Genomic DNA, 57671 nt, shown 5'->3' on the forward strand with positions numbered 1-57671 from the left:
AGCCACTCATCGCTTATCTTGAGTGCGTCACCTTGAATCGTGACACTAGGAACTTCAAACTGGTTTTCGTATCCATCGCCGCCATCAAGAATATCCACCGTTAATATAGCATCGGGATTCAACCGCTCAGGAGCCTGAGTCTCAGAAGTTGGGTTCTCTCTTTCTTGCACTGCTGGCCTAGTAACATAGCCATTAGAAACGAGTTGCTCAGGTAAAACAGCGCGAATATAGGCAACAAAACTTAACCCACCAGAAGACTCACTAAAATCTCGAACGCTCTGATTAAAAGTGGATTCAATACCGTTTTGAGATGCAATTAAAAGATCATTCGAACTCGATTCATCCTCACTTGTTGTATCTTCATTAAATGCAATATCGAGAATGTCAGTATTAAGAACAACCACCTCTACTTCTGGAACTAATTGTTCGTTGGGCAACATTTGGATCCAAGAACCGTCACTTAAAACCGCCCAAAGAACATTACCGATTTGAATGTAGAGTATTGGCTGCATAATTCGCCCCATATGAAACAACGAACTTTAAGTATGGTCGACGAATATGACTGTTCAAATGAAACTAGAAAAAACATGGCCCTAAATGGCTCTAATGAGATATTGAACCAAAAACATACCTCATGTATGCGAGAAAGAGCCATTGGGATAAACTACTTCTGGCGTAACCCATCCACTGGAAATTGATTGAAATTCCCCTTGCTACAATCGGGCTTATATCCAAATGGAGCAGGGAAAGGAATCGTATCGCAGCTTGTTGCAACGGAAGATTCAAACTTTACTCTCTTTCCTATCATGATAGGAAATAACCATGTGGCATTATTTCTTAAATCAAACTCCTCTTTAGGGTCATCAATCAAATTGTATATTTCAGGGATCTGTAATGGGCGCCCTTTCTCCGGCATGATATCTTGATCAATAAAGTGCATCTTGTAATTTTCCCACTTATAAGCGTAGGTTTCAGAGCCATTGTTAACGATAAAACCATCTCGATTAGACTTTTCACTATCTCCCTTTAAAAAGGCCCACTGATCAATACTATCTATTGTTCTATCGCTTGGTAATTTGTATCCACCGACATGAGAAAGTGAGGCAAATAGATCCACAACATGGATAATTTCATCACTCACTCTGCCCGGTTTGATGTGGTTAGGCCAAGAGGCAATAAATGGTGTTCGGAGAGAGCCTTCAAGAGCCGTAAAGTACGCACCACGCCATGGTCCGCTAGAGCCTTGGTATGGCATATGCCACTCTGGACCGTTGTCAGAAAACCAAATCACTAGTGTATTGTCTTTAATTCCTGCTTTTTCTATTGCACCAATAACTTGCCCAGCTCGAAAATCTATCTCAGCTAACACATCTGAGTAATTTCCTTTGCCTGTTTTACCAATAAAATCAGGATGAGGTAGCGTCGGTAAATGTGGTTGAGTAAAAGTAATTACAGAGAAAAATGGCTTATTCTCTTTCACATTTCGATTTATAAAATCTGTGGCATGTTCAACTAGCTCACTGTCAATCGTTCTACGTGAGTCCAAATTATATTCTTTGACCCCTTTAGGATCCTGCCCTGCTCTAGCTGAAAGGATTTGAGGTTTAGGTAATATAGCTTTATAACCGGGTTGAGAGCTATATTCTGACTCATCCGTCGTATTTGCAATGCCATACCATTCATCAAAGCCTTGATCCGTTGGAAAGCGCCCTTTTTGGTCTCCCAAATGCCATTTCCCGTAAAGGCTCGTGTTATATCCTTGTTCCTTAAACTTCTCTGCAATGGTTATCTCCCAGTTCACCATACCGTAAGGCACTCCCCAAACAACCTTATCTGTCCCAGATCTAAGCGCTCGCCTCCCCGTCATGAATGAGGAGCGAGTTGGCGTGCATTGCGGTTCCACATTAAAATTAGTAAGGCGTACACCTTCTCTAGCAAGTTGATCTAAGTTTTTAGTTTCAACACCTCTGGTACTCCCATAGGAACTTAGTTCCCCCCACCCAAGGTTATCAACCAACATTACCACGACATTTGGTGTCTCTTCCGCAACCACTTCTAACGGGATACATAGAAACAGGATAGTTGCTAGTTTATTTTTCATAGTGTCGCCTTTCATTGAAATTCAATCCTGTAAGTGCGTCTTATCACACTTAAAACACACTAAAGTCTAGTCCATGTTAGTTAACATTTTTGAAAAACAGGGATTACTTGGAAGCAACAAAAAACCTCTACTATATTCAACTGACTACATTGTCTCATTTGGTGTCATCTAACTCGACTTCGCCATGATGAACACAATTAGTAACGTTATATAACGATAATGGATTCATTTATCGCGGAGGATTTTCATGCGAAACTCGATTAAAAAGGTAATGGCATTGGTCGGTACATTAGCTGCGTCCACAGCCTTTGCTGCCGATAAGCCCAACATCCTTGTGTTCTGGGGTGACGATGTAGGTGTATACAACATTAGTGCGTATCACAATGGTATGATGGGAGGGAAGACTCCTAACATTGATAAAATCGCCAATGAAGGTGCCATTTTCACAGACGCTTACGCACAACAGAGTTGTACTGCCGGACGAGCCTCATTTATTCTGGGTCAACATCCGTTTCGTACCGGTCTATTGACTATTGGTATGCCCGGCGCAAAAGAGGGTATTCAATCGAAAGATCCTACTATCGCAGAGTTACTTAAAAATCACGGCTATGTGTCTGGTCAGTTTGGTAAAAACCACCTTGGTGATCAAGATGAGCACCTACCAACTAACCATGGGTTTGATGAGTTCTTTGGTAACCTATACCATTTAAACGCGGAAGAAGAGCCTGAGTCTGAGTTTTATCCAAAAGATCCAGAGTTTCGTAAAAAATTCGGACCTCGAGGCGTGTTGAAGGCGACTGCGGATGGCAAAATCGAGGACACAGGTCCCCTTACTCGTAAGCGTATGGAAAACGTAGACCGAGAGTTCATGGATGCTAGCTTGGCCTTTATGGAAAAAGCAGTAAAAGAAGACAAACCATTCTTTATTTGGCATAACTCAACCCGTATGCACGTCTGGACACATTTGAGTGAAGAATATCAAGGGAAGTCAGGTTACGGCTTATACGCCGATGGCATGATGGACCTAGATGATCAAGTAGGTGTCATGCTTGATAAACTTGAAGAGCTAGGCGTAGCAGATAACACCATTGTTGTTTTTAGTACCGATAATGGCGCTGAGAAATTTACCTGGCCAGATGGTGGTACTACACCGTTCAAGGGCGAAAAAGGTACGACTTGGGAAGGCGGATTCCGCGTTCCGATGATGGTACGCTGGCCTGGAAACATTAAACCAGGAACGGTTATCAACGATATCTTTTCACAAGAAGACTGGATGCCAACTCTACTAGCAGCTGTGGGCGAACCTGATGTGAAAGAAAAACTATTGAAGGGTCATAAAGCAGCGGGCAAAACCTTTAAAGCACATTTAGATGGCTACAACCAACTTGATCTGCTGACTGGTAAAGCTGATGAAGGCGCACGCAAAGAAATCTTTTACTTCGATGCTGGTGGTAATTTAAACGCCGTTCGTTATAAAGACTGGAAGATCCACTTCAGTGTTATGGAGGGTGCCATTAATGAGGCATACCGCAAAACACCTAGTTGGCCTTTGATTGTAAACCTTCGTATGGATCCATTTGAGGTCGGTCCAGATGCAGCACTTTACGTCAGACATTTTTACGCTGATCAAATGTGGATGTTCGTTCCTGCTCAAGCTATCGTGCGTAAGTTCCTAGAGACATTTAAGGAGTTCCCTGCAACGAAAGGTAGCTCGTTAAGTATTGAAAAAGTGGTAGAAACAATGACACAGCAACCTAGAAACTAGACCCTAGGTATCGAAGCTACTGTGGAATTAACTAAGGCCTCAATTGTGAGGCCTTTTATTTCGTTGCAATTGTTTGGTTGCAGCAATTTATGGTCAAACAAAGATTATCATTTAGTGCTCTCTTTAAACACTTGATTCCAATCTTGTTTCATATCGACAAATAGCCAACCTTGCTCTTCACCTACTTTAAACGATTTATCTAACTTACCAACATGAGAATCTTTATCATACGCCCATTCACGCTTGTCATCCGTGTGATGGATAATCGCAGAAAATCTTGGACCTGAACCTGCTTTCGTCCACTCTAACATCTGTAAATCACCATCAGAATTACCAAACGCCATGACCGGACGTTTGCCAATGAAGTTTTGAATCGTCACAGGCTTTACTGCTTTGTCATTGACAAAGTCTATTTCCGGCATGCGTTGGATGGTAGGTTTTCCATCAACACTTTGATATTCCGCCTTTAACGTCGTCCCCACGATGTTTTGCGTTGGAATGCCGTATACTTCCGGCGCCCAAACGCGCATAAATTCAATTCCGCCTCCAGAAACGATGTAGGTCTGATAGTCGTTAGCTCTTAAATAGTCGAGCAGTTCGAGCATAGGTTGATAGACCATTTCATTGTATGGTCTACCCGTTGTTGGATGGACAGCCGTTTTCAACCATTCCTTAACTTCTTGATGAAACTGTTCAGTAGACATTCCAGAATGGGTTGCCATAACAAGCTTCATTACACCTTCGAGTCCTTGTTTACCAATCCCCTCCATGTCACCTTTTAATGCGGAAGCAAAGGGTTCGGTTGTCTTCCAATCAGGATGCTCAGAGGCCATTTCTTTTACTCTATCGATCGCAAAAAACAACTGTAGATAAACAGGCTTTTCTGCCCAAAGTGTTCCATCATTATCAAACGTCGCGATTCGTTGGCTTTCAGGAACATAGGAATCCGAACCTTGGGTCGTTGTTTTCGTAACAAACGCCATAATAGCTTGCTTAGCGTCAGTGTTGTTCCATGACGGAAGTGGATCTTGCATATCAGCAGCAACAGCGTAACTAGACAGAGCAAAACCTGTTGCTAAGACAATCGTCTTTAACTTTATAGCCATCTTAATTCCTTATATTGAGGTGCTAGGTGCGAATCCAATCAAAAGTATAGTTCAATTGAAACAGGCGCATATTGAACTGACATATCCAACGGCCACCAAAGAGTGACACCGTCACTAAATTGGTTCACTATTTTATTGAAATAGGAACATGGAATTTACCGATTAGAGTTTAAATTCATTGGCTTCAACTGATGTAGAGGCACTTTTACGTCCCTTTTTCTGATTGAGCTCTTCAATAACATAGTCGGGAGCGACCTTCGTTAGCTCTGTTAAACAGTCATCCGTTTTAGGGTTGCCGTATCTGACATAGATGTCACACACGGCATACAATTGTTCTGGAGCACCGGATATCAAATACGCTTGCTCAAAAGCGTTGACAGACTTCTTCAAGTCTAACTCTTCTTGCAGAACACCATTTAAATACCAAAAGTAACTGTTCGTCTTTGCCATCGTCGCAGCTTTGTCTATTTCAAACGCCGCTTCTTTCTTTTTGTCTAATCTAACCAAAGCGAGAGATTTAGAATAATGCAGCGAGGCATCTTCTGAATTTAGCTTGATGCCCTCGTCAAGCACGTTGATAGCTTTTTGGTCTAGCTGTTGCGCTCGGAAGTTGTCTGCATAGCTTAACCAAACTTGAGGGTTGTTTGGCTCAAGCTTAGTTAACTCTGGGTATATCAGCGCCGCTTTATCCCAATCACGATGCCAACGGTAAACGTCTGCAAGTAATAACTTGGAAACATTATCGTTCTTACTGGACAAGTGTGCTGTCAGCTCTGAAACAGGCCCTTCAAGTGACTGCTGTTGCTCTGAACTCAAATTGGCGTAATCTCGAACGAGGTTAATCGCTGCTGTAATTCGCACCATGGCGGCGTCATCACTCAATAATGGTGAAATCAAACGCCAACGGTGCTCAATCATATATGGTTGTGCTCCCACGATCGCAGCTTCGCGAATACCTGCATCTTCATCCTGCAACCCACGCGCAACTGCAACCAATGCATTTTGGCTTGGATAGTTGGCTAACTCACGTAAAGCATCAATACGTTTTTCTGAAGACAACTTTTTATTTTGCGCATCATAAGACAGCTTTTCGACTCGTTGCGCCGGTGTCATTTGAGCTTCTTGTGGAGTGACAACCGTTGTCGGCGATACTTGATCTGGGTCTAGCAATGTTGTTTCTTGTGCCACCACGGCTTGACTCGTAGCAATGCCGATCGAGATCACGAGTAATGATTTAGAGAGCAGCTTAATTTTTTGCATTCAATAACCTATATTCTTTCATTTCCGGGCCTGTAGCAGGCGTAGTGACTATCTTAAAACTTCATTTCAAACACAGTCTGTGTTTGAGTAGCTTGCTGGCGTAGAATCTGGTCACTGTATTTACCGTGAACCACTGGGTTACCTGTCGCTCGTAAGATGTACGCCATCGACTGATCAACATGGGTAAAAAACTTCTTCCAACCCGCGCAGAGATAATTAAGACCAGGCTCACCTTGCCTAGTACGGATAAAACGGTTTTTGGGACATTCTCCAAAACATGCAAATTGATAATCACATTGAAGGCACTGTTGGGGCAGCGTACGACTTTTAGCAAACCCAAATTTCTGCTGCTCAGAGCTATAAGCGAGCGTATCGAGCTTTTCGTGATGAATGTTTCCAACCTTATATTCTGGGTACACGTAATGATCACACGCAAACACATCACCATTAGGCTCCATTGCTAAGCCCTTCCCGCAGATTTCACCTAACGTACACAGTGGGTTTTTTCTGCCCATCCAGGTTTCGATACTGGCTTCAAAGTACTGCACAAACACGTTGCCGATATCGTGTAAAACCCATTCATTGAAAATCGCGATCAGAAAATTTCCCCATGCTTCATCCGCAACGCAAAAAGGCTCAACAACGGCATCTTTATGACCTGGGATCAACCGTTTATCTCCTTGCTTTAGTTGCTCGTTTGGCTCCCAAGTTTGAGGGGCGGTTGTTCTGAATGTTTTCTGCTCAACTATTGGAATAAACTGCATTTGAGGGGAGCGTACTTCATCTCGCAAGAATCGGTACACTTCAAGTGGGTTACGGCCGGTCAAGTTGTTAACACAAGTGAGCGTAGCAAACTTTACTTCGTGCTTATGTAATAATTCAACCGCATTCATAACTTGCCGGAATGTGCCTCTACCAGCTCGGTTTGTTCGGTAAGCGTTGTGCATCATTTCTGGGCCATCAATGCTTAAACCGACGAGAAAGTTGTTCGCCTTTAAAAACTCACACCATTCATCGTTAAGCAGTGTGCCATTAGTCTGGAGGTCATTGGAGATCGTAATGCCATCGGGACGGTATTTATTCTGTAGCTCAACAATTGTCTTGAAATAATCCAAACCTAGCATTGTCGGCTCACCACCCTGCCAAGAGAAAATAATTTCAGGTGTATTTTGTCCCGCTATATATTGACGGATATAGGTCTCGAGCGTTTCCTCATCCATGACTGGTGAGCAGCCTGGCTTGTACTCAAGTAAATCTTGTTTGCTTAGGTAGTAACAATAGGTGCAATCGATATTGCACACTGCACCGATAGGTTTCGCCATGACATGTAATCGCTTGGATGCTTTTCCATTGAACTGCGGACCTTGAGTTATGTGCATTCATCACCTTCTTAGTTGCTAGCCTGTGCCCAACGGCGCTAAGACTAATCATTAAGTTAATCGCCTAGTGTGATGATAATGTTCAATTATTCGTGGCGCTTGTTATAGTGTGTATAACTGTTTTTCATAGACTTGCCTGATAAAATTCTTTGATCATAAATGTTGATGGAGCTCCCCTATGAAGCATTCCAAAAGTAATACTCTTTACCTTGGTGCCGCTATTTCGATTTCGCTAATTATGACTGGATGTGCAACAACACAACCTAGCCCTCTTGCCCAAAAAATCGATCAAGATATGGTTCTTATTGAAGGTGGACAATTTACGATGGGCTCGGATAATCCGTCAGCAAATAAATCCGAGCGCCCGGCTCGCACCGTTCGCGTGGAAGATTTCTATTTGGCAAAATTTGAGGTAACCCAAGAGTTATTCGAATCGGTTACAGGCTCTTCTCTGAGTTATTTTAGAAACCCAAATACGCCCGTAAATAACATTAGCTGGCAACAAGCCAATTATTTTATAAAGAAATTGAATGAAAAAACGGGAGAGCACTATCGTTTACCCACAGAAGCAGAATGGGAGTTTGCAGCGAAAGGGGGGAATCTAAGTCAAGGATTCACTTACGCGGGAGCTGATGATATTAACGACGTTGCCTGGTATGCCAGTAACTCAAACAATAAGGCACACAAGGTAGGTCAGAAAAAACCGAATGAGCTTGGCTTATACGATATGACGGGTAATGTTGGTGAGTTTGTTATTGATGCGTTTGATGAAGGTTATTACAAATCAGCACCAAGTGATAATCCGGTAAACGCAAAAGATGAAAAAGAAAGCCTTGCACACAAGTCTGTACGAGGTGGTAGCTTTGCCTATGATGCTGACGAATCCGAAAACTATCGTCGCGATTTTGCTAGCCAGTCAGTCATCATGTCCGACATGGGGCTGAGATTAGCGAAAGACGCTGATTAAACTAAGTAAGAAAAAAGTGGAGCGATAAAAGCTCCACTTTTGGTAATTAGCTCCTATTGACCCCGACAATAGAGGCTTTAAGCTGATCAATAGCTTGTTTAGGTGCATAGTGACTAAGCTCTTGTATGCACCTATCGAAAGCAAAAGCGACAGCACCTTTTTTATGATTTCTCGCTAGAACCTCGCATTGAGCATACAAGTGCTGTGGATTGCCACCGACTTCAAATGCTGTTTGCAACGCTTTACTGGCTTCTAGAACATCGCTTTTTTCTAGAGCTAGACCGTACACGTACCAATAATGAGCATTAGTTTCACCAATTTCTGCGGCACGTCTAAGTAGCTTTTTCGCATCATCAGCTTTGCCTTGACGCAACAAAGAAAGACCTGCGCTGTATGGTAACGTGCTGGATTTAGGTTGAGCTTTCATCCCTTGTTGTAGCACCGTGAGCGCAGCTTCTTCTTTACCTAGGTGACGATACAAATCTGCTAGGTTAACGTAGCTATTTTCGAAATAGGGTTCGATGCTGATCGCTTGTTTATACAGCTCGGCCGCTTTGTCGATTTCACCTAAGCTGCGGTACACATTCGCCAAATTGGTTCTTCCGAAACCACGATCGGCATTAAACTCTTGAATTTCCATGTACTCTTCTAAAGGCGATTTAATGATATCTTTTTGTAAAGGGGTCATTTGTGCGTAGTTCGCTACCAGCACCGAGGCAGCTTCCGTTCTCACTGAAAGCACCGGGTCATCAAGCAATGGCTCTAGAATCCGCCACCGATCATGAAATTCATAACCAGACGAGCCTGAAATTGCCCCTAATCGAACCATTTCATTCTCATTCTTAACGGCCCTAGCCAAAGATACTGTTGTATTTTGGTCTGTATTGCCTCCCATCCTCTCCAGGGCTGAGGCGCGAATAATGTCTTTTAAAGACGAATCCTGAGCAGAGTATGCTAACGCATTTGCTGCTCCTTGATGACCAATTGAATCCGCATAAAATGCGACAGCAAAATGTTGCTGATTACGATACTTCGAATTCGGGTACCATTCTGCTATCTGTTCATCGGCCCATTGATTGCTTTTATCTTCATGGCATGACATGCAAACATTGGGCGTTCCAATATGTTTGCTCAAATCTGGTCGTGGAATATGCCAACTGTGGTCTCTACGAGGATCGACTTGCATGTAAGTCGTTTCTGGCATGTGACAAGTCGTACATTGCGATGCTTCAGATCCAGCCTTATGAAAGGTATGCTTTTCAGGTGTATATTCAGATGCAATATGGCATTGCGAACATACTGCCTCTTCTGGGATCGTTAATTCTGCCGTGTGTGGATCATGGCAATTAGTGCACGTGACCCCCTTCTCCGCCATTTCAGATTGAAGAAACGAACCATAAACATAATCTTCGTCGTAAATCTGTCCATCATGATAGTAGAGTTCAGGTGTTATAAGACTTAAGCGATATTTATCAAAAAAGGAACCTTTAACATGATCACCTGTTTCATTTAACTGGGTTCGGCGACTATGGCATTGAGCGCATGTTTGCACTTGATTGGTTGCTTCAATTGATTTCGGCTGTAACGTACTATGGCCTTCCTCAAACACCCAATCCGACACTGCTTTAGACAAATTTCGATCAAAGCCATAATGGCTGTCATGCTCAAAAGAAGTGCCAGCATTTTTGTATTTCTTGGCCAGTTCTATGTGCTGACTAGCAGGACCATGGCATGCTTCGCATCCCACATTAATCTCTGACCATGAGCTGTTGTAAGTGTTTTTGTCAGCGTCGTAATTCTTCTTTAGGTGCGTTGAATGGCAATCAGCACACATGAAGTTCCAATTTTGCCCGGTATTGGTCCAATAGAATTCATCCGTTGTTGTCGTTTCTGGATAAAGATGAAACCAACGCTGTCCCCCTTCAACTTTAGCTCTTGTGTCCCAAGCAAAAGGAATAAGCTGCACGCGGCCATCTTCAAACTCGACCATGTACTGCTGTAATGGTTCCCAGCCAAATGTATAGCTGATCTTATAGTCATGCCATTGCCCGTCAGAGCCTTGAATGTTGACCCAATATTCGCCGCCTTTTTTAAAAAAACGATTAGGCATTCCTTTGTGTGTTACAACATGGTTATCAAAATTACCACGCACAGAGGTTGTACTTGCATGCTTCATGGCCATATCGTGATGTGACCCTTTCCAGGCCTCCACCTCGTTTTGGTGGCAATCTATACAAGCTTGTGTGCCAGCATATTCTGGATTTAAGCCTAAAGGAATATTTGGTTTCTCTGTTAATAACTCTTGAGAAAAAGCCATAAAACTGACAACAACGTTGACCAGCAATAAAATACGAAACCGGCCTGCCCACTGACTCATAGATATCCTTATATTTATAATGCACAACCTAAATCAATATAGACACTAAATCACTGGTTATACAAATAATTACAAGCAATACATAACGACTTTAGTATTGCTTTAGGACCGTAAAACAAGCGAGCATCCTATTGTTTTTCATTTCCATCCCCTCTTCTACTACGCAATAAAAATAAGGCTCTTCAGTGATCTAAATCTACTTTACGAATCTCTACAAACTAACAGGACAATCCTATTTCTTCTTAATTAACAAATGGTTACTACCTAGCAATAACTTATAGTTATATCGAGTATAAGAGGATTTTTCTATATACATCATTAACTTATGCAGCAACTAAGCATAAGGCTCACTTGTGCTTATCTTTACTCTCAACAATCTGGAGTTTTTATGGCAAATCAATTGAGCAAAATCGCTGTAGGCGCAGGACTGTTAGCGGCGTCTAGTGCTGCTATAGCAGCAGACAAACCGAATATACTGGCAATTTTTGGTGACGATATCGGCTACTGGAATATCAGCGCATACAACCAAGGTATGATGAGTTACAAAACGCCAAACATCGACCGTATCGCGAATGAAGGTGCGTTGTTCACAGATCACTACGGACAACAGTCTTGTACTGCTGGTCGCGCTGCCTTTATTACGGGTGAAGAGCCATTTCGTACGGGTTTGTTAACAATTGGTATGCCAGGCTCTGACCACGGCATACCTGATTGGGCACCAACCATTGCAGATCTGTTAAAAGAACAAGGTTACATGACGGGTCAATTTGGTAAAAACCACTTAGGTGACCAAGATAAGCACTTACCGACAAAACACGGCTTTGACGAATTCTTCGGTAACTTATATCACCTAAACGCAGAAGAAGAACCTGAAACTTATTACTACCCTAAAGACCCAGAGTTTCGTAAAAACTATGGCCCTCGTGGTGTCATTAAGTCTTATGCCGACGGTAAGATTGAAGACACTGGCCCGATGACACGAAAACGTATGGAGCACGCAGATGAAGAGTTCCTAGAGAGCTCTTTGGCATTTATGGAAAAAGCAGTTAAGGCGGATAAACCCTTCTTTATTTGGCATAACGCCACTCGTATGCACGTTTGGACTCGCTTGCAGGAAAAATACCAAGGTAAATCAGGTGTAAGCATTTATGCCGATGGTATGCTGGAACATGATGATCATGTAGGTGTTTTACTCGACAAGCTGGATGAGCTAGGTGTTGCAGACAACACTATCGTTATCTACTCAACGGACAACGGCGCAGAAACCATGACTTGGCCAGATGGTGGCGCAACACCATTCCATGGTGAAAAAGGTACAACTTGGGAAGGCGGTATGCGTGTTCCTCAACTGGTTCGTTGGCCAGGCGTCATTAAGCCAGGAACCAAGATCAATGAAATGATGGCACACCAAGACTGGTTGCCTACATTATTGGCAGCTGCTGGCGTACCTGATGTAAAAGAAAAACTGGCAGAAGGCTACAAAGCAAATGGCAAAGAATGGCGTGTGCATTTAGATGGTTATAACTTCATGCCATACTTTGAAGGTAAGGAAGAAAAAGGCCCTCGTGAGTCGCTGCTTTACTTTACGTCTAATGGTGAATTAAACGCTGTCCGCTGGAATGACTGGAAACTTCACTTTGCAACGCTTGAAGGGAACCTAAGTAACGCAGTTCGTTTTGCTCCGAACTGGCCTAAAATCATCCACCTACGCGCTGACCCATTCGAAAAAGGCCCAAGCGAATCACAAATGTACTTGCGTTGGATGGCTGACAACATGTGGCTATTTGTACCTGTACAAGACGTTGTGGGAGAGTTCTTTAAAACACTTCCAGAATACCCAATGCAGCGTGGCACAGCGATGAACCCTGCTTCACTAAACTACGACTCTCTAAAAATGCAAGAGAAGCTGCAACAACTAGACAAAGTTGAACAAGAAATCAGCAAGTTTAAGTAAACTAAGTTAACGTTAGTTAATCAGTAACATAAGCCAGCAGACCATTCTGCTGGCTTATGTGTATCGCCACATAGGAACTTACTTAAATCGCCTGTTTAGCCTATACAAAGTGGGCATTGTGAGTACAAACTGAAAAACAAAAAAAGGAGAGCTAACCTGCTCTCCTTTGTATTTTAACCGTGGATAAACTAAGCCACATTAACCGATTTAGCTACACTGCTACTTTGGAAAAACTCATCATGCAATGCGCAAATCGCGTGCTGGTATTCCTTATCACCGACAACAAATTGAACATTTACATTTCTCAATGATGAGTGCAGTGCAACTGGCGTAACGCCATTATTCATCAATGCAAGCACACCTTTCGCCAACGTCTTGTTGGTATCAATTTGAGAACCGATGGCTGAGATAAGCGCGACCATACGACCTTTAATCGAGGCATTCGGATAACGTTTCTCGGCTTTATACAATACTTTGTTTAAGCTATCAGTACTGCCACCTAGATAGTAAGTAATAGAGTTAGCGTTCATCTCTTTACCAACCAAACTTACACGAGCATCGGAGATGATTTCCATCAATTCGTAACTAACGTTATCGGCTTTTCCTACCATTGCTTGGTCAAACAAATGCAGTGCAAATACTTTTTCTTTACCTGCGATGATCTCGACTTTGTCTTCTTCTGGGCGGTAGCTTGAAGAGATCAAAGTACCTTCGTGTTCAGGTTCGAATGTATTTTTAATCTGTAGCTCAATACCACTTTCACGTAAACCCGCAGCGGCATTTGGGTGAATCGCTTCCATGCCAAGGTTAGCAAGTTGGTCTGCTACGTCATAGTTTGTACTACCAATTGGTAATACTTTTTCAGGGCCAACAACGCGTGGGTCTGCTGAGCTCAAGTGGTACTCTTTGTGAATTACTGCTAAATCCGCTTTTGTTATTGCTGCAATTCGGCTAAATGTCATCTCACTATAACCTCGGTCATAAGTGTGCATTAGGCCCTCTTTACAGTAAGCATAACCTGTCACGATTGGCAGTTCTTTTGATACATCGATATCAGCAAACGCGTCACTGATCGACTCATCAAGGCTTCTTGGCGCTTGATTATCCCAACCAGACAGGTCAACGAACTTAGCGTTAATACCCATATTTTTTAGTTTTAGTGCTGTGTTGTAAGCACTATGTGCCTCACCGATAGACGAGAGAAACTCTCGAATTTGAGGCAAGTACTGGCGCAACGAAAATTGACCGTACTGACAGGTTTCTAAAATATTCGCGATACAGTTTTTCGCTTCAGCAATGCGGGAGCGAATGAATTTATCCGCACGGATACGATTCATTGGGTCCGCAAAAATATTTTCATTGGTCAGCAACATACGGCTTTCAACGTACGCTAACGCTTCTTCCCATTTGTCGTCGCGTTTCGCGATAAGCTGATAAACGCCTGGTTTACTGGTTTTTTTACACTCGAGCAGCGCATCGGTCATACCACCGTATGCAGATACGACAAAAATACGATTGTATGGTGTTTTGGGACGAAGAATAATATTGTCGAGAACAGCATCAAATGCTGTCATTGATGTACCGCCGATTTTTTCTACGGTAAATGTCATGATAAGCCTTTTTTGATTGGTAACTTTAAAAAGAAAAAAGAAGAGATAGTAAAGTGTGGGGTGGCAAAGCACCCCACCATCATCTTTTAGTCAACGAGAGGATAAACACCGTTTTCATCGTGCACTTCAGCGCCAGTAATCGGTGGGTTAAACACACACGCCATTACCATTTCTTTATTCTTATAAGCTCTCAAGTAGTGCTCATCGTGTTTATCAAGGATATATAATGTACCTGGTTTGATTGGGTACGTTTCTCCACCTACAACTTCAATCTCACCTTCACCACTCATACAAAACACCGATTCAAGGTGGTTTTGATAGTGAATATGAGTTTCTGTATCTTCATAAATCGTTGTGATGTGGAAAGAGAAACCCATGTTGTCGTCTTTCAACAACATGCGGACACTTTCCCAGTTATCTGAAACAACACGTCGTTCGCTGTTGCGGCATTCATCTAGAGTTCTGACGATCATAATTAAAATCCTTATTAAGATGCTTGTTTGAAATGTTTCGCAGCGATAGTCTCTACTGCATTTTCAAAGATGCTTAGTCCTTGATCTAGCTCTGATTCGCTGATGGTTAGTGGACAGAAGAACTTCACAACTTCATCGTCTGGACCCGCTGTCTCTATCACCATTCCATTCTCGAAACAGTTTTTCGCGATTTCAGATGCCATGTCACCATTGATACATTCAATACCAACCATCATGCCGCGGCCTTTTTTCTGCACAAACATTTGTGGAAAGCGACGAACACAACGGTCAATCACTGCACTCACCTTGTCTGAACACTGCTTGATGTGTGTTTCAAAATCATCGTTTGCCCAGTAAATTTCTAGTGCTTTTGCAGCAGTAATAAAGGCGTGATTATTGCCACGGAACGTACCGTTATGCTCGCCTGGCTTCCACTGGTCAAGCTCAGGCTTAAGTAATACGACAGCCATCGGCAAACCGTAACCACCGATCGACTTCGATAGCGTCACGATATCCGGTTGGATACCAGACGGCTCGAAACTAAAGAAAGTACCGGTACGTCCACAACCTGCTTGAATGTCATCGACAATCACAAGAATGTCATTGGCTTTACAGATTTTGCTCAAACGTTGTAACCACTCGTTTGAAGCAGCATTTAAACCACCTTCACCCTGCACAGTTTCAAGAAGTACAGCGGCTGGTTTATCCATACCTGCAGAGTTATCATTTAGCATGGTTTCGAACAGCGCAAGACCATCTACGCCAGCGTAACCTTCAAATGGAATACGAGTGACGTTACTTAGACTAGAACCGTTACCTTGTCTGTGATGCTGGTTACCCGTTGCAGCCAGTGCGCCAGCAGTACAACCATGGAAACCGTTAGTAAACGCAACGACGCTGTCGCGGCCTTTTACTTTTTTAGCCAGCTTCAATGCCGCCTCAACAGCGTTAGTACCTGTTGGGCCCGTAAACTGAACCTTGTAATCCAAGTTTCTTGGTTTAAGGATGTAAGTATCCAACGCTTCCAGAAACGATGCTTTCGCTTCTGAGTGCATATCCAAACCGTGAGTAATACCGTCCATTTCAATGTACTCAAGCAACGCTTGTTTTAGTACTGGATTGTTATGGCCGTAATTTAGAGATCCCGCTCCAGCAAGGAAGTCTAAGTATCGTTCACCTTGTTCTGTTTCTAGCCAGCAGCCTTTCGCTTTACGAAAAACGACCGGGAAATTGTTTGAATATGAGCGTACGTTGGATTCCTGCTTTTTGAAAATATCCATGATGAGACCGTTTTTATTTCCTATTGTTTGAGGATTATTTGAGAGGAATGCGATACAAATATTCTGTATCGTGTTTGCCTTTAAAGTGGGCTTCTTCATCCAAAAATGTGCTTACTTGGCCAGAATTGCCGTTCATCGCATCTAACTTTTTGAACAGTGCCCAAGAGGCTTTATTATCTTCCGTGATGGTAGTTTCTACCGATTTAACACCGCCTAATTCCTCTCGGGTGAGAAGTTCTTTCAACATGCGGAATGCTAAACCATGACCTCTAAAGCGAGGTGAGACTGCAACTTGCCAGACAAATAAAACGTCTTGCTCGTCTGGTTTCTGATAACCGGAAATGAAACCTGCGATTTCGCCTTTTTGCTCAACCAAAATACTGGTTTTGCTGAAATGCGTAGACTGTAGGAAATTGCAATAAGATGAGTTCATGTCCAATGGAGGACAGTCTGCAATCAAGCTGTAAATGTCGTCACCATCAGAGATTTTAGGCTCACGAAAAATCCATTTTTTACTTGAGTCTTCTCCAATCTCTGGATAAAGGACCCAAGGTGCTGATGTGATCATGTGAAAATACATATCCTTTGAGGTCTAATTAAATTTCCTTTTTATTATGGGCATCCCTCGCGACTAAAAATCAAATAATCCGCCTTTTTATCGGTATTTTTGTGATTCAAATCACAAAAATAAACCTATTAACCAAAAGTTAAAATAGTTCGAGGTCTAATTTATTAAATAGTCACCTAAATGCACAGTACAAAAAACAACCAGAATAAGACCGTTTTCCATGCTGTTCATTTCTCAGAGAAAAATAGAAATCCAAAAAAAAGCGGCATGCTTTCGCATACCGCTTTTATCAATAATTTAACTGCTGATACTAGTTATTTTGATTTCTTAGAAACCGCCTTTGGACGAGGTTCATCCATCAAACCTTTTATCAAAGATACCGTTGCAACAAGTAAAACAATAGTAAACGGTAAACCAGTCGTCACCGCCATTGCTTGAGCAGCAGCTAGACCACCACCCAACATCAATGCAATCGCAACCAAACCTTCAAACGTACACCAGAACACGCGTTGTGGCGTTGGTGCATCGACCTTACCGCCCGCAGCAATAGTATCAATAACCAGTGATCCTGAGTCAGAAGAGGTAATGAAGAACACCACGACTAAGATAATGCCGACAAAAGATGTTATCTCAGCCAATGGCATAACATCTAACATGGCAAAAAGTTTTAAAGGTAGTTCTGCGTTAAACACCGCCTCGTAGCCATCATTAACATATTGGCTAATTGCGTTACCGCCAAAAGCCGTCATCCATAACACACAAACTGAAGATGGGATAAGAATAACGCAAATAATAAACTCACGAACTGAACGACCGCGAGACACACGTGCGATGAACATACCCACAAATGGTGACCAAGAAATCCACCACGCCCAGTAAAACGCCGTCCAGCCTTGAGAGTAATTCACATCCTCTCGTCCAAATGGCATAGATAAGGCAGGGATATTAGCCACATAGGAAACGATGTTCTCGAAGAAACCAGTTAAAATCGCAATCGTCGGGCCAACAACAATAACAAATAGCAATAGCAGTGCTGCAAGCCCCATATTGATTTCAGATAAGATTTTCACGCCCTTATCGAGTCCAGCCACAACAGAGATTAAAGCGAGCGCAGTAATACCAATAATCAATATAACCTGCGTCGTATTGGTCATTGGGACATCAAACAGGAAGTTCAAACCCGTTGCGGCTTGAGATGCACCGTAGCCTAGCGATGTTGCTAAACCAAAAACCGTCGCTACCACTGCAAGAATATCGATAATATGACCAGTCCAACCCCATACACGCTCACCAAACAGAGGGTAAAAAATTGAGCGCATGGTGAGTGGCAAACCTTTGTTAAATGAAAAGATAGCCAGCCCAAGAGCCAAGAGCGCGTATATTGACCACGGATGAAGTGCCCAGTGGTAAATCGTCGCAGCCATCCCTAATGCCGAAGCTGCAGTTGCATCGCCCTCTGCACCACCTAGCGGTGCCCAGTCAGTACGTACACCATTCTCAACGCTCACGCCACCAATCGCAGAACTAAAATGGGACATCGGTTCTGATACACCGAAGAATACGAGACCAATGCCCATACCTGCAGCAAATAGCATTGCCAACCATCCGGCATACGAATAATCCGGTGTTGCTTCAGTACCACCGATTCGTACACGGCCTAATGGTGTGAAGATCAATCCGACACAGACAATGACAAAAATATTACCTGAAGCGAGAAAAAACCAGTCTAAATTGTGTAACAAACCCGCTCGTAGGTCTGCAAAAAACGGCTCTACCTGTTCTCGGAATAATAGTGTTATCACAACAAACATGACGATTGCTAAGCCAGAAATTGCAAAAACACGGTTGTGAATATCAAGGCCAAATGGGCCTACCTTTAGCGCAACGTTATCCTGACCAATTTGATAGTCAGTATCTATTGCGTTTACTTTTCCATCGGGGCGTTGAATGCCACCGTTATTATCGGTGCTCACGGATAATCTCCTTAAAAATACGTGACCAAGTTTAAATTACTTTCGTCGGAGTTCGAGTAATGAAACGTCTTCATCACTACCAAGCACATGTTCATAAAACATTGTTCTTATAAGCGGTTACTCAATCCGCCATCATAATCTTAAAGCCCCCTATCTCTCATTGCATTTTATTGTTTTCACCATAAATAACGCCTATTGCCAAACCGAAGATATTGGCATGTTTCGATTAAAGTGATACTGCAGTTGTGCTTGAAACAGCTCCGCAGTTGCTAACGCATCCGTCAGGGCATGGTGAGGTTGATAAGCAGGGAGGCCATATCTTTCACGAGCGTGCCCTAATCGTACAGAACCGGGTTTCTTGCCTTTCAACTTATTGATAAAACCTCTGCATTCACGGCGTTGTATCGCATACTCAATATCTAACGTATCAACAACAGGAAACTGTATCCCCTCTCCGATGCTATTTAGCAAGGCGTTATTAAAGAACTGCCTTTCAATGTTCTTGTAGTGAACAAGTACCACTTTGCCTGACAACGCATCCAATATTTCACCCAAGATCTGAGACAGCTGCGGCGCGTTTTTAACCTCAGAGTCAGTGATACCGTGAATAATGACAGACTCGTGGTTTAACTCTCTGTTTGGGTTAACGACCCAATGAGCAGAGCCATTACATTGAACACGATCAATAGTAAACGGGACAAGTCCGATCGTGAGAATGACATCCTCTTCCGAGTTCAATCCTGTTGTCTCAAAGTCTACCGAGACAAATGGCACTTGTTCAATTGGTGTTTCCCCATTAACCATCGGTGTCGAATAATAGCGTTTGAGCCTCTCGTCTTTCGCTTCTTTAGCGAGTTGCTTGAACAACATTGACCACTCTGGCGTCTGGGATGTATCCAACAAGGGATGTTCTTTTTCTGCCTTTTTTGAGAACCACATCATTTGCTACTTCTCTGGTATCGAAACTTAATGAAGTTCTGTGCGTTACTTAGAATTTGAAATGCTGCTTTTAAGTTTCGACGTTCAAATTCAGACATGTTCTCCGGCTCAATGTTGTTGTCTGGCTCTTCTCCATTTTCTATATCAATGGCTTGGTGACGAATTCGAACCATGTAGATTAGCTCCATCGCATCCCTTAAATCCAAACCTCGACCTTTCGGTAAAATGCCAGCATCATTAATGTCATCTAAACGGTCGAAAGAGTTTTGCGATCGGGAACCGATTGCCAGAGAATGCACCCGTATTAAATCGGCCAACGGAGCCGTCCCCCTTCGCTTCAAGTTAATCGAGTTGCGATGACGACCATCTTTCTCCATCACAAAGTCTTTGAAAAAGCCCAGTGGAGGCGTCCTACGTATTGCGTTATACGCCATACAAGCAAGAAAGCGGTTATTTCTTTTCGCTCGTCTCACAATAAAGCTGCTTAATTGCTCCGCCCATTTCACTCGCCCATGCACACCGAGGAGATCAAAAAAGATATTACTATTTAACAATCTCTCAGGGGTTGGATTGTCTATCCAGTTTCCAAAGCATTCTTCCCATTCTGCACGAGTTTTTCGCCATTCTGGGTTGGTAGCCATAATGTCTCCAGTACAATAAGCATAGCCGCATGCCGCTAAACCATCACAAACAAATTTAGCAAACTTTTCAAAGTACTCTCCGTGAATCTCAACGTCATAACTGTTATCGAGAATAAGCGCGTTATCTTGATCCGTTACAATTAGCTGCTCATCCCTCGCCATTGAACCCATTGCGACTAAACAATAAGGAATGGGCGCTGGGCCGAACTCTTGCTCAGCTAATTCAGCGAGGCGTTGTTTGAAACTACTGCCTATAACCGACATGGCTCGACCAATCATGTGCGCGTTGGCATCTTCATTGACCATTCTTACGAAACAGTCTTTTACTTGTTCAGAAACCTGCTTGAGATCCTCGACACTGGTTTGCTGAAAAATAGAGCTCACTAGCAATAGGCTGTTCTGAGATTCGTAACGAACGATGTCCGTCATGCCAATAATTCCTATCGGCTTTTTATCTTTTAAAATTGGTAAATGATGCACGTTGTAACGCAACATGGTTAACATGGCCTCAAACACATAGGCGTTATAATCCAATGAAACCACGTCATAACTCATGACCTCACTCACTGGAATATTGGTATCAATACCCTGAGCTAGTACGCGAATGCAAAGATCGCGATCAGTCAATATTCCAAGCAGCTGTTCGTCATCTTCTTCTGTGAGCTCCTCTGTCGGGCGAATAATGAGCAGAGAGGTGACATTTTCCTCTGCCATTAGTATCGCAGCTTCCTGAATTGAAGCCGTTGCCTCCAGGGTTACTGGATCTCTTGCTAAGATTTTACGTGCCTTAGCGGTGGTAAAGTCATTGCTTTCGGAGCGGCTAGATATTGCGCTTCGCAAACGCGCGCTATCTTCCAGTTCCATATAGTCCGCAAAGTTTTCAAACTCATCACAAAGTTCATTGAAGATGTTTTCCGGAATACAGTAAACGAGAGTGTCTTCTATCGCTTTGGCTGGCATACGTACGCGGTTGTTCATCAACAACCCCATCTGACCAAACAGTCCACCAGCATCAATCCTGTTATAGAGTTCACCTTTACGTCGATAAATCTCTACCGCCCCACTTCTCACCATATACAAGTCGCGGATCGTATCTCCGAAGTTAAGGATTTTTGTTCCTTGCCGAAAGTATGCAACCTCGGCATTAAGAGCAATTTTTCTAAGCTGCTCTTCAGGTAGGTCATCAAAAGGTGGGTACTGGCTAATGAAATTGAGCACTTCTAACTGTTCGGCTTCCATTTTTTATTCCATACGTTGCCTAAACTACAGCGATAAATATCACCCTGAGTGAAATCAAGCAATAAATAAATCTAAGGATAACAGTACCTAACCGATTTCACAGGACCAAGCCTTAACCAAAAATTAGAGCTCTAACCTTTTTATATGTAGAGCTCTAAGCTATCACAGCTTATATCTATGCAAGCGAGTTGAGTTGAAATGTACAAAAAAATTCAAAATAAATTCAACCCTACGTCAGGGCAACGTTATGGCGGATAAAAACACATCGCAAGCAATTGTTTTAAATATAAAAAATAAGAATTGAACATACCTTGCTCAACGAACTCTCTATGCACGGCATAACTAGTTAACCAACCCCCTTTCGTTGAAAGTTGAACTAAAATTAATTAGAGTACAAATCGTTAAACAGTTATAAACACACGAAAAAGGACAGATAACATGGATCCCATACTGGAAGTTAAGGGACTGTATAAAGTGTTTGGAGAAGACCCAGAGAGAGCCTTCTCGCTTATCGACAAAGGCGTCGATAAAGACGGTATTTTTGAACAGACAGGTTTAACAGTCGGCGTAAACGATGTATCTCTCACCATAAATGAAGGGGAAATTTTCGTAATCATGGGCCTTTCTGGCTCCGGGAAATCCACCCTTGTTCGACTTCTTAACCGGCTCATTGAGCCGACTAAAGGTAGTGTTTATCTCAAAGGAAGAGATATCGCCCACATCTCCGAGAATGAACTTCGAGAAGTTCGTCGTAATAATATCTCAATGGTGTTTCAAAGTTTCGCACTCATGCCACACATGACGGTGATTGAAAATGCCGCCTTTGGTTTAGAACTTGCCGGCATCGATGTTAATGAGCGTCAGAAAAGTGCCCTTTCCGCCTTAGAAAGAGTGGGTTTAGACCCTTATGCAGAATCTTTCCCTGACGAATTATCCGGTGGTATGAAACAGCGCGTTGGTTTAGCGAGAGCGTTAGCCTGTGATCCTGACATCCTATTAATGGACGAGGCGTTTTCCGCTTTAGACCCATTGATCCGTTCTGAGATGCAAGATGAGCTTATTCGTCTACAGAACGATGACAAACGCACAATTGTCTTCATTTCTCATGATTTGGATGAAGCAATGCGCATTGGCGACCGCATCGCCATCATGCAAAACGGTGAGGTTGTTCAGGTTGGTACACCTGATGAAATATTACACAGTCCAGCAAATGATTATGTCGAAGCGTTTTTCCGCGGCGTAAACATCGCAAGCGTCTTGACAGCAAAAGATATCGCACGCAAGAAGCCAGCGGCTGTTTTTAAGAAATCGGAAAATGACGGTCCAGGCTCTGCGATGCAGATTCTGATGGATCACGACCGTGATTACGGCATTGTCGTCGATAAATCTAGCCGATATTCCGGCATCGTATCTCTTGATTCACTGCGTTTGGCTCATAAAGAAAACCGTTCGTTAGCCAGTGCTCAATTACCGGATGAAGTTACTCTTCAGCCTGATCAGTCAATTAATGACATTTTGGGTCTGGTTGCTGGTGTTCCTTATGCCGTGCCTGTCGTAGATGCGCAAGGAACTTACTTTGGTGTCGTGACTAAATCACGTCTTCTACAAACACTAGATAAGGATTAACACGATGTCTTCAGAGCAAACTAACAATGATCCCTGGTCAAATACTGCTCCTGCGCAAGATGATCCTTGGTCGCAAGGCACAGAGGCCGCGCCAAGTAATGATTGGCTCAACTCAGAAACTGTAGAGCAAGCGCCATTCGATATTATGAACCCATTCCAAGATGCGGTTTTACCCCTCGATAGCTGGGTAGAGTCCGGTTTGAACTGGCTGGTGGAACATGGTCGACCTGTTTTCCAAGCAATACGAGTTCCAATCGACTTTATTCTAACGTCGTTTGAAACTGCTTTGGTGTCTACACCTGCGCCTATAATGGTACTCATTTTATTTTTGCTAGCGTGGCAGTTTTCCAATGTAAAACTTGGTTTTTCTACTCTTGTATCCCTTGTTTTCATCGGCCTAATTGGTGCGTGGTCACAAGCGATGACAACGCTAGCACTGGTGTTAACCGCCGTTTTCTTCTGTTTGCTTATAGGGCTACCAATGGGGATATGGTTGGCAAGGAGCCAAACCGCTGCCAAATTTGTTAGGCCAATATTAGATGCAATGCAAACGACTCCCGCGTTCGTTTACCTTGTGCCAATTGTTATGTTGTTTGGTATTGGTAACGTTCCTGGCGTAGTAGTAACGATCATTTTCGCCCTGCCTCCCGTTGTGCGCCTGACTATTTTGGGTATTCAGCAAGTACCTGAAGAGCTTATCGAAGCTGGCCACTCTTTCGGGGCAAACAAAAAACAGATGCTTTATCGCATCCAGTTACCGTTGGCGTTACCAACTATCATGGCAGGTGTAAACCAAACCTTAATGCTGTCACTTTCTATGGTAGTGATTGCTTCAATGATTGCTGTTGGCGGCTTAGGCCAAATGGTACTTCGTGGTATTGGCCGACTTGATATGGGTCTTGCTGCCGTTGGTGGCTTAGGCATCGTTATTCTTGCGATTTTGTTAGACCGTATCACCCAGGTGTTAGGGGTTAATGCAGGCAACACTAAACTTCGCTGGTATCACACAGGTCCTGTTTCATACCTATTAAAACTGAAAACAAAGACGAACCAAGACGATCTAAAACTTAGGAGAAACATCAATGAATAATTCATGGAAGAAAGCGCTCTCTGTTGGAGCTCTAAGTACTATCGCATTTTCAACTTATGGTGTGGCAAGTGAACTACCGGGTGAAGGTGTCACTGTTCAGCCTGTTCAATCAACCGTTGCAGAAGAAACATTTCAAACGTTGATCGTAAACCGCGCACTTGAAGAGCTTGGTTACGATGTTAAACCGACCAAAGAAGTGGACTACAACGTAGGCTACACCTCTATTGCTAAAGGTGATGCTACTTTCTTAGCGGTTGGTTGGTTCCCTCTTCACGCCGATAAGTACACGATGTCTGGCGGTGATGATAAGTTCTTCCGTAAAGGCCAATACGTAAGTGGTGCTGCGCAAGGTTATTTGATCGATAAGAAAACCGCGGAAAAATATAACATCACGAACATTGGTCAGTTAAAAGATCCAAAATTGGCGAAGCTATTCGATGCAAACGGCGATGGCAAAGCGGACTTAACTGGCTGTAACCCAGGTTGGGGTTGTGAAATGGTTGTTGAGCATCAGTTGGATGCTTTCAAACTTCGTGACACAGTAACACACAACCAAGGTAACTACGCGGCGATTATCGCTGATACAATCTCACGTTACAAAAAAGGCGATCCGATTCTTTACTACACTTGGACACCGTACTGGGTAAGTGGCGTTTTAGTTCCAGGGAAAGATGTTGTGTGGTTAGAAGTGCCATTCTCTTCACTTCCTGGTGAGCGTAAGGACATTGATACGACACTAGAGAACGGTAAGAACTACGGCTTCGAGATGAACTCTATGCGCATCGTTGCCAATAAAGAGTTTACGGAAAAAAACCCTGCTGCTGCGAAGCTATTTGAAATCATCAAACTAAATATCAATGATGTTAGTGCGCAGAATATGATGATGAGCCAAGGTAAGAACAGCTCAGCGGACATCGAGTCTCATGTAAATGGCTGGATCAAAGCGAACCAGAAAAAGTTCGACGCATGGGTCGAAGAAGCGAAGAAAGCCGCAATGTAATCATGCCTTTATCAATCTCTAGAGCCAGTTGGTGTTATCAACTGGCTCTTTTTTTACACAAACGCCCCTCCCCCTTACATAGACATACCAACACTTACACTACTCGACCATAAACCTACATTATAATTCACGTTTATTTCACGCTTGCTTTGCTAAAAACAACACAACATAACAATTAAACTATTCGAATAAATATGAAAAACTTATCAAAGAGCTCTGTGTGGGGGCCTTTGCAGCCAATTGCTGCCTTTTCTTTGTTTTCGCTTCTATTTCTGTCTATCTCAAGAGTTTTGCTAGCTTTTTGGCAGATTGACCGTATTGACTCTCTAAACGACTTAATTTACATCCTAGGTCAAGGTTTGCGCGTAGATATTGCAACGCTTTGCTGGTTATTTATTCTTCCAGCACTGTTATCAACCTTCATGCCATTAACCGGTAAGATGGGAGAGTGTTGGAAGCGAATATTACGCATATGGATGGTTTTAGGGCTTTGGGTGCTTGTATACATGGAGCTAGCAACAGCGCCATTCATTCAGGAATACGACCTACGTCCAAACCGCCTGTTTGTGGAATACTTAATCTACCCAAAAGAAGTCTTGAGTATGCTCTGGACTGGCTACAAATTAGAACTGTTTATTGGTGCGTTAGGTACAGTTTTAACCATCACTTTAGGTTGGAAGTGGAGTAAGAAACTGACCGATAAGGCGCAGCAGGTCAACTGGAAATGGCGACCACTATTGGCACTTTTCGTTGTTCTTTTTGGGGTTGCAGGTGCTCGCTCATCTTTAGGTCACCGCCCGCTAAATCCTGCTATGGTCGCCTTTTCTAACGATCCACTGCTTAACGACTTAGCACTGAACTCATCTTACTCATTGTTGTTTGCGGTTAATAGCATGAAGTCAGAAAAGAGTGCTGAGCAGTTCTACGGAAAAATGGACACTCAAAAGATGTTGGAATTAGTTCGCACTTCATCAACAAAGTCCGACTTCACCCCTTCATTACTCCCAACCATGAACAGTAACCCCGCGACTTACCAGGGTAAACATAAAAACTTAGTGATTTTGCTACAAGAAAGCTTAGGCGCCCAATTTGTCGGTGCTTTGGGCGGTTTGCCTCTAACACCAAACCTTGATGAACTCATGAAGGAAGGTTGGCAGTTCACACAAATGTACGCCACTGGTACTCGTTCTGTTCGTGGAATTGAAGCCGTAACCACGGGCTTTCCTCCATCTCCCTCTCGCGCTGTAGTGAAGCTGAGTAAAAGCCAAACGGGTTTCTTTACTATCGCGGACTTACTGAAAGCTCAAGGCTATCACACGCAATTTATTTACGGCGGTGAAGCCAACTTTGACAACATGAAAACTTTCTTCTTTGGTAACGGTTTTGATCAAATAGTAGAAGAAGACGATTATAACAACCCAAGCTTTGTTGGCTCTTGGGGTGTTAGTGATGAAGATCTATATAACAAAGCAAACGAAGAGTTTGAACGCCTTTCAAAAAGCGACAAACCTTTTTTTAGCTTAGTTTTTACGTCAAGTAATCATAGCCCTTATGAGTATCCAAAAGGCAAAATTGAGCCATACGATTCAGAATATATGACGCGTAACAACGCCGTTAAATATTCCGATTACGCTTTGGGCACTTTCTTTGAAAAGGCGAAAAAGTCATCTTATTGGGATGATACCATTTTCATTGTAATTGCAGATCATGATGCACGTGTTTCTGGCGCTAACCTTGTTCCAGTTAAGCACTTTCACATTCCAGCATTGATCCTTGGTAAAGGCATTCAACCACGTAAAGATGACCGCATAGCAAACAACATCGACATGCCGCCTACACTGTTATCTCTAATTGGGGTAGATGCTAAAACACCGATGATTGGTCGTGATTTAACGAAGCCACTAGCTCGCGAAGATGAGCGCGCAATGATGCAATACGACAAAAACTTTGGTTATTTAACGCGCGACAATCTCGTTGTGCTTTCACCTGGTGAAAAGGTATCGACCCTGGCGTACGACTTTAACGGCCAAACCATGGAGCCGCTAGAGGTGGACGAGTCTATTGTCGAGCGTGCAAAAGCAAACGCATTATTTGCATCTAAAGCTTATCAAAACAACTGGTATTCTTCCAAACACACTCATTAATACCAATGATTCCGCTGATAAAAAGGAGCTAAACGGCTCCTTTTTCTTATTCTTTCACTTACCTTCGAGAATGTGCTACTGACAACTCCTGTCGTTCCTTTCCGTTAGATTGCCCCTACTATTTCTAATTGATTAAGGAACAAACCATGCTGACTATCAATTCATTCGTTCTCTACGTTGAGGACATCCACATAAGCCAAGTTTTTTATTCGAAACTGTTCGAACGCAAAGTCACGCAGTTGTCTCCAACCTTCGCCGCTATTCCACTGACCGAAGGCTTAACGTTGACACTCAAGCAAAGAGATAATCTTTCACCCTACAGCGGCATTCGAGGTGGTGGTACCGAGTTGTCTTTATCAGTGCCCAATAGTCATATGCTAGAGCGCATTTACAAGCGCTGGAAAGACCTAGGTGTTGAGTTTGTTCAACCACCAGCGACATCAGTGTATGGGTTAAATTTTATGGCTATCGATCCAGATAAGCATCGCATTCGTGTTTTCATAAGTGAATAAAAATGCGTTAAAAATGCTTTTTACCCATTCCCAATGTGACTTCAATAAATTAGACTCAAGGAAACATCAAAAGCGGCGTAGTAATAAGAAGGAATGCCCATGAGCTCAAGTATGATCCTTAGCGAATCCCTAATCGAGAGCGGAAGAGATATCCCCCTCAAAGAACTGCTTTATGCAAAGCGCGTGCTGGATAACTACATGGCAGTAGCCAAAGAAAGTAGCCCGCTTGAGCTATTAACTGAGATGAAATCGGCAGCAAAGCAAGTAGAATACTTTACAACGACGAGTAACCCGTGTAAGGCTCGTAATGTCATCAGTCAGATGATTGATAAAATCGACACCGCGGAATCTTTTGCTTCGTTCAAAGCATTAGCAGGTAAGCCATCTCAAGCACTCAATGAACTAATTGAAGATCGAGCTCAGCTGATTAAACACGAACGAGAACTCCTGCTCGCCTCAGGCTATGACGCCTCACGAATCTAATATACGCGATAGGCTAAAAGTCATAGCTAACAACGAAAAAGGAGCTCTTAAAGAGCTCCTTTCGCTTTTCAAAAATCGGATACAAAAGACTTAAAGGCCGATATCTTCCGTTATTGCTTTGATTTGTTTGAGGTCCATTTTATAGACTTCAATCATTTGATCGACCTGACTTAGTCGTGAATTAGCTTCATCATGTTTATCACACGCGTCCGACTTCACGTCCCAAGATTTGCCTTCTAAAAATACGTCACACTCTTTCTTGAGTTTCTCAATCTTAGGTAATAATTTTGACCGTTCTTTCTCGAGAGACTCTAATTCTTGCGAAATTTTTAGCTCTTTCTGGAATACTTCGCGGGACCGCTCAAACATAGTCGCTTGCATATCCGCTTGACGACTCAACTTCTCATTTTCTGACTTCGTCGTGTTGATCTTATCTGCCTGCTGCTTCAATTGAGACTCTAGTGACAAGTTGACCTTCTCGACCTCAGTCAATTGCTTTTGCAACTTCTTAAGTGCTTTCTGATGAGCTTCATCTTTCGCGGCGAGTAACTCACTAACTTGGTTTTGTATTTCTTGGTCGAGCGCCTCTTCACGCACTTTTACTTGAGATGCCAACTGGGTTCTATCTTGCGTTAGTGCTTGATACTTTTCTTCTAATACGTGGTAAGTCGATTCCCACTTGTTCGCAGTGACAACCGATCCAACAAGGCCACCAAATGCCAAGCCTAACACCGCAGCGATTGCGATATAGATATGCGTACGTTTGTCACGCTCTTCAATGACAACTACGTCGTCTTGCTCTTCCATTTTGTTCTGAGAACTCACCGTATACTACTCCAAGGACTCTTTTACTTTGCTAGCGGATCAATTCCGCAAACATAATTGATGCTGTATAAATCAGAAATGCGCCAATTAATGTTATAACGGTCGCTTTTTGGACTTTTTCATTGGTTCGATAACGAAACAGCACAAATGCTACTGCAATCAACACCGCAATGGCTAATAATCTGGTCATACCGCCTCCTTGTCCACTCATGAAAAACTGCCTAGGTCCGTAGACTGTTTCACAAAGATTCATTGTAACCCATTTATACGTACCATAAGGTCAACTTAGCGTAGATTTTAAAATAAGTGCTCCGATTTTAATCAATTTTGTGTCCTTAATTGAATAACTTATGTCGTAACGATCGAAACACATTTATCGTTCTGAAGTGTTTTTGGGTTCCATTCCCTAACCCAATAAATTTTATTTATGCCGTGACTCGCACAAAAAGATTGGCAAACATACCTTCATGAAAATAGATAAGGTTATTTCATTGAAAATAAATTGACATAGGGTGTTGAAATGGACCAAAAACATGATAGAGTTCACACGTTAATGATGACCAGCATCATTAACTAACCTTTACTCATTTAATTGAGTAATTGTTCCGATGAAGACTGCAGGAGAGTGGTTATTAATCAAATTTTAACATTTGATTAGCATAACTCGCCGAAGAATTAACTATTTCAGGTGCTACCTAGGTAGCGGGGACTGTAGTTGGAGGAACCTCTGGAGAGAACCGTTAAATCGGTCGCCGAAGGAGCAAGTCTTGCACTCACGCAAGGTGAAACTCTCAGGCAAAAGGACAGAGGAGTGGAAAGTTACAACCTAACTATTTTGCTTGGCCTTCCCGCCTACAGCCAATAGCTTAGTTCTTTTAGAGATCGTTGATCTCGTCCTTTCCCTCTTCTCCTTATTAGTTGTTTTATTAAGGGGAAATCATGAACAACCTACAATCTTTACTACAAACCATCGATAATTTTGTCTGGGGTCCACCGCTGCTTATTTTGCTAGTGGGTACAGGTGTTTACTTCACTTTTAGCCTTGGCTTGATCCAGTTTAAACACCTCCCAACAGCGCTAGCGATGGTATTCAGTAAAGATAAGTCATCTAATACTCAAGGTGACGTTTCTAGCTTTGCAGCTCTTTGTACTGCACTCTCAGCAACAATTGGTACTGGTAACATTGTTGGTGTTGCCACAGCAATCAAACTCGGTGGACCAGGCGCTCTATTCTGGATGTGGCTCGCTGCCCTTTTCGGAATGGCGACTAAATACGCCGAATGTTTGTTGGCGGTTAAGTACCGAAGAGTCGATGATAAAGGCCAAATGATTGGTGGCCCAATGTATTACTTGCAATACGGTGTTGGCTCAAAAGCTCTCGCGATCATGTTTGCAGTGTTTGCTTTAGGTGTTGCTTGTTTTGGTATCGGTACGTTTCCACAAGTAAACGCGATTCTGGATGCAAGTGAGATATCTCTTGGTGTTAACCGTGAGCTATCTGCCTTTGTACTAACTCTTTTGGTTGCTTTCGTAACTTTGGGTGGCATCAAATCCATTGCTAACGTTGCAGGAAAAGTGGTTCCTACCATGGCTGTATTTTATGTGTTGGCGTGTTTAAGCGTGATCATCATGAATGCAGACCAATTGTTCAATGCCGTTGAATTAGTGCTGGTTTCAGCCTTTACATCAACAGCAGCGACTGGTGGTTTTCTAGGTGCAAGCATCATGTTGGCAATCCAATCAGGTATCGCTCGCGGTGTGTTCTCAAATGAATCAGGTTTGGGTAGCGCGCCTATGGCAGCAGCAGCAGCGAAGACAGACTCTTGTGTTAAACAAGGCCTAATTTCAATGACGGGTACCTTTTTCGATACCATCATTATTTGTACCATGACAGGCCTTGCTCTAATCCTGACCGGTGCATGGCAAAGTGACCTAGCAGGCGCCGCGATGACGACTCATGCTTTTGCGGTGGGTTTAAATGCAGATACATTTGGCCCTATGCTCGTCTCAATCGGTTTGATGTTCTTCGCTTTTACCACCATTCTTGGTTGGAACTACTACGGTGAGCGTTGCGTTGTGTTCCTGTTCGGAACTAAAGCTGTGCTTCCATACAAACTGATTTTCGTTGGCTTGGTGGCATCTGGTGCATTCCTTCACCTCGATATGATTTGGCTACTGGCTGATATCGTAAACGGTCTGATGGCAATTCCTAACCTGATTGGTTTGATCGCACTGCGTCACGTCGTACTGGCAGAAACCAAACTGTTCTTTAGCTCAACATCGCAATCAGGTGAAGTTGAAGCAGTGAAAGCTTAGTGAAATGACAGCTGTTCGGTCACAAACTACCAGTAACGGAGAGCAAAGCACATTAGAAATGGTAAAAACATAAAGCCCGCTATTATTTAGCGGGCTTTATTTATCTTCGGTTAAATGGTTAATCTCTCAACCATTGATGCTCAACGTTTTCTCCACGTTCTTCAAAAAACTTCGCATTTTTTTGCTTGAATTGATCCGCTTTCAACTCTGATAGCGGCCAGTCTAAAAATGCTTCTGTTACAAACGAGTCGCCGACACCAACCTCAATCGATTCCAGATGTTTCCCGATGTAGCGATAAAAGTAGCCTTGCCCAAACGCATCGCACACCATAGGTACATGCCTGACACGTTGATGATTGACAGAGACCGAAGCCCAAGTCGTCGTTTTAGGTTCACAGGTTTGCTCTTTTACAACGTCGACCTCAAATTTATTGTCCATAGTTGTCGAAACAAAAACGACAATAGCGTCATGCAAATACACACGCCTGAGCAATAACTGTTTAGTGTCTTGAGTTCGCGTTTGTTGTATTCCATTAGCAAAAGGCTCGAAGTAGCCCCAGTGCCAAGACCAGATCATGCCGCGTTGCGCAAACTGTACTTGTGGCCACGTATGCCAAGCAACAGCGGCACCTATCCCCACAATAAATACAGCGAGTAGTATCAACAATCGATAAATATTACGCATTAAACGGGTTTTTCAATTAATAACTTCACACCAAGTGCGACTAATACTGCGCCCGTCGCGCCTTCCATCCACTTCATAAAGCTTGCATTCTTTAGTAGATTTTTAGCCGAGTTAAGCGCGCCAGCTAAACCACACTGCCAAACCATCGCAATAGCAAAGTGTACAGATGCCATCATCATTGATTGAAGCAAGGGTGAACCTTCTGGATTCACAAACTGTGGCAAGAAAGCCAAATAGAAGACCGCCGTTTTCGGGTTCAAGACGTTAGAAAGAAAGCCCTCTCTAAAAGAGCGCTTACCATTAAACACTTCGTGAATCTGCTCGGTCACGGTCAATCCATCTTTCGACGACATTAGCGCTTTTAAACTGCTCAAACCAAGCCAGATAAGATAAGCTGCGCCAATCATTTTTACGATTTGGAACAACTCTGCTGATTGCGCAAGAATCGCCGAGATACCAACCGCAGAAAAAAAAGCATGTACGAATAAGCCAAAGCAAATCCCTAGACTGGTTGTACATCCATCTTTTAGGCCCGATCGGCTAGTGTTACGGATAACAAGTGCAGTATCTAAACCTGGCGTTAACGTTAAAATCGTAATGGCAATAATAAATGCCTCGAAATTCAAAATATCCATATTATCGTGATAATTAATTGTCAATCCTTCATCAATACCGCCAATCCACAAGATTCGCAAGCTTCTTTTTTAAGAGAGCTATACAACTGGGTGAGTTTATGGACAATGGGTTGGAGTTAATTGTTAATTATTAGTAAATTAACGCAGGTTGCTTAGTGCAACACCATATGAAGGACCCGTTATCGGGTGTTTAGGGAAAGAACAAAAGAATAAGAGTAGTCACATGAACGCATTTACAAAACTCGTTGAACATTCCAAAAAAGTGGCAAATTTTGAGCATCTATCTGCCATCATAGATTGGGATCAAGCAGCGGTCATGCCACCTGGTGGCGCTGAAGCACGCTCGAATGCCACGGCAGAGCTCGATGTACATATCCATTCTTTAATGACTCAACCGCACTTGGGAGAGCTTTTCGCTCAGGCAGAAGAAGAGACGCTGTCTACAAAAGAAAAATCTATCCTAAGAGAAATGAAGCGTGGGTGGCAGCAAGCTAACTTACTACCAGAATCATTAGTTCAAGCTCAATCTCTTGCTGGCTCCAAATGTGAACATGCATGGCGTACACAGCGTGGAGAAAACGACTGGGCTGGTTTTGAAAAGAACTGGGCTGAAGTCGTAAAGCTATCGCAGGAAGAAGCGCAAATTAGAGCCGAAGCAAATGGCACGACTCCTTATGATGCCATGCTCGATGTTTATGAGCCTGGCACAACGTCTGCGTCGTTAGACATTCTTTTTGCTGACGTGAAAACCTGGCTTCCTACTTTGATCGATGAAGCGCTTGAAAAACAACAATCAGACAACATCTTATTGCCAACTGCGCACTACCCTACGGAAAAGCAAAAAGCGCTCGGTTTGGAAGTCATGAAGCTACTTCAATTCGATTTTGAACACGGTCGACTTGATGAGAGTACCCACCCATTTTGTGGCGGTGTACCGACAGATGTGCGTATTACGACACGTTATAATGAAAACGAGTTTGTCCAATCATTGATGGGGATTGTCCACGAAACCGGCCATGCTCGATACGAGCAAGGGCTACCAAAAGATTTATCAGGAACACCCGCGGGAGAAGCTCGCTCTATGGGTATTCATGAATCACAATCACTCTTCTTTGAAATGCAAATAGGACGAAGCAGCGCGTTTATCGATCACCTCGCTCGACTGGCTTCTAACCATTTTTCTGGTAGTGAATTCGAAAAAGACAATTTAGCCAAAATTTACACTCGCGTAGAAAAAGGCTTTATTCGCGTAGATGCTGACGAACTAACATATCCTGCTCACGTTATTCTTCGATATGAAATTGAGCGAGATCTCATGAACGGCGTCATCAAACATACAGATGTACCAGAACTCTGGAACGAAAAGATGAAAGCGTACTTGGGGCTATCAACCGAAGGAAACTTCAAAAATGGCTGTATGCAAGATATCCATTGGACAGACGGAAGTTTTGGCTATTTCCCGTCCTACACGCTCGGTGCGATGTACGCTGCACAATTTATGGCAGCAATGAAACAAACCGTCGATGTAGATGCGGTTATTCGTTCTGGCGACTTAGCTCCGATATTCAATTGGCTCTCGGAAAACATCTGGAGTAAAGGTAGCTTATTCACCACTGATGAATTGGTAAAACAAGCCACGGGTGAAACACTGAATGCTAAACACTTTCAAGCTCACCTAAAAGATCGCTACTTATAAAGCGAAAAGAATAGAAAGTAAAAGCCCAAGGTTCGTATGTTCCTTGGGCTTTTTGTAGGCTCTCTATGTGTTATGCCAAGCTAGGGATGAGCCTAGGCTTGTACAAACAGTCCTCACCCTCTGGTCTAGTTTTAAACCGACGATGAAGCCACATATACTGGCTCGGACTTGCCATGATTGATGTTTCAACTATTTGATTCACGAATGCGGCGGCACGTTGATGATCCTCTTTCGGGAAACCGTCGACGGGCGCACTAATGGTTAGGGTATAGTGTCCGTCTTTTCCTCTTACCATCGTAAAAGGCACAATGGCGCAATCTGTAGAATCAACCAACAAACTTGTACCTGTCGTAGTACAAGCATTTTTAACGGCAAATAACGGTGCAAATGTCGAGCGTCGGTTACCATAATCGTGGTCCGGTGCATACCAAACCCGCTCACCCGTTTTAAGTGATTCAAGCATGGCTTTGACGTTTTTACGATCAATCAGTGTACGATTAGAGCGAGAGCGTCCCTTATACTGAAAATAATCAAAGCACGGATTATTGTTTGGGCGATAAACACCGGTTCCAGACTTTTTAATGCCAAAAGCTCGAGCACCTAACTCTAGATTCATTGAGTGTACGGCCAACATTAATGCACCTTTGCCTGACTTCTCTAAAGCCTCTAGATGCTCCATGCCTTTTATCGTGACGTGTTTGTTTACCCGTTTATCTGACCAAAACCATGCCATTGCGGTCTCAAAAAGTGCGATGCCAGTATTGTCGATGTTGTCTTTTAGAATTGCTTCGCGTTGGCATTCTTCCATATGAGGGAAGCAAAGCTCAAGATTGCGTCTGATAGTAACTTGACGTTTTCTCATGATTCGCATAGCTAAACGACCAATGTTGCGTCCCAAAGCTAGTTGAACTTTAAAAGGAAGGAGGCTAAGTAAGTACATCACGCTAATGATAATTAACGTTCCCCAGTAACGAGGCAAAAGAAATTCGGCCTTGAATGCAGGCTTTTTGTATTTGTTCATGTAAGTATTGTCAGATGTGCCCATCTATAAGTGATAAAAACAATGATAATGGACTGCACTTTTATCATTGATAACGCTAATAACATAAATTAAAGCGCGCGGATTCTATGGTTCTTCGACACACTACACAATAAGAACTTTGCAGAAATATGTAGGGAATGAAAAAGCAGTAAAGATGAGTCGCCACGTTAACATCTATCGGAGTGATTTATCTACTGCCCTTTCCTAAAGTTTGAAGAAACATAACTTTGTATTTTCAATGCGCTAAATAATGCCTATTGTTCAATCACATAATGCGACCGTGATGAATGCAACAATAAGACATCATATCAATACTCGCCATTAGCGATTGAATTTGTACTAAAAAGCCGCAGCAATTTCTCGCTGCGGCTTCTTATTCACTTAACAAGTAGAGTGGCGTTATTCGTACCCTACTGTTTTGGATAATAAATTTACGATCAACACACCAGCGATGATAAACCCAATACCAACTAGGGCTGGTAAGTCTAGCCGCTGTCCGTAAACAAAGTAACCAACCGTCGCAACCAAAACGATCCCAGCACCACTCCATATGGCATAAACAACCCCGACAGGCATTGTTTGCACTGTGACGGAAAGCAAGAAGAAAGCGATGCCGTAACCAATCAAAACGACTGTGCTCGGCATTACTTTCGTAAATTGCTCTGTTTTGGGAATATAAGAAGTGGCAATCACTTCACATACAATCGCTATCGACAGCGCCAACATTGGTGGCATAGAGACAAGCATTTTGAACATAAGGCATTAACGCTCAACAGAAATGTAACCGACAACATGTCCGGATAATTAGGCCGCGCATTATACCCAACTCATCTCACGATGGAATACCACTAACGATGTTTACACACCATCACTTTCGCTTACTTTTTGATGACCAGGTGAAAGGCTGACGTTTTGGTGCTGACGAGAAATTTCAAAGTAGATATGCATATCAATCGGCTCAGGTGTATTGAGTAGCATCTTACCTACTTCACGTTGGAAATGACCATAATTACCTAGCTCATCCGTTAGTTCTAGGAGCTCGTAAGAGGCTTCATCGGCAAACATTCCATACGCATACTGATAATGACTGATATCCTTGCTCTTATCATAACCCAGCTTTTGAAGAGCTTGATCAATCTCTTCCGGCGTATAAATGTCTTTATCACCAAACGAATGCAGTAGCACGCAAGGAACTTCTTGAGCTATGCTCTGAATCTTTGTCTTTCTCTTGAAAATACCGAACATAATGTCCTCCACTGACGATGTTTCCAAATATGCACATTAATGCAAAATGGTGAGCTGATTGTTTTTAGTATGGCTCATTAATTTGAGACTTCCTTACTACGAAGTCACCTTCACATATTAACGTGATCGCATAATTACCAGCAAATAGTACACACTGCGTTTCAAACCTATCTCATCAGAAACTCTGCTTTAGTCACAATTGTGTGACAACCCCGAGTACGGTTTACCATAATGTAAAGAGTAGATTGAAAAGTCGGATTTCGTATCGACATCTAAACTTAATTAAGTTAGCTTTAGAAGTATAGACGTCTAGATTGACTATACTTAGGGAGAGAAAGTCGTGCCAATTAGAATTCCAGATCAATTACCAGCTACCGATGTATTAAGGACAGAAAACATCTTCGTGATGAGTGAAACGCGTGCAGCGAGTCAGGAAATACGTCCTTTAAGAGTGCTGATCCTTAATCTGATGCCAAAAAAAATAGAGACTGAAACTCAGTTTCTGCGTCTACTCTCAAACAGCCCACTACAGGTTAACGTCGAATTACTGCGCATTGATAACCGCCCGAGTAAAAATACGCCAACTGAACATTTAGACACGTTTTATCGCCAATTTGAAATGGTGAGAGATAAAAACTTCGATGGCATGATCATTACTGGAGCTCCATTAGGTTTGGTGCAATTTGAAGATGTCATTTATTGGGATCATCTCAAAACCATCATGGAGTGGGCAAAAGATCATGTGACATCCACTCTTTATGTTTGCTGGGCTGCGCAAGCAGGACTAAAGCTACTCTACGATCTACCTAAAAAAACGCGTAAAGAAAAACTTTCAGGCGTGTATCATCACCAAATCCATCATCAATTTCACCCTATCTTACGTGGATTTGATGACACGTTTTTGGCTCCTCACTCGCGTTACGCAGATTTTTCGCCTCACTTTCTAGAAGAGCATACTGACTTAGACATTTTAGCGACATCGGATGTCGCAGGTGTGTACTTGGCCACCACAAAAGACAAACGCAATGTCTTTGTCACAGGACACCCTGAGTATGATTCTCACACCTTACATAATGAATATATCCGAGATTTAAGCGAAGGTATGGAGCCCGCTATTCCTGTCAACTATTACCCAAACAACAACCCAGATAACCCACCAATTGCAAGCTGGAGAAGCCATGGACACCTCCTCTTTTTAAACTGGCTGAACTACTGTGTTTATCAGCAAACACCGTACGACCTCGATCACTTCAGTGAAGATGCTTTCACTAAAGACGATTAGCTTCAAAATAAGCAAACAAAGCACTCATCATTACCGAAATGTAATATGTGAACCAAGCCGCCATATGGCGGCTTTTTCATAACAGTTTGCAAACCTGATCGCATAGTGTTTTTTCCTCAATAGGCTTTTGCTAAGTAATTCATATCATGCAGAAAGATTCAGGGATGTAGGGATAAAGAATGAAAACAGCAAAGCTCGGTGCACTAATATTATTGTCTCAGTTTGCACTCGTGGGTTGCGTGACGGTGAAAGAAGATGGAAGCCCTGTCGTTAAAGCCGATCCTGTGGCAATGGCAGAATCACGTATCGCACTTGGCTTAGGTTATTTAGACGGCGGTAACATGATTCGCGCGCATGATAACTTACAACAAGCCTTAAACCACGCACCTCAATACTATCGCGCGCAATTATCTATGGCTCACTACTACGAAACGGTTGGTGAAGATATTAAAGCCGAACAGATGTATAAACGCTCTCTACGCCAACACACTAAAAACGGAAATGTGCTCAATAACTACGGTACTTTTCTTTGCAAGCGAGGTGCCTTCGAAAAAGCCGATCAGATGTTTAATCGAGCCATTGAGCAGCCTTATTACTACCTTATTCCAGCGAGCTATGAGAATGCAGCTTTTTGTGCTCTAAAATCACAAGATAAAGACAAAGCGAGATACTACTTTACTAGAGCTATCGATCATGATCCCCATAGACCAAAATCGATTTTGCAACTCGCTAAAATAGAAATTGATAGCGGTGATTATACTGAAGCTAGAATTCGATTAATGAGATTCAATCAAATGTATGGCGTGAAGAAGCCCTCTTTGCAACTCATGATTCAACTTGAACGTGCAGCAGGCAATGAAGCTCTCGAGAAAAAGTATCAAAAACAATTGGAAAAATTTTCTTAGTACAAAATAGCGATACATAAGGCGCATTAGCTCACAGCCAATACAGCGCTTGACCAAGAATCCAGTGAATTCAGACTCACGGTGATACATTCATCCTGTACATAAACGTCAAATTCGGTACTATTTGAACGGAATAAGTGACCAAGTCACATTATAAAAAGTGCGCACACAACGAAATTTGTACATCATACTGTTTTTAAGATTGATTTCGGCACATTGATAAATACTAAATATTACTGACATGCACCAGAAGGAAGTTGAAGCCGGATGAAACCTGCCTGCACTCTGTTATTACTCACTTTGCTGAGTTCACCTTTTGTCGTCAGTGCACAAGATAATATTGAGAAAACATTCACGTTTGGCATTGTGTCGAATAAAGCCCAAAGCAAAATCAAAAAAGCCACGCCCCTTACCCAGTATGTAACTGAAAATATGGCTGAATATGGTTACGCAAAAGGGGCGGTAAAGGTATTTAAAAATTATCGTCAGCTCGCGGTTGCGCTTGAAAATGGCACCGTTCAAATTGCAACGGCGACCCCCTTTAATGCGATGACCTTAGAAAAGGAGTCTAATAGCCAAGTCCTCGCTATACGATGGAAAAAAGGCCTGCAAAAATATCATACGGTGTTCTTTACTAATAAAGAGAGTGGCATTGAGTCATTTTCTGACCTGCGCGGAAAAACGCTTGTTTTCGAAAAGCGCACGTCTACCAGCAGCTATTACCTACCTGCGATTACATTGCTGAATCACGGAGAAAAACTGCAATACCTTCCCTCTCCTGATGACAAACCGGCCAAAGACAGCATTGGTTATTTATTCCTTGATGAGCAACTCGCTCAGTCAAATGAAATCAACCTATCTGTATGGGTATATAAACAGAGAGTTGCAGCAGGAGCATTCAGTAACTTCAACTGGAACAATCCCAAAGATTTGCCAGAGAACATGAAAGACAAACTAGCGATTTTTTCTCGTTCTGTTGAAATACCCAGGGATTTAATTCTCGCTTCTCCAAGCATGAGCCTAGAGCAACAGCGTAAAATCACGTCCATACTGCTTGATATGGATACAACTCACGAAGGCTCTCTCGCACTTAAAAAGTTTCAGAACACCAAAAAATTCAGCGCGCTTACTCCAGAAATGCGAGCCTCCTTAAGTACAGTGCGCAAGTCAGTTCACTTGTTACCGAAGGTGGATTGATGTTTCAAAAGCTCTCACTCGAAACCAAATACATTTGCTCGACAATGTTCGTTGTCTTGTTTGTTGTGGTGATAAATCTTGCGTTATACATGCACGGTTACGATGCGTATTCAAATAGCTTAACTCAACAGATCACGAACAACTCTCAAGAAAAAACAGAATCTTACGTTAAGCAAAAAGGGTTGGTTTATGCAGAGCTATTATCAAAACAGCTTTTTGATCCACTCTATACAGACAATATCAGTCAAGCGTATGAGCAAATTAAGGCAACATTGAGCCAGCCAGATGTCTCGAAAATACATGTTGTTGACAATGAAGGGCTAATCTTTCACGACGGCACTACTCAGCTAAGGATGTTTGCCCAACCTCATTACCGCTCTCCTTTTATTTTGAAAGCAATAGAAGAATCTAGAACTCTCGTTTCCTTTTCCAAGCATCAGTTGGAGATCGCAGCGCCGATTCAGCAATCAAACATTACTCTTGGGGCGGTGTATCTTGAGCTTAACTTGATACATCTACTGGAAGAGAAAGAACAGAACATTGAACAAGTCCAAGCGATTACCTCAAACGATAAACAGAAGATGTTTAACTTGCTGCTAACGATCAGTGGGATATCCGTTCTATTCGGTAGCATCATCGCTTATGCTTTGGGGCGGTCGTTAACTAAACCACTCAAGCAACTAAAAGATCAATTTTCAGAGTCAAATACCCAAGCGCTGCCAGTCACCGACATACAAAGCAAAGATGAAGTGGGAGAACTTATTTCGGCGTACAACAAAATGTCAAACAAAGTGAACCGATACACCAGCCGAGTTGAGTTCATGGCGTACCACGATATTCTGACTTCCCTGCCAAACCGAGAAAAGTTACTCATTGATATTCAAACGCAAATAACTGACCACAAATCCCCCTCACTCGCGGTTGTGTTTATTGACTTGGATGACTTTAAGCACATTAACGATAACTATGGACATAACATTGGGGATAAATTGCTAGGCCATCTTGCCTCAGAGCTTCAAAGCCGTTTGCCGAGTTATTTTAAGCCGCTTTACCGCCTTTCTACCATCGTAAGTCGAGTAGGTGCGGACGAATTTGTACTGGCCTTTCCGTGCTCGGACAATCATGAAGCTAGAGAAAAAGCGCACGCTATTCATCGCCAACTACTCTCTCCCTTTAGTTTGGAAGAGAACGATATTCAAATTACGGCAAGCCTCGGAATTGCTGTGTATCCAGAATTTGGTTCAAACGCTGAGTCTCTTTTACAGCTTTCCTCTCTTGCGGCGCAGGAATCTAAAAGACGCGGTAAAGACATTATGACGATATACGATTCCACGTTTGATGAAACGATTAAACAACGTTTATACATAGAACGAGAACTGCGTCGTTCAGTACGTGACTTGTCTCAATTCGAGCTGTGGTATCAACCACAATTTGATCTAAAAACCTATCGCCTAATTGGGGTCGAAGCATTGGTTAGGTGGAATCATCCCGAGAAAGGCTATATCAGTCCAGAATCGTTTATCCCGATCGCAGAGCAAAGTGATTTAATATTGGAGCTTGGAGAACATATCATTGAGACGGCAGTTGCTCAGCGGGCAATTTGGGCAGAACATTTCGGTACTGATTTTCACATCGCATTAAACTTGTCCCCAAGACAAATCTATCGCCAAGATTTAAGTCAATTATTTTCTAAGTATTTACGACGACATGATGTCGCCCCTCAAACCATTCATGTTGAAGTGACAGAGTCACTTTTTATTGATGATACAGAGAAAGCTCAATATGTGCTTAAAAAACTACAAAGTATCGGAGTGGAAGTTTGGCTAGATGACTTTGGTACGGGGTATTCAGCCCTTGCCTACCTACAACATATGGCTTTTGACGGGCTCAAGATTGATCGTTCATTTATCGCTCAAATCCGAAAAAGCGATCAAGACGATTCATTAGTTCGCGCGATTGTATCCATGGCTCACAACCTAAGAATGAAAGTAGTAGCCGAAGGCGTAGAAACTCAAACTCAACTCACACGAATGGAGTCTCTCCACTGTGACGTCGTACAAGGCTTTTTCTTAGGTAGGCCTGTACCTGCTGAGGAATTGATTGCATTTGAATACCAACGAGGGAGTGGCGCTCAAAGCGTCAATCACTTTGCTTAGAACGCCGTTTTGTTAACTATTGCCGCTTAGCGCGTTAGTACTCGTAATGCAATATCGGTCACACTTCCCCCACCTCATTAATATGAATTTTCTCTTAAAATCTAACATCTGAGATAAATAAACTACACTTTTCATATCAACTTCTTGGATATGGAAATGCGCGTGGTAGGAATCTTTTCTTGGAACAACCTGTCGGTAAAACAAAAGCTATTTGGGTTGGTTTTGCTGCCAATTTTATTGTTGCTTGTCCTCGCGGGTAAACATGTACAAAGCCTTTCTATCCAGGCTCAGGAACTACAAAAAGCACAGTTATTCTCTGTCTACATCGACCGCGTATCTTCGCTTTATCACCTACCGAATACCCCTGATGTAATAGATAAGCAACTAAAAACTCAGCAGATATCTCAATTGTTACGCGACACCGCTGCACCAGTATTCGGTGAAAACGCTGAGATACTAAACCAGTTGACAAGCTTTGAGGAAGCAACCCTCTCGATGCTCTCTTCGCAAAATCAAGAAGAAAAGTTAGATGCGGCAGAGTGGCGCGCTGATACGTTCAAAGAAATCCTCATGAGCTTAGACAAAGTCTATTTTAGAAATGTGAGTTATGAAACAAACACTCACCTTTCTTCTTTGATGCAACTTGAATGGTTGATGTTTTGGTCCACTGAAGAGCATAGATTAAGCGAATATTTGATTCGATCTTCAGAGGAAAATAACGAGTATGACCTCACAACACAGGCTTCTATCCAATCTTTAATCCAGAACCAACAACTATTTCTAGAGCGTTTTGTGACGCTAAATGCCAATCAACAACAAGTAGATCTGCTCATTGAGACGTTTACGGGTGAAGTCTTTATCAAAAGCCAAGAGTTTCGTGCTTATTTATTGCAACCAGCTCAACTCAAATCATTAACCCCGGATGAGATTGATGCGGGGTTATCTGCACTCAACAAACGCTTATCGTTATTACAAAGTGTTGACGACAAAATGGAACAACAGCTGAGTGATGATATATCAAAGACAATCAACACGACGACACAGCACCGCTTTACCTTTATCGCAATGATGAGCCTTTTAACGCTGTTGGTCGTAAGTTTAACGCTAAGATTGGTGCGAAAAGTTACTGGAAACTTGAATCTAGTCCTCAAATTTCTCAGTAACGAAAGCAATGAACAAAGTAACACTGAAAATTCACCTCTTGCTCAACTAATAAAGGGTAAAGACGAGCTGAGTAAGTTTGCTCGAGAGGTAAAAAAGCTTAGTGATGAGCGGATGTTGTCCAGACTAAAGCTCACACAAGCTAAAGAAGATGCAGAACAAGCAAAAGATGATGCAATTAAGGCGAGTAAAGCCAAAAGTAGCTTTTTGGCCAACATGTCCCACGAGATCCGCACGCCGCTAAATGGCGTTATTGGCATCTCTGAAGTGTTATCCGATACTTCCCTGACTGCCACACAACGCGATTACGTCGACACGATTGAAACCTCCTCCCAACTGCTTTTGAGTTTAATTAATGACGTTCTAGACTTCTCAAAAATTGAATCTGGGATGTTGCTCATTAGCCCACATTCAACTTGTGTTCGAGAGTCTATCTATGACATTGCTTCTATCATTTCACCGAAAGCAAAGGAAAAAGGCATCGATGTGCAAGTCAACATTAGCCGTAACACGCCTTACCACGTAATGTTGGATGACCATCGTATACGCCAAGTTGTCATGAACTTCATGTCTAACGCGGTAAAATTTACCGAACAAGGCAGTGTAGAGCTATCGGTCATCACCCGCGAAATTAAAAATGGTGAAGCGGTCATCGAGTTTTCCGTTAAAGATTCTGGGATTGGTATTGATGCCCAGCAGCAAAAGAAAATATTTGCTCCATTTGCCCAAGAGGATAACTCTACTACCCGACAATTTGGGGGAACTGGACTTGGGCTTGCCATTAGCACGCAATTAGTTGAGCTAATGGGTGGAGAAATTCAACTTGAATCCGAGAAAGGTAAAGGCAGTCGCTTCTTCTTTGAACTAACTGCTCCTGTTGTGACGCAAGAGTTTAACGCTTATCACGCTCTGAATCACAACGATATATGGATTGTATGCAGCAGTACTCAACTAGAACAAAAACTGCGTAACGAGTTAAGTTTTTTCAACATCAATATAACGCAGTCAGTAGATACCTTAAGTGCGTTGCCAACGTGGATTGATAACGAGCGCGTTATCGTTATTCATGTAGAAGCATCACCAAATGCAGCGGCGATGCATATCGATGAGATAGAAAGCCTTTGTAAACGAAACATTCGTGTCTGCCTCATCAAGCACCTTCATAGCCCACAATTCGACTTTAGAAACAGTATCAGCGCCTTGGTCACTCAGCCACTACTAGGGCAGCGCTTAATTAAAGCACTTGAAAGTTGTGCGGCAAATTTCTCGCACGCACAACAAGAGAGCACTTCAGCGCAACATGTTAAATCTCTGCCGAAAATTTTGGTTGTTGATGACAATACGGTCAATCAAAAAATCGCGGGGCTACACGTCACAAAAGCTGGCTTCGACTTTGATGTCGCTGTAAACGGACAAGAAGCGGTTGAGAAATTTCAACAGAATCAATACAGCCTAATTTTAATGGACTGCATGATGCCCGTAATGGATGGATTTGAAGCCACCCAAATAATTCGTCAAATAGAAGTAAAAGAAAAACGCGCTTTCAGAATTCCGATTATTGCTCTAACGGCAAGTGTGGTCGATGACGATATACAAAAATGCTTTGACGTTGGAATGGATGACTATGTGCCCAAACCGTTTAAAGCAGGGTTGCTTAAAGAGAAGTTAGATAAGGCAATTGGGTTACGTGTTTCCAACACGACGCCTGCTGAACCACACCAAGAGAACACCACCCCCGATAAAACTCATGAACTACCTGCAAGTTCTGAGCAACCAGAAGCAACGGTAACGCCTATTCGCTCCGAACGCATCTTGCTTGTCGAAGATAATAGAGTGAACCAGAAAGTGGCTTCTCTATTGCTATCTAAAGCAGGCTATCAATTCGAAGTCGCAGAAAACGGACAAATTGCAGTCGAAATGTTCCAAAAAGATGGAAAGTTTGATGTTATTTTGATGGATTGCATGATGCCCATAATGGATGGGTTTGAAGCTTCTAGGCAAATTAGAGCTTATGAAGCGAGTAAAGGATTAGCTAAGACGCCCATTATCGCATTAACAGCAAGCGTCGTTGATGATGATATTCAACGCTGCTTTGATTCAGGAATGGATGCCTACGTACCAAAGCCTGTGCGCAAAGAAAAACTGTTGTATCAAATTGAACAAGCAATGTAGGTGGATTCTATGAGTAGAAATCATTCTCGCGTTGCTTTTCCTTTGCGTTACATAAAACGCTATCTGTTCATTCTGATTGCCCTTCTTTCATTAAATTGCCAAGCTCTCGCTGCAGAGAGCTACGCCGTTTTCTCATTTAATGACGAATTCTCTCCGCTCACTGTCAATAAAGCGCGAAAGTTGTACAGAGGGAAGACGCAACTTTTACAAGGCCAGCGAATTGAACTCTCTGACTGGCCTGCGACATCAACAGAAAGAGCTGAGTTCTATCGTTATCTTCTCAACAAAAATTTAGCGCAAATGAACGCGCATTGGGCAAGCTTGTCTTTTTCAGGTAAAGCTAGACCGCCAAAAGTGATTGCACGCTCCAGCATTGATGACCTCATAGCATGGATGCAAGAGAAGCCGAATAGAATTGGTTATGCCCCAACATCGAGCGTCCCTAGTAATGCTCATGTTTTATGTGTGGTTAGCTCGGAGAATTGATATGAAAAAATATTTAACCATGTTATCGCTGAGTATCGCGACCTTTCCGAGCTCAGCCACGATTGAACTAACAGAACAACTTTCTTTAAGTGGTTTTGGCTCTACTTCGTGGGCAAAATCCGATAACCCAACTACGTTACTAGTTAACCGCTTTATTGGCGATGAATCTTGTTTCGATTGCGATACCACTTTCGGCATGCAGCTCGATTATTTTCACAAGGCATTTCGGGCATCCGCACAAGTCGTAAAGCGCCCGCAAGACCATTGGAGCTCGCCTCAGCTCGAGTGGGCGTATTTGGCTTATACCTATAAAAACATAGAAATACGAGGAGGACGCTTAAGACTGCCACTGTTTTTGATGTCTGAGTACAACTATGTCGGCCACGCTTTTACCCAAGCCCGCCCACCGAATGAGGTGTATGACAGCATTCTAGGTATCACGGCTTATAACGGCCTATCTGCACGCTGGATTCATGACCTCAATGAGCAAGTCGTACTTACCGCCATGCCGTTTGTCGGGTTTAAAGACAATAGTGACGTAACCATCAATGAACGTACTGAATTGGAAATTGAGTCAAACAACACTGCAGGGATGAACTTAACGCTAAGCGGAGAGAGCTATCGTTGGAATTTTTCCTACCTCCACGGCGATTATGATCAAACAACGACGCTCTCTAACATTGAGCAGTCCACTCCCGGTGGCGGAACCACAATCATTGACCGTCTAGTTGAAACAGAAAAAAACAACACGATCGATCTGTTTTCTCTAGGGTTAAGATACGAGCTCGATAACATTGTGATTATGGCAGAAGGACAGACCAGCAATCTTTCCTCATCTTGGTACGCGACAACAAGTTATAATGTAAACAAGCTGACTCCTTATATTGTTTACGGTCAGCAGTTTAATAGTCGGGATAAAAAAAGTGGAGACAGTTTCTTACTCGGGTTGAGATACGACCTAGATTACAACGTTTCCCTGAACGCAGAATGGCAAAGGTTCAACGCCTACAATAATAGCTCTGGCGCGTTTTCATCAGCCCCAAAGGATGACAGTGCGAGCCTTTATACGCTAATGCTCAACTTCGTTTTTTAATGTTTCTTACAGTACCAATTTCCACAACACTGAGGGCTGTTGTATTAAGAAGGCTTTTTGCAACACGTAACTAAACGCTAAACGACTGGAAGGGATAGAATCGATCAGATAGGTAAGTGGCAATCCAAACAGAGACAAAGGTTACTCTATTTCGGTTTGTTTTGATTGCCTTTTAACCGCTTTTCTTTGCGTCGCAGTGCCCGGAAAAACTTTGACTCTTCGTGGTACCAACCAAGGACACTAATTGGGAAGCCCACGAGCATCATAATAAAAACATCCGCAGGGAGTTGTTCCCAAATGTCGCTTAAAGAATGCAGCTCTCCAAAAATGAACAAACCGATGACTTTACCAAGCAGTAATGCACAACAAATCATAAAGAAGGACTTTAATATATAGTGCCATTTGCCTTTTTTACGCTCTTCTCTCCAATAGGCATATTTATATTGTCGGTCGTACATTCATCCCCCTAAAGTAAACTTGCCGTAAGTTTAAGTATCTCGATAGCGTAAAGTGCGTTGGCACCTCTTTAATCATAGTGCGTATCTAAAGTGAATGCTTGTCGTGGCAATAAGAAGGATAGGTATTCTGTAGTAAGAGCTACATAATCTCTGAACGTTATATGTCTTGTGTCATTCGGATGATGCCTGATTTTGCTTATCGCTAGTGTTTTCTGAACACCCAAATTGGGCCGATGAGTAGAAACTGTAAATCCTCAAAAAACGACGGTTTTTTACCTTCAATCTTGTGACCGATAAATTGCAATATCCACAATACGCCAAACAAGAGCATAGAAATATGCAGAACGGGCAACATCAATACCTCTAGCGACCAAATAAGGCCAATGCACGCTAATGTGTAGCCGATCATCATCATGAATACACTCAGAGACAAACGAAAATAGAAAACCCAAGTGGGGATCACCGCTACCCAAACCCAATTAAGTTCGAAGCCTAATAATGAAATCTGGGGAATCGACCAAATAAGTCCAACCACAGAAAGGTAAATACCTGGAACTGCGATTGTGTGAATCTTTTGGTTGATAGGGTTTTGGTGACTCTCCCCGTATTCTTTTAGCCATTCAGATAATGCTCGCATATCATTCCCCTTTTCCACCTTCTTATTCTTATATAGCCCGAGGATGAAAAAGGTGCGAATTTTTCCGTAAAGGCTACGAGCAACGAGCGACAAAACAACAGAGGCCAGTGCGTTGCCGATTACTCACCAAGCAACGCTCGTTGTGCTTTCGGCAGCTTGGCAACGACAAGAGCATAAGAGCGTTCACACAAGTCTTGAATCAACCCATCCTCGACATCACCGTTAAAATAAACCGTTATCCAATGACGCTTATTTAAGTGATAACCCGGGATAATGTCCGTAAACTGCGACGTTAAGACTTCTCCATCTTCTGGTTTTACTTTTACGCTGACATACTCCCGACCGTTTCTCTCTGCAATGATGGCAAACATCTTGCCTTTGATTTTGTAAACAACCGCTTCAGGCCCAAATGGGAAATCGCTTTCTGCACACATGAAGGTACTTAAGTATTGTTCTAGTTCTTTGCTTTTCATATCCCCTACCTCCTTCTGCGTTCTCATTCAAATTGTGGCAATAGCAATTTTAACGCCTGGTTAACCTGCGCTTTTTCATTGCCTTCTAAACCATGCAATAACGATTGCTGAACGTCTACATGCTCCAAAATTAGCTTGTCAATTAAGGTTAAGCCTTGCTCTGTTAGTTCAACGGTGACGCTACGTCGGTCTTCTTTACTATGGGTTCTGGTAATAAACCCTTTCTTCTCTAGTTTATCTAAGCGATTAGTCATCGCACCCGAAGTGAGCATCATCGACTCTATTAACGCTGAGGGAGTAAGACAATATGGTGAACCAGCTCGACGCAGTGTCGCTAACACATCAAATTCACCCATTTTCAGATCGTACTTCTTATGTAGCTCGGCGACCCTAGATTCCATGTGTTTTGCAATTCGCATTAGTCGACCCATTATTGCCATCGGTTCAGTGTCGAGGTCTGGCTTCTCCCTAGCCCACTGCTCTACCACTCTATCAATTGCATCCATTATTTCTCTCCAAACATCATATGTTTTTTATTTTAACATAAAGATACTTTACAAAAAGCCACCTTGCCGATATCGTTACATTTAATTATCTCTACATAAAGATATTTAACATGAACATTTTACTTGCGATGATTCCTGCCTTTTTTTGGGGGACGACTTACGCTGTTACTCAGTTTACTCTACCGGACTGGCCTCCCGTTTTACTTGGCGCTCTAAGGGCACTGCCTGCGGGTCTTTTGTTGCTGGCAATAAAGCCCTCGTTTCCAAAAAGAAGTGAGTGGAAGGTGCTGCTTGTTTTAGGAACCATCAACATCGCTTGCTTCTTTGGTCTCATTTTTGTCATGGCGTTGACGCTTCCTTCTGCCATCTCTGGTGTTGGTATGGTTTCGGTCCCCGTTTTTGCGATGCTGTTTGGTTGGGCGGTCTACAAACGTCAGCCTAGTGGCATTCAAGCGATAAGCGGCGCAACTTTGATTGCTTTAGCTTGGTTCTTATTTGATCCTAGCTCTATTTCTCTCGAACCCGTGGGCTTACTTGCGATGATCTCCGCCATTATGTGCATCGTGATAGGAAGTAGCGTAACAAAGTCACTAGGTACAAAAATGCACTGGTGGACAGTGCTAACATGGCAGCTCATTTTGGGTGGCGTGATTATGTCTATCGCAACAAGTGTGCTGGCGATAAACAATCCAGAGCCATATGTTACAGTCGTTCAGGACGTATCCATGACGAATATTCTAGGGTTACTGTGGGTAATTATTCTGAACACCGCATTAGGGTATGGCATGTATGTATGGTTATTACAGCGGATGTCGGTCGTAGATTTTACCTTTGGTGGTATTGCAAACCCAGTCGCAGGCATTGTTTCGGGCCTACTGCTATTGGGGGAAACGTTCACTCCTCTGCAATACAGCTTAATGCTGGGAATGATCGTAATGTCATTACTACCTCAGCTCATTACGTCAATCAAAACGAAAAGAGCCGCACTCTCCTCCTAAGTAACGTTAATTCCTAACACTCTAGGAGTAATGAGAGTGTTAGGAATCCTCAAGTGTGAGCCTATCAGCAGAAATCAGCGCTAACCTAGGAAACTGGCACCTTTAAAGCGGGATGTTATGACGTTATGGCTATTAAGCGCTTGCAAGGTTAGTCAGGGGCTCTGGTTTAGCGTAAACATAACCTTGAATAAGGTAAATCGCATGCTGAGCCAGATATTCGACTTGAGCCTGGCTCTCTACACCTTCTGCAATCATCTCACATTCCGCTTTGTTCGCTGCAGACACAATTGAGTCCAGCACTTTCAATTTTTGGTCGTCAGATCCTATTGGATCAATAAACATCTTATCCACTTTTAAACATCGGATGCCCAAATCTTGTAGGTAAGAAAAGCCACCATATCCGGTACCAAAATCGTCAATTTTGAACTTGTAGCCTTTATTCGTTAAATACAAAATCTCTTTTTTCGCGGCCTCAGTGTCTTTTACTGGTATTCTCTCGGTCAACTCAAAATGAATTCTATTCGAGATTGGCCAATTTAACTCCGACAGCAACTTCGTTAATACGCCTGACTCTAAATGGGAGGAAACAATATTGATGCTGACCCACGTATGCTCGGGTAAGTCACTTAAGTCTTGTATGATTTTACGAATAAGCTGATTGGTCATCGGGATAATCAGGCCACTTTCTTCTGCAGCACCAATAAACATATTTGGTGGCACCATTCCATCACGCCGCGACCATCGAATCAGTGCTTCGTATCCTACTGTCTTACCATCGCGACTATCGACAATCGCCTGGTAGTAAGGAATAAATTCTGCATTACTAATCCCATTTTCAATTAGACCAGTAATGGATTTTCTCAAGCTTTTACCAGATATGTATGCAAAGGCAGTCGCAAGACCAGCAAGCACACTTACAAGACCGCCCCACAAAAGTACTCTTTCCTGAGCATAATTTTTAAGTTTTTCACCGCTGTATATCTTTATGAGCATGTTGGCTTGAGACTCTCCTGAAAAGAAAAACTCTTTTGAGAGTGCGTTTTCTTCTCCTGCAATATTCGCTTTGCCACGGCTTATCGTTAAATCACCAAATATTGGTTCATCATACTTAAACTCTACAAATAGGCAGTCTTTGCAAGGCGTTTTTATTACCTCGTTAACCCAACTGTTATCAAGCACCCAGAAGACTTCAACGTGTTCATTATCATAAATGACCATCCACTCTATTTGGTCATTCTGTTGCGGCAAAATAAGTGATGCGAAAAAGTTTTCATCTATCTGAAATCGTTCACTACTAGATGGGCGAGACACTTCACTACCAACCGTGGAACACTTTTTACCGCCTTCTGTGGTCATCGCAATAAAACGAATGTAACGGTTATAAAAACGTGGGTCGCGTAAAGTTCTTACATCACTATCACTACAAGTAAAATCTAACTGAGCAATCTGCTTCACTATTGCTCCGTCCAAATAGGCAGACCTTTGATTTAAATAATCTACGTAAGCATCTATTTTCGACGCTTTTACCGAGTTGACGTAAAAGTTGGTTATCGAATGAAAGGCCACTACAAATATGGCGATGGGAACTAAGCCGAGTAAAGTGGCATACCTTGTATTCTTTGTTATCAAAGTTCGTCCTGCTAATCTGTCAAGCAACCTAAGTGGGATATGAATACTATCTCATTTTTATAGTCCAAAAAGTGAGGAATGACGCTCAATAAAATGATAGGCTCAAGTGGCTTTCAGATGTCGGGATTTAGAATGTGAGCACCAAACCACATTCGAGGGGAACAGAGTAGCGAATAAGTGGAAAGTAAGAACGAGCCCAATTGTTAAGTCATCCGTAATAAAAGTGACGACTTGGAGCTTGAGCAATACTTTTTAGATAGGCAGCAGATACGCTAAAAAACAAAAAGGAAACGATTGATGCCAACCGCTTCCTTTATTTGTTATTGCTATTTAAAAGTGCGTGAATTACGCCACTTCAAGAATCACTTTTTCCAACTTATCTAGGCCTTCATTTAGCACGTCAGATTCGATGGTCAGTGGAGGTAACAGACGAATCACGTTCGCTTTTACTCCACAAGAAAGCAGGATAAGACCATTTTCTTGCGCTTTAGAAATCACCGATTTGGTCATCTCTTGTAGTGGTTTGCCTGATTCTGGATCAGTAAACTCAATCGCCATCATCGCACCTGTAGTACGGATTTCACCGATAGCAGGCACAGACTGTTGCAGTTTAGTCATACGAGCATTGACCACTTCACCGATGCCCATCGCTTTAGCACACAAATCTTCTTCTTCGATGATTTTCAGCACTTCAAGACCAGCAACACAACCAAGTGGCGAGCCTGCATAAGTACCACCTAAACCTCCAGGCAGTGCAGAGTCCATCACATCCGCTTTCCCAACTACCGCTGAGATTGGGAAGCCACCAGCAATGCCTTTCGCCATTGTCATTAGGTCTGGTTCAATGCCTAGGTATTCTGTGGCAAACATTTTACCGGTACGAGCAAAACCCGTTTGGATTTCATCGGCAATCAGCATGATACCGTGCTTATCACACAGCTGACGCAAGCCTTGTGCAAACGTTTCAGGTGCTTTGTAGAAGCCGCCCTCACCTTGCACTGGCTCGAAGATGATCGCCGCAACGCGTGAAGGTTCGATATCGCAAGCAAATAGATCGTCGATCGCTTGTAAGCTTTGCTCAACGCTGATGCCGTGGAACGCATTTGGGTATGGCGCGTGGTAGATTTCATTCGGGAAAGGACCAAAGCCTGCTTTATATGGCGCAACTTTACCGGTTAACCCCATCGTCATATTTGTGCGACCGTGAAAGCCGCCTTTGAACGCTATCACGCCGCTACGACCAGTATGAGCGCGCGCTACTTTCACTGCGTTTTCGACCGCCTCGGCGCCAGTGGTTAGAAAGATCGCTTTCTTCTTAGTCTCTCCTGGTGCAAGTTCTGTCAGCTTTTCTGCCAGCTCAACGAATGACGCATACGGGGTAACCATCGCACACGTGTGCGAGAAGTTATCCAACTGAGCTTTTACCGCTTCACTGATACGTTTGTGAGAATGCCCGGTGTTAGTTACCGCGATGCCCGCTGCAAAGTCGATGTATTTGTTGCCTTCGATATCCCATACGTAAGCGTTTTCTGCTTTCTCGACGTAAAGTGGGTACAGTGTGCCCATGCCTTGAGCGATAACTTGGCTTCTTCTTGCGTGTAGTTGTTGGTTTGTCATTGTCTTGTCCTTAATTAGTTGCCGCCAAAGCAGAGATATTTCACGTCCATGTATTCATCGATACCTTGTTTTGCTCCTTCGCGTCCGATGCCGGACTGCTTAACACCACCGAAAGGAGCGACTTCAGTAGAAATCATGCCTTCGTTAATGCCGACCATGCCGTATTCGAGCGCTTCTGCGATTTTCCAAACACGGTGGATGTTTTGGCTGTAGAAGTACGACGCAAGACCGTAAATGGTGTCGTTCGCCATTTCGGTCAGCTGTGCGTCACTGTCAAAACGAATCACTGGCGCGACAGGGCCAAAGATTTCCTCAGAGACAATCTTCATGTCGTGAGTAACGTCTTTGAGAACCACTGGCTGCATAAATAGACCATCGAGCTTTTTAAGTTCTGAAACTGGCTTCGCGCCTTGCTCAATAGCACCGTCGATAAGCGCTTGAATGCCTTGCTTTGCCGATTCGCTGATCACAGGACCGATGTTCACGCCCTCTTCTAAGCCGTTACCGACTTTGAGTTGTTGAACCGCAGCGTCGAACTTAACAATGAACTCGTCATACACTTTGCTGTGTACGTAGAAACGGTTCGCACACACACACGTTTGACCTGCGTTACGGAATTTCGACGCCATCGCGCCCGCTACGGCTGCATCAATATCCGCATCATCGAATACGATAAATGGCGCGTTGCCACCTAACTCCATTGAGGTACGTTTTATGTCAGCCGCGCTTTGCTGCATCAGCACACTACCAACTTGGGTAGAGCCAGTGAAAGACAACTTACGAATCAACGGATGCGAAGTGAAAATAGCGCCTACCTGACGTGAATTTTCACCCAGAACCACTTGCAGCACATCGCGTGGGATGCCTGCTTGGTAGGCGAGCTCTGCAACCGCAAACGCAGACAGCGGCGTAGATTCAGATGGTTTTACGACAAAGCTACAGCCTGCCGCTAAAGCTGGCGCTGCTTTGCGCGTGATCATCGCGATTGGGAAGTTCCAAGGCGTAATCGCACAGGCAACTCCAATTGGCTGTTTGATGGTCACCAAACGCTTGTCTGCACTTGGCGCAGGAATCGTCTCACCGTAGGTACGTTTCGCTTCTTCAGCAAACCATTCGATAAAGCTCGCGCCGTAAAGAACTTCACCTTGAGCTTCAGCCAGCGGCTTACCTTGCTCTAACGTCATTAAGCGGCCAAGGTCGGCTTTGTTTTCTAACAGAAGTTGGAACCAACGATTGAGCATGCCAGCGCGAGTTTTTGCTGGCAGTGCCGCCCACTCTTTCTGCGCCACACTGGCACGTTCAATGCCATTTAAAATGTCGTTTTCGGTTGAGACTGGTGCGTACCCGAGGAGTTCTCCGGTCGCCGGATTAGTCACTGCAATGCCCTGTTGTGGATTCGCTACCATAAACGAAACAAGGCTTTGGTTTTGTATCTGTTGCATGGTCATTCCTTTTGACAACTCATCATCGCCGCTAAGCCAGCGGCGAGTTTATGTTTAAGCAGGGATCTGCTGCGTAATACAGTGAATGTTCCCTCCGCCGAGTAGAACCTCTCTCGACGGTATCGCGATGATTTGGTATTCCGGCATCGCGTTTTGCAAAATATCGATCGCCATAGCGTCGGTCTCTTCGTCCAGCATCGGCAAGAACACATGCTCGTTGACGATAAGAAAGTTCGCATAAGAGGCACTTAGGCGTTCGCCAGCTTGTCGACTCATTCCTGAACTGGCGTCAATGCCATTGGCTTCGCGCTCGCTGTAATGCAACGGACCCGGTAATGGCAAACGGACAATTTCAATCTCGCGTCCTTTCGCATCTTGCTGCGATTTCAGTACTTGTTCCGCTTGACGAGATAACGCGTATTGCGGATCGCTTGGGTCATCGGTCCAACTTAGTACCACTTTACCCGGTGCGATAACGTGCATCAGGTTGTCGATATGGCCGTCTGTTTCGTCATTGAATAAACCATTTGGCAACCAAATGACTTTTTCGATACCGAGGTACGCCTTTAACTGCTCTTCGATTTGCGCTTTGCTCAACTGCGGATTACGTCCTGGGCTGAGTAAGCACTCTTCTGTGGTGTAAAGCGTGCCTTCACCATCGGTGTGAATCGCCCCACCTTCAAGTACAAACGGAGCGCGGTAATGATCAATACCGATGATGTCGCACACCGAACCAGCGACAAGATCGTCCTGCTGCCAGTTGTCGTAAAGGCCGTTGTATTCGCCGCCCCACGCGTTGAATTGCCAACTAATCCCACGGCGCTCGCCCGCTTGGTTAACAAGCACGGTCGGCCCGATGTCTCGCATCCACGCATCGTTAAATGGGATTTCCACCAAACGTACATCTGAGTGAAGCATTTGACGCGCTCGGTCAAAGTTGTGCGAGCACACCGCCACACACACTTTGGTCACTTCCGCGATTAAGTTCGCGATTCTGGCGAAGGTTTCTTGCGCGGGTAATGCGTCATCACGCCAATTGTCTTTCCTTTCTGGCCACGCTAGCCAAACTTCACTAACCGGCTGAAACTCAGCCGGAAAATAGAAGCCATCTTGCGCTGGTGTTGTCGATAACTTCATTTTAACGCCTCTTTAAACGGCTAGTTTGCCAACGCTGGTGTAAAGGTCTGGACGACGGTCGCGGAACAAGCCCCACGCGTGACGCGCTTTCGCTGTCGTAGCTAGGTCGATTTCTGCGTAAATGATGGTTTCACCTTGACGCGGTGCTTCGGCAATTTTTGCACCAGTGTGGTCAGTGATAAAAGAAGAGCCGTAGAACGTCGTCTCGATACCATCATCGACTTCAGTGCCCACTCGGTTTGACGCAATCACTGGAACGAGGTTTGCTGCCGAGTGACCTTGCATTGTACGTTGCCAGTGGTCACGTGAATCCAGTGTCGGATCTTGAGGCTCAGAACCGATTGCAGTTGGGTAAAAAATCGCTTCCGCGCCGTGCAGAGCCAAGCTGCGCGCAAGCTCTGGGAACCATTGGTCCCAACAAATGCCAGCACCGAACTTACCGAACTTGGTTTGCCACACTTTGAAACCGGTATCGCCAGGGCTAAAATAGTACTTTTCGCTGTAGCCCGGGCCATCAGGAATGTGTGACTTGCGGTAGTTATCTAGTACCGTACCATCGGCATCAATCATCACTAGCGAGTTAAAAAACGTGTTGCCCGCTTTTTCAAAGTAACTGACTGGAATAACGACGCCGAGCTCTTTAGCCAACGCACTCATCTCTTTAATAAGACGACAATTCTCCGTTTCTTCTGCAAGCTCGAAATACTTTGCTTCCTGTTTTTTGCAGAAGTAAGGCGCAGCGAACAGCTCTTGCGGAAGAATCACGTTCGCACCGTTTTGTGCTGCTTCACGAATCGCCTTTTTTGCTTTGGCTAGGTTATCTTCCAGATCCCAGCTTTTCGTCAGTTGAAGGGCTGCAAATTTCACCACTTTGCTCATTGGATATTCCTTATCTCTTAAATCGCCAGTTTGTCACGTAGGTTGTAGTAAGCCGCGCCCATTGCCGTAAACGGAATTTGGAAGTGGCGGCCACCCGGGAAGGAGTAATGTTTCAGTGCAGCAAACGCGTCGAAACGTTCAGCGTGTCCAGTCAAGGTTTCAGCCAGCAACTTGCCTGCTAGGTGAGTACACGTTACACCGTGACCGCTGTAGCCTTGTAGGTAGTAAATGTTGTCTGCAAACGAGCCAAATTGCGGCATGCGTGAGTAAGTCAGCAAGAAGTTACCCGTCCAGGTGTAATCAATCTTGATGCCTTTCAATTGTGGGAAAACTTTTTCCATCTTCGGACGGATCAGTGATTCGATGTTTTCTGGGTCACGTGCACCGTAAACTACGCCACCTCCGAACAACAAACGCTTGTCGGCAGTTAAGCGGAAGTAGTCAAGCAAGTAGTTACAGTCTTCAACACAGTAGTCACTGGTCAGCACTTGTTTGAGCTGCTCATCACTCAA

49 protein-coding genes and 1 riboswitch (1 of these 50 running past the window's edge) are annotated in these 57671 nt (G+C 43.3%); of the genes, 19 read left to right on the forward strand and 30 right to left on the reverse strand.

Annotated features, from left to right (window positions below; all coding sequences use genetic code 11):
* On the reverse strand, positions 1-512 hold a 512-nt coding region (locus R8N47_RS05005), incomplete at its 3' end, for a hypothetical protein (protein ID WP_171343225.1).
* Between the two features lie 152 nt (positions 513-664).
* On the reverse strand, positions 665-2101 hold the full coding sequence (locus tag R8N47_RS05010) for an arylsulfatase (protein WP_225455402.1): 1437 nt from the start codon (positions 2099-2101) through the stop codon (positions 665-667).
* A 247-nt stretch (positions 2102-2348) separates the two neighbouring features.
* Between R8N47_RS05010 and R8N47_RS05015 the strand changes: the two genes are divergently transcribed.
* On the forward strand, positions 2349-3866 hold the full coding sequence (locus R8N47_RS05015; RefSeq protein WP_033905220.1) for an arylsulfatase: 1518 nt from the start codon (positions 2349-2351) through the stop codon (positions 3864-3866).
* Positions 3867-3973: 107 nt separating this feature from the next.
* Here the strand turns inward: R8N47_RS05015 and R8N47_RS05020 are convergent, their stop codons facing one another.
* The 3 genes from R8N47_RS05020 to R8N47_RS05030 all read right to left on the reverse strand — a co-directional run bounded on the left by R8N47_RS05020 (position 3974) and on the right by R8N47_RS05030 (position 7611).
* Positions 3974-4972 (reverse strand): HAD family hydrolase, encoded by a 999-nt coding sequence (locus R8N47_RS05020; protein ID WP_213913825.1) that lies wholly within the window; start codon positions 4970-4972, stop codon positions 3974-3976.
* Between the two features lie 162 nt (positions 4973-5134).
* Positions 5135-6232, reverse strand: a complete 1098-nt coding sequence (locus tag R8N47_RS05025) for a hypothetical protein (RefSeq protein WP_017634003.1) — start codon at positions 6230-6232, stop codon at positions 5135-5137.
* 53 nt (positions 6233-6285) lie between these two features.
* Positions 6286-7611 (reverse strand): anaerobic sulfatase maturase, encoded by a 1326-nt coding sequence (locus tag R8N47_RS05030; protein WP_054579697.1) that lies wholly within the window; start codon positions 7609-7611, stop codon positions 6286-6288.
* A gap of 238 nt (positions 7612-7849) precedes the next feature.
* On the opposite strand from R8N47_RS05030, the gene R8N47_RS05035 reads away from it, so the two are divergent.
* Complete coding sequence (locus R8N47_RS05035; RefSeq protein WP_372434443.1) at positions 7850-8578, forward strand: formylglycine-generating enzyme family protein; 729 nt, start codon at positions 7850-7852, stop codon at positions 8576-8578.
* A gap of 46 nt (positions 8579-8624) precedes the next feature.
* Here the strand turns inward: R8N47_RS05035 and R8N47_RS05040 are convergent, their stop codons facing one another.
* Positions 8625-10955, reverse strand: a complete 2331-nt coding sequence (locus R8N47_RS05040; RefSeq protein WP_017821944.1) for a tetratricopeptide repeat protein — start codon at positions 10953-10955, stop codon at positions 8625-8627.
* A 388-nt stretch (positions 10956-11343) separates the two neighbouring features.
* On the opposite strand from R8N47_RS05040, the gene R8N47_RS05045 reads away from it, so the two are divergent.
* Positions 11344-12909: an arylsulfatase gene (locus tag R8N47_RS05045; protein ID WP_130546076.1), complete on the forward strand. Its 1566-nt coding sequence runs from the start codon at positions 11344-11346 to the stop codon at positions 12907-12909.
* Between the two features lie 188 nt (positions 12910-13097).
* On the opposite strand, the gene R8N47_RS05050 is transcribed toward R8N47_RS05045, so the two are convergent.
* The 7 genes from R8N47_RS05050 to R8N47_RS05080 form a co-directional block, all read right to left on the reverse strand.
* Positions 13098-14519 carry an aspartate kinase gene (locus R8N47_RS05050; RefSeq protein ID WP_017820940.1) on the reverse strand — a complete coding sequence of 474 codons (1422 nt, stop codon included), beginning with the start codon at positions 14517-14519 and terminating at the stop codon, positions 13098-13100.
* A gap of 86 nt (positions 14520-14605) precedes the next feature.
* On the reverse strand, positions 14606-14992 hold the full coding sequence (locus tag R8N47_RS05055) for an ectoine synthase (RefSeq protein WP_005377769.1): 387 nt from the start codon (positions 14990-14992) through the stop codon (positions 14606-14608).
* A gap of 14 nt (positions 14993-15006) precedes the next feature.
* Positions 15007-16272 (reverse strand): diaminobutyrate--2-oxoglutarate transaminase, encoded by a 1266-nt coding sequence (ectB, locus tag R8N47_RS05060; protein ID WP_017820939.1) that lies wholly within the window; start codon positions 16270-16272, stop codon positions 15007-15009.
* Positions 16273-16306: 34 nt separating this feature from the next.
* The gene (gene ectA, locus R8N47_RS05065) at positions 16307-16840 is read right to left on the reverse strand and encodes a diaminobutyrate acetyltransferase (RefSeq protein WP_005393379.1); all 534 of its coding nucleotides are present in this window, start codon (positions 16838-16840) and stop codon (positions 16307-16309) included.
* 314 nt (positions 16841-17154) lie between these two features.
* On the reverse strand, positions 17155-18813 hold the full coding sequence (locus tag R8N47_RS05070; protein ID WP_005377772.1) for a BCCT family transporter: 1659 nt from the start codon (positions 18811-18813) through the stop codon (positions 17155-17157).
* Between the two features lie 192 nt (positions 18814-19005).
* The gene (locus R8N47_RS05075) at positions 19006-19755 is read right to left on the reverse strand and encodes a 3'-5' exonuclease (RefSeq protein WP_025766719.1); all 750 of its coding nucleotides are present in this window, start codon (positions 19753-19755) and stop codon (positions 19006-19008) included.
* Positions 19752-21632: a DUF294 nucleotidyltransferase-like domain-containing protein gene (locus tag R8N47_RS05080; protein ID WP_213913821.1), complete on the reverse strand. Its 1881-nt coding sequence runs from the start codon at positions 21630-21632 to the stop codon at positions 19752-19754. The genes R8N47_RS05075 and R8N47_RS05080 overlap by 4 nt, the downstream gene beginning before the upstream one ends.
* A 438-nt stretch (positions 21633-22070) precedes the next feature.
* Between R8N47_RS05080 and proV the strand changes: the two genes are divergently transcribed.
* The 6 genes from proV (at position 22071) to R8N47_RS05110 (ending at position 28487) form a co-directional block, all read left to right on the forward strand.
* Positions 22071-23258 (forward strand): glycine betaine/L-proline ABC transporter ATP-binding protein ProV, encoded by a 1188-nt coding sequence (proV, locus tag R8N47_RS05085; protein WP_053350385.1) that lies wholly within the window; start codon positions 22071-22073, stop codon positions 23256-23258.
* A gap of 4 nt (positions 23259-23262) precedes the next feature.
* Complete coding sequence (gene proW / locus R8N47_RS05090) at positions 23263-24348, forward strand: glycine betaine/L-proline ABC transporter permease ProW (protein WP_005377778.1); 1086 nt, start codon at positions 23263-23265, stop codon at positions 24346-24348.
* On the forward strand, positions 24341-25348 hold the full coding sequence (proX, locus tag R8N47_RS05095) for a glycine betaine/L-proline ABC transporter substrate-binding protein ProX (RefSeq protein WP_054865582.1): 1008 nt from the start codon (positions 24341-24343) through the stop codon (positions 25346-25348). The genes proW and proX overlap by 8 nt, the downstream gene beginning before the upstream one ends.
* A gap of 194 nt (positions 25349-25542) precedes the next feature.
* Positions 25543-27492: an LTA synthase family protein gene (locus R8N47_RS05100; protein WP_213913819.1), complete on the forward strand. Its 1950-nt coding sequence runs from the start codon at positions 25543-25545 to the stop codon at positions 27490-27492.
* Positions 27493-27638: 146 nt separating this feature from the next.
* Positions 27639-28004, forward strand: a complete 366-nt coding sequence (locus R8N47_RS05105) for a VOC family protein (protein WP_213913817.1) — start codon at positions 27639-27641, stop codon at positions 28002-28004.
* Between the two features lie 99 nt (positions 28005-28103).
* Entirely contained in the window at positions 28104-28487 is a 384-nt protein-coding gene (locus tag R8N47_RS05110; protein ID WP_213913815.1) for a hypothetical protein, read from the forward strand.
* A 90-nt stretch (positions 28488-28577) separates the two neighbouring features.
* On the opposite strand, the gene R8N47_RS05115 is transcribed toward R8N47_RS05110, so the two are convergent.
* Together R8N47_RS05115 and R8N47_RS05120 are read right to left on the reverse strand one after the other, a co-directional pair.
* Entirely contained in the window at positions 28578-29312 is a 735-nt protein-coding gene (locus R8N47_RS05115; RefSeq protein WP_054865581.1) for a chromosome partitioning protein ParA, read from the reverse strand.
* 31 nt (positions 29313-29343) lie between these two features.
* Positions 29344-29502, reverse strand: coding sequence for a hypothetical protein (locus R8N47_RS05120; RefSeq protein WP_005377784.1), 159 nt, complete (start codon positions 29500-29502; stop codon positions 29344-29346).
* 527 nt (positions 29503-30029) lie between these two features.
* Positions 30030-30129, forward strand: a riboswitch (glycine riboswitch).
* Positions 30130-30251: 122 nt separating this feature from the next.
* Here R8N47_RS05120 and R8N47_RS05125 point away from each other — a divergent pair.
* Positions 30252-31628: an alanine/glycine:cation symporter family protein gene (locus tag R8N47_RS05125; protein ID WP_005377785.1), complete on the forward strand. Its 1377-nt coding sequence runs from the start codon at positions 30252-30254 to the stop codon at positions 31626-31628.
* Positions 31629-31746: 118 nt separating this feature from the next.
* On the opposite strand, the gene R8N47_RS05130 is transcribed toward R8N47_RS05125, so the two are convergent.
* Together R8N47_RS05130 and R8N47_RS05135 are read right to left on the reverse strand one after the other, a co-directional pair.
* The gene (locus R8N47_RS05130; RefSeq protein ID WP_005385713.1) at positions 31747-32313 is read right to left on the reverse strand and encodes a hypothetical protein; all 567 of its coding nucleotides are present in this window, start codon (positions 32311-32313) and stop codon (positions 31747-31749) included.
* Positions 32313-32948 (reverse strand): LysE family translocator, encoded by a 636-nt coding sequence (locus tag R8N47_RS05135; RefSeq protein WP_017820932.1) that lies wholly within the window; start codon positions 32946-32948, stop codon positions 32313-32315. The genes R8N47_RS05130 and R8N47_RS05135 overlap by 1 nt, the downstream gene beginning before the upstream one ends.
* A 223-nt stretch (positions 32949-33171) precedes the next feature.
* On the opposite strand from R8N47_RS05135, the gene R8N47_RS05140 reads away from it, so the two are divergent.
* Positions 33172-34644, forward strand: a complete 1473-nt coding sequence (locus tag R8N47_RS05140; RefSeq protein ID WP_033905209.1) for a carboxypeptidase M32 — start codon at positions 33172-33174, stop codon at positions 34642-34644.
* Between the two features lie 70 nt (positions 34645-34714).
* On the opposite strand, the gene R8N47_RS05145 is transcribed toward R8N47_RS05140, so the two are convergent.
* From R8N47_RS05145 to R8N47_RS05155, 3 genes are all read right to left on the reverse strand, one after another.
* Positions 34715-35665: an LpxL/LpxP family Kdo(2)-lipid IV(A) lauroyl/palmitoleoyl acyltransferase gene (locus R8N47_RS05145; protein WP_031778977.1), complete on the reverse strand. Its 951-nt coding sequence runs from the start codon at positions 35663-35665 to the stop codon at positions 34715-34717.
* Positions 35666-36085: 420 nt separating this feature from the next.
* Positions 36086-36421, reverse strand: coding sequence for a DMT family transporter (locus R8N47_RS05150; protein ID WP_169644527.1), 336 nt, complete (start codon positions 36419-36421; stop codon positions 36086-36088).
* Between the two features lie 123 nt (positions 36422-36544).
* Positions 36545-36931 carry a DUF6559 family protein gene (locus tag R8N47_RS05155; RefSeq protein ID WP_005377791.1) on the reverse strand — a complete coding sequence of 129 codons (387 nt, stop codon included), beginning with the start codon at positions 36929-36931 and terminating at the stop codon, positions 36545-36547.
* A 340-nt stretch (positions 36932-37271) separates the two neighbouring features.
* On the opposite strand from R8N47_RS05155, the gene metA reads away from it, so the two are divergent.
* The 7 genes from metA to R8N47_RS05190 all read left to right on the forward strand — a co-directional run bounded on the left by metA (position 37272) and on the right by R8N47_RS05190 (position 47383).
* Positions 37272-38213 carry a homoserine O-acetyltransferase MetA gene (gene metA / locus R8N47_RS05160; protein ID WP_005377792.1) on the forward strand — a complete coding sequence of 314 codons (942 nt, stop codon included), beginning with the start codon at positions 37272-37274 and terminating at the stop codon, positions 38211-38213.
* 179 nt (positions 38214-38392) lie between these two features.
* Entirely contained in the window at positions 38393-39118 is a 726-nt protein-coding gene (pilW, locus tag R8N47_RS05165; RefSeq protein WP_033905207.1) for a type IV pilus biogenesis/stability protein PilW, read from the forward strand.
* Positions 39119-39385: 267 nt separating this feature from the next.
* Positions 39386-40315, forward strand: coding sequence for a phosphate/phosphite/phosphonate ABC transporter substrate-binding protein (locus tag R8N47_RS05170; RefSeq protein WP_033905206.1), 930 nt, complete (start codon positions 39386-39388; stop codon positions 40313-40315).
* Positions 40315-42471 carry a GGDEF domain-containing phosphodiesterase gene (locus R8N47_RS05175; RefSeq protein ID WP_033905205.1) on the forward strand — a complete coding sequence of 719 codons (2157 nt, stop codon included), beginning with the start codon at positions 40315-40317 and terminating at the stop codon, positions 42469-42471. The genes R8N47_RS05170 and R8N47_RS05175 overlap by 1 nt, the downstream gene beginning before the upstream one ends.
* A 156-nt stretch (positions 42472-42627) precedes the next feature.
* Positions 42628-45804: a response regulator gene (locus R8N47_RS05180; protein WP_213913811.1), complete on the forward strand. Its 3177-nt coding sequence runs from the start codon at positions 42628-42630 to the stop codon at positions 45802-45804.
* Between the two features lie 9 nt (positions 45805-45813).
* On the forward strand, positions 45814-46290 hold the full coding sequence (locus tag R8N47_RS05185; protein ID WP_017633987.1) for a hypothetical protein: 477 nt from the start codon (positions 45814-45816) through the stop codon (positions 46288-46290).
* A gap of 1 nt (position 46291) precedes the next feature.
* Positions 46292-47383 carry a hypothetical protein gene (locus R8N47_RS05190; protein WP_064376929.1) on the forward strand — a complete coding sequence of 364 codons (1092 nt, stop codon included), beginning with the start codon at positions 46292-46294 and terminating at the stop codon, positions 47381-47383.
* 146 nt (positions 47384-47529) lie between these two features.
* On the opposite strand, the gene R8N47_RS05195 is transcribed toward R8N47_RS05190, so the two are convergent.
* The 4 genes from R8N47_RS05195 to R8N47_RS05210 all read right to left on the reverse strand — a co-directional run bounded on the left by R8N47_RS05195 (position 47530) and on the right by R8N47_RS05210 (position 49457).
* Complete coding sequence (locus R8N47_RS05195; RefSeq protein ID WP_005377799.1) at positions 47530-47841, reverse strand: hypothetical protein; 312 nt, start codon at positions 47839-47841, stop codon at positions 47530-47532.
* Between the two features lie 202 nt (positions 47842-48043).
* Positions 48044-48478, reverse strand: coding sequence for a DUF962 domain-containing protein (locus tag R8N47_RS05200; protein ID WP_005377800.1), 435 nt, complete (start codon positions 48476-48478; stop codon positions 48044-48046).
* A gap of 119 nt (positions 48479-48597) precedes the next feature.
* A complete protein-coding gene (locus tag R8N47_RS05205; protein ID WP_005377801.1) occupies positions 48598-48951 on the reverse strand; it encodes an MmcQ/YjbR family DNA-binding protein in 354 nt (117 codons plus the stop codon).
* A gap of 23 nt (positions 48952-48974) precedes the next feature.
* Positions 48975-49457 (reverse strand): MarR family winged helix-turn-helix transcriptional regulator, encoded by a 483-nt coding sequence (locus R8N47_RS05210; RefSeq protein ID WP_053350391.1) that lies wholly within the window; start codon positions 49455-49457, stop codon positions 48975-48977.
* 110 nt (positions 49458-49567) lie between these two features.
* Here R8N47_RS05210 and R8N47_RS05215 point away from each other — a divergent pair, with 110 nt between their 5' ends.
* Positions 49568-50455 carry a DMT family transporter gene (locus R8N47_RS05215; RefSeq protein ID WP_064353868.1) on the forward strand — a complete coding sequence of 296 codons (888 nt, stop codon included), beginning with the start codon at positions 49568-49570 and terminating at the stop codon, positions 50453-50455.
* A 132-nt stretch (positions 50456-50587) separates the two neighbouring features.
* Here the strand turns inward: R8N47_RS05215 and R8N47_RS05220 are convergent, their stop codons facing one another.
* From R8N47_RS05220 to R8N47_RS05245, 6 genes are all read right to left on the reverse strand, one after another.
* The gene (locus R8N47_RS05220; protein ID WP_081248155.1) at positions 50588-51910 is read right to left on the reverse strand and encodes an EAL domain-containing protein; all 1323 of its coding nucleotides are present in this window, start codon (positions 51908-51910) and stop codon (positions 50588-50590) included.
* 519 nt (positions 51911-52429) lie between these two features.
* A complete protein-coding gene (gene gabT, locus R8N47_RS05225; protein WP_064353866.1) occupies positions 52430-53701 on the reverse strand; it encodes a 4-aminobutyrate--2-oxoglutarate transaminase in 1272 nt (423 codons plus the stop codon).
* A gap of 14 nt (positions 53702-53715) precedes the next feature.
* Positions 53716-55143: an NAD-dependent succinate-semialdehyde dehydrogenase gene (locus R8N47_RS05230; protein ID WP_064353865.1), complete on the reverse strand. Its 1428-nt coding sequence runs from the start codon at positions 55141-55143 to the stop codon at positions 53716-53718.
* Between the two features lie 54 nt (positions 55144-55197).
* Positions 55198-56280 carry an agmatine deiminase gene (gene aguA / locus R8N47_RS05235; protein WP_064353864.1) on the reverse strand — a complete coding sequence of 361 codons (1083 nt, stop codon included), beginning with the start codon at positions 56278-56280 and terminating at the stop codon, positions 55198-55200.
* A gap of 12 nt (positions 56281-56292) precedes the next feature.
* Positions 56293-57159: an N-carbamoylputrescine amidase gene (aguB, locus tag R8N47_RS05240; RefSeq protein WP_047100674.1), complete on the reverse strand. Its 867-nt coding sequence runs from the start codon at positions 57157-57159 to the stop codon at positions 56293-56295.
* Positions 57160-57176: 17 nt separating this feature from the next.
* Positions 57177-57671 carry the 3' portion of an NAD(P)/FAD-dependent oxidoreductase gene (locus R8N47_RS05245; RefSeq protein WP_053303134.1) on the reverse strand. It continues 783 nt past the right edge of the window, so the window shows 495 of its 1278 coding nt (coding positions 784-1278); the start codon falls outside the window, past its right edge; it ends in the stop codon at positions 57177-57179.

It is taken from the genome of Vibrio sp. 2132-1, assembly GCF_033344315.1.

Excerpts from the sequence above, each read along its gene's own strand:
- R8N47_RS05035 (WP_372434443.1), top strand. The coding sequence starts at position 7,850 with ATGACTGGATGTGCAACAACACAACCTAGCCCTCTTGCCCAAAAAATC.
- ectA (WP_005393379.1), bottom strand. The coding sequence starts at position 16,840 with ATGATCACATCAGCACCTTGGGTCCTTTATCCAGAGATTGGAGAAGAC.
- aguB (WP_047100674.1), bottom strand. The coding sequence starts at position 57,159 with ATGAGCAAAGTGGTGAAATTTGCAGCCCTTCAACTGACGAAAAGCTGG.
- R8N47_RS05015 (WP_033905220.1), top strand. The coding sequence starts at position 2,349 with ATGCGAAACTCGATTAAAAAGGTAATGGCATTGGTCGGTACATTAGCT.
- ectB (WP_017820939.1), bottom strand. The coding sequence starts at position 16,272 with ATGGATATTTTCAAAAAGCAGGAATCCAACGTACGCTCATATTCAAAC.
- R8N47_RS05010 (WP_225455402.1), bottom strand. The coding sequence starts at position 2,101 with ATGAAAAATAAACTAGCAACTATCCTGTTTCTATGTATCCCGTTAGAA.
- R8N47_RS05020 (WP_213913825.1), bottom strand. The coding sequence starts at position 4,972 with ATGGCTATAAAGTTAAAGACGATTGTCTTAGCAACAGGTTTTGCTCTG.
- R8N47_RS05040 (WP_017821944.1), bottom strand. The coding sequence starts at position 10,955 with ATGAGTCAGTGGGCAGGCCGGTTTCGTATTTTATTGCTGGTCAACGTT.
- R8N47_RS05175 (WP_033905205.1), top strand. The coding sequence starts at position 40,315 with ATGTTTCAAAAGCTCTCACTCGAAACCAAATACATTTGCTCGACAATG.
- R8N47_RS05230 (WP_064353865.1), bottom strand. The coding sequence starts at position 55,143 with ATGCAACAGATACAAAACCAAAGCCTTGTTTCGTTTATGGTAGCGAAT.
- R8N47_RS05030 (WP_054579697.1), bottom strand. The coding sequence starts at position 7,611 with ATGCACATAACTCAAGGTCCGCAGTTCAATGGAAAAGCATCCAAGCGA.
- R8N47_RS05205 (WP_005377801.1), bottom strand. The coding sequence starts at position 48,951 with ATGAAAAGCAAAGAACTAGAACAATACTTAAGTACCTTCATGTGTGCA.
- R8N47_RS05210 (WP_053350391.1), bottom strand. The coding sequence starts at position 49,457 with ATGGATGCAATTGATAGAGTGGTAGAGCAGTGGGCTAGGGAGAAGCCA.
- R8N47_RS05105 (WP_213913817.1), top strand. The coding sequence starts at position 27,639 with ATGCTGACTATCAATTCATTCGTTCTCTACGTTGAGGACATCCACATA.
- R8N47_RS05190 (WP_064376929.1), top strand. The coding sequence starts at position 46,292 with ATGAAAAAATATTTAACCATGTTATCGCTGAGTATCGCGACCTTTCCG.
- proX (WP_054865582.1), top strand. The coding sequence starts at position 24,341 with ATGAATAATTCATGGAAGAAAGCGCTCTCTGTTGGAGCTCTAAGTACT.
- aguA (WP_064353864.1), bottom strand. The coding sequence starts at position 56,280 with ATGAAGTTATCGACAACACCAGCGCAAGATGGCTTCTATTTTCCGGCT.
- pilW (WP_033905207.1), top strand. The coding sequence starts at position 38,393 with ATGAAAACAGCAAAGCTCGGTGCACTAATATTATTGTCTCAGTTTGCA.
- R8N47_RS05150 (WP_169644527.1), bottom strand. The coding sequence starts at position 36,421 with ATGCCACCAATGTTGGCGCTGTCGATAGCGATTGTATGTGAAGTGATT.
- R8N47_RS05135 (WP_017820932.1), bottom strand. The coding sequence starts at position 32,948 with ATGGATATTTTGAATTTCGAGGCATTTATTATTGCCATTACGATTTTA.
- R8N47_RS05185 (WP_017633987.1), top strand. The coding sequence starts at position 45,814 with ATGAGTAGAAATCATTCTCGCGTTGCTTTTCCTTTGCGTTACATAAAA.
- R8N47_RS05140 (WP_033905209.1), top strand. The coding sequence starts at position 33,172 with ATGAACGCATTTACAAAACTCGTTGAACATTCCAAAAAAGTGGCAAAT.
- gabT (WP_064353866.1), bottom strand. The coding sequence starts at position 53,701 with ATGACAAACCAACAACTACACGCAAGAAGAAGCCAAGTTATCGCTCAA.
- R8N47_RS05170 (WP_033905206.1), top strand. The coding sequence starts at position 39,386 with ATGAAACCTGCCTGCACTCTGTTATTACTCACTTTGCTGAGTTCACCT.
- R8N47_RS05110 (WP_213913815.1), top strand. The coding sequence starts at position 28,104 with ATGAGCTCAAGTATGATCCTTAGCGAATCCCTAATCGAGAGCGGAAGA.
- proV (WP_053350385.1), top strand. The coding sequence starts at position 22,071 with ATGGATCCCATACTGGAAGTTAAGGGACTGTATAAAGTGTTTGGAGAA.
- R8N47_RS05055 (WP_005377769.1), bottom strand. The coding sequence starts at position 14,992 with ATGATCGTCAGAACTCTAGATGAATGCCGCAACAGCGAACGACGTGTT.
- R8N47_RS05180 (WP_213913811.1), top strand. The coding sequence starts at position 42,628 with ATGCGCGTGGTAGGAATCTTTTCTTGGAACAACCTGTCGGTAAAACAA.
- R8N47_RS05130 (WP_005385713.1), bottom strand. The coding sequence starts at position 32,313 with ATGCGTAATATTTATCGATTGTTGATACTACTCGCTGTATTTATTGTG.
- R8N47_RS05100 (WP_213913819.1), top strand. The coding sequence starts at position 25,543 with ATGAAAAACTTATCAAAGAGCTCTGTGTGGGGGCCTTTGCAGCCAATT.
- R8N47_RS05125 (WP_005377785.1), top strand. The coding sequence starts at position 30,252 with ATGAACAACCTACAATCTTTACTACAAACCATCGATAATTTTGTCTGG.
- R8N47_RS05200 (WP_005377800.1), bottom strand. The coding sequence starts at position 48,478 with ATGCGAGCATTATCTGAATGGCTAAAAGAATACGGGGAGAGTCACCAA.
- R8N47_RS05155 (WP_005377791.1), bottom strand. The coding sequence starts at position 36,931 with ATGTTCGGTATTTTCAAGAGAAAGACAAAGATTCAGAGCATAGCTCAA.
- R8N47_RS05045 (WP_130546076.1), top strand. The coding sequence starts at position 11,344 with ATGGCAAATCAATTGAGCAAAATCGCTGTAGGCGCAGGACTGTTAGCG.
- R8N47_RS05145 (WP_031778977.1), bottom strand. The coding sequence starts at position 35,665 with ATGAACAAATACAAAAAGCCTGCATTCAAGGCCGAATTTCTTTTGCCT.
- R8N47_RS05215 (WP_064353868.1), top strand. The coding sequence starts at position 49,568 with ATGAACATTTTACTTGCGATGATTCCTGCCTTTTTTTGGGGGACGACT.
- R8N47_RS05120 (WP_005377784.1), bottom strand. The coding sequence starts at position 29,502 with ATGACCAGATTATTAGCCATTGCGGTGTTGATTGCAGTAGCATTTGTG.
- proW (WP_005377778.1), top strand. The coding sequence starts at position 23,263 with ATGTCTTCAGAGCAAACTAACAATGATCCCTGGTCAAATACTGCTCCT.
- R8N47_RS05075 (WP_025766719.1), bottom strand. The coding sequence starts at position 19,755 with ATGATGTGGTTCTCAAAAAAGGCAGAAAAAGAACATCCCTTGTTGGAT.
- R8N47_RS05050 (WP_017820940.1), bottom strand. The coding sequence starts at position 14,519 with ATGACATTTACCGTAGAAAAAATCGGCGGTACATCAATGACAGCATTT.
- R8N47_RS05195 (WP_005377799.1), bottom strand. The coding sequence starts at position 47,841 with ATGTACGACCGACAATATAAATATGCCTATTGGAGAGAAGAGCGTAAA.
- R8N47_RS05025 (WP_017634003.1), bottom strand. The coding sequence starts at position 6,232 with ATGCAAAAAATTAAGCTGCTCTCTAAATCATTACTCGTGATCTCGATC.
- R8N47_RS05080 (WP_213913821.1), bottom strand. The coding sequence starts at position 21,632 with ATGGAAGCCGAACAGTTAGAAGTGCTCAATTTCATTAGCCAGTACCCA.